At 71.0% G+C, this 57,671-nt stretch carries 42 protein-coding genes and 1 pseudogene (1 of these 43 running past the window's edge); 16 read left to right on the top strand and 27 right to left on the bottom strand.

What is annotated here, in order from left to right:
- Positions 1-186 precede the first annotated feature (186 nt).
- Positions 187-984 carry a DUF2625 family protein gene (locus KBX00_RS02640; protein WP_210822891.1) on the bottom strand — a complete coding sequence of 266 codons (798 nt, stop codon included), beginning with the start codon at positions 982-984 and terminating at the stop codon, positions 187-189.
- A gap of 23 nt (positions 985-1,007) precedes the next feature.
- Between KBX00_RS02640 and KBX00_RS29590 the strand changes: the two genes are divergently transcribed.
- The gene (locus KBX00_RS29590) at positions 1,008-2,384 is read left to right on the top strand and encodes a tetratricopeptide repeat protein (RefSeq protein ID WP_210822893.1); all 1,377 of its coding nucleotides are present in this window, start codon (positions 1,008-1,010) and stop codon (positions 2,382-2,384) included.
- 280 nt (positions 2,385-2,664) lie between these two features.
- Here KBX00_RS29590 and KBX00_RS02650 read toward each other — a convergent pair whose 3' ends face one another.
- A complete protein-coding gene (locus tag KBX00_RS02650; protein ID WP_210822895.1) occupies positions 2,665-3,405 on the bottom strand; it encodes a glyoxalase in 741 nt (246 codons plus the stop codon).
- A 163-nt stretch (positions 3,406-3,568) separates the two neighbouring features.
- Positions 3,569-4,021 carry a hypothetical protein gene (locus tag KBX00_RS02655; RefSeq protein WP_210822896.1) on the bottom strand — a complete coding sequence of 151 codons (453 nt, stop codon included), beginning with the start codon at positions 4,019-4,021 and terminating at the stop codon, positions 3,569-3,571.
- Between the two features lie 254 nt (positions 4,022-4,275).
- On the opposite strand from KBX00_RS02655, the gene KBX00_RS02660 reads away from it, so the two are divergent.
- The 4 genes from KBX00_RS02660 to KBX00_RS02675 all read left to right on the top strand — a co-directional run bounded on the left by KBX00_RS02660 (position 4,276) and on the right by KBX00_RS02675 (position 7,652).
- Complete coding sequence (locus KBX00_RS02660; protein WP_210822898.1) at positions 4,276-4,701, top strand: DUF6210 family protein; 426 nt, start codon at positions 4,276-4,278, stop codon at positions 4,699-4,701.
- 452 nt (positions 4,702-5,153) lie between these two features.
- The gene (locus KBX00_RS02665; RefSeq protein WP_210822900.1) at positions 5,154-5,627 is read left to right on the top strand and encodes a hypothetical protein; all 474 of its coding nucleotides are present in this window, start codon (positions 5,154-5,156) and stop codon (positions 5,625-5,627) included.
- A gap of 314 nt (positions 5,628-5,941) precedes the next feature.
- Positions 5,942-6,769: a type II CAAX endopeptidase family protein gene (locus KBX00_RS02670; RefSeq protein WP_210822902.1), complete on the top strand. Its 828-nt coding sequence runs from the start codon at positions 5,942-5,944 to the stop codon at positions 6,767-6,769.
- A 304-nt stretch (positions 6,770-7,073) separates the two neighbouring features.
- Entirely contained in the window at positions 7,074-7,652 is a 579-nt protein-coding gene (locus KBX00_RS02675; protein ID WP_210822904.1) for a DinB family protein, read from the top strand.
- 190 nt (positions 7,653-7,842) lie between these two features.
- Here KBX00_RS02675 and KBX00_RS02680 read toward each other — a convergent pair whose 3' ends face one another.
- Positions 7,843-8,562, bottom strand: a complete 720-nt coding sequence (locus KBX00_RS02680; protein ID WP_210822906.1) for a VOC family protein — start codon at positions 8,560-8,562, stop codon at positions 7,843-7,845.
- Positions 8,563-8,876: 314 nt separating this feature from the next.
- Between KBX00_RS02680 and KBX00_RS02685 the strand changes: the two genes are divergently transcribed.
- Positions 8,877-9,623, top strand: coding sequence for a phosphotransferase family protein (locus tag KBX00_RS02685; RefSeq protein WP_210822908.1), 747 nt, complete (start codon positions 8,877-8,879; stop codon positions 9,621-9,623).
- On the opposite strand, the gene KBX00_RS02690 is transcribed toward KBX00_RS02685, so the two are convergent.
- The 5 genes from KBX00_RS02690 to KBX00_RS02710 form a co-directional block, all read right to left on the bottom strand.
- Positions 9,607-10,578: a diacylglycerol kinase family protein gene (locus tag KBX00_RS02690; protein ID WP_210822910.1), complete on the bottom strand. Its 972-nt coding sequence runs from the start codon at positions 10,576-10,578 to the stop codon at positions 9,607-9,609. The two genes, KBX00_RS02685 and KBX00_RS02690, sit on opposite strands and share 17 nt — an antisense overlap.
- A 337-nt stretch (positions 10,579-10,915) precedes the next feature.
- Positions 10,916-12,829: a molecular chaperone HtpG gene (htpG, locus tag KBX00_RS02695; protein ID WP_210822911.1), complete on the bottom strand. Its 1,914-nt coding sequence runs from the start codon at positions 12,827-12,829 to the stop codon at positions 10,916-10,918.
- An 88-nt stretch (positions 12,830-12,917) separates the two neighbouring features.
- Complete coding sequence (locus KBX00_RS02700; protein ID WP_210822912.1) at positions 12,918-13,469, bottom strand: GerMN domain-containing protein; 552 nt, start codon at positions 13,467-13,469, stop codon at positions 12,918-12,920.
- Positions 13,470-13,510: 41 nt separating this feature from the next.
- Positions 13,511-14,866 carry a cell wall metabolism sensor histidine kinase WalK gene (locus KBX00_RS02705; RefSeq protein WP_210822913.1) on the bottom strand — a complete coding sequence of 452 codons (1,356 nt, stop codon included), beginning with the start codon at positions 14,864-14,866 and terminating at the stop codon, positions 13,511-13,513.
- The gene (locus KBX00_RS02710) at positions 14,863-15,552 is read right to left on the bottom strand and encodes a response regulator transcription factor (RefSeq protein ID WP_210822914.1); all 690 of its coding nucleotides are present in this window, start codon (positions 15,550-15,552) and stop codon (positions 14,863-14,865) included. Before KBX00_RS02710 ends, KBX00_RS02705 begins: the two co-directional genes overlap by 4 nt.
- A gap of 154 nt (positions 15,553-15,706) precedes the next feature.
- Between KBX00_RS02710 and KBX00_RS02715 the strand changes: the two genes are divergently transcribed.
- The 3 genes and pseudogenes from KBX00_RS02715 to KBX00_RS02725 form a co-directional block, all read left to right on the top strand.
- Positions 15,707-16,168 carry an STAS domain-containing protein gene (locus KBX00_RS02715; protein WP_210822915.1) on the top strand — a complete coding sequence of 154 codons (462 nt, stop codon included), beginning with the start codon at positions 15,707-15,709 and terminating at the stop codon, positions 16,166-16,168.
- Positions 16,169-16,211: 43 nt separating this feature from the next.
- Entirely contained in the window at positions 16,212-16,481 is a 270-nt protein-coding gene (locus KBX00_RS02720; protein ID WP_210822917.1) for a GlsB/YeaQ/YmgE family stress response membrane protein, read from the top strand.
- 85 nt (positions 16,482-16,566) lie between these two features.
- Positions 16,567-17,109, top strand: a pseudogene (locus tag KBX00_RS02725) (STAS domain-containing protein); the annotation flags it as partial.
- A 188-nt stretch (positions 17,110-17,297) separates the two neighbouring features.
- Here KBX00_RS02725 and KBX00_RS02730 read toward each other — a convergent pair.
- Positions 17,298-17,816 (bottom strand): MarR family winged helix-turn-helix transcriptional regulator, encoded by a 519-nt coding sequence (locus KBX00_RS02730; RefSeq protein WP_210822921.1) that lies wholly within the window; start codon positions 17,814-17,816, stop codon positions 17,298-17,300.
- 774 nt (positions 17,817-18,590) lie between these two features.
- On the opposite strand from KBX00_RS02730, the gene KBX00_RS02735 reads away from it, so the two are divergent.
- Both KBX00_RS02735 and KBX00_RS02740 read left to right on the top strand, forming a co-directional pair.
- Complete coding sequence (locus KBX00_RS02735; protein WP_301547249.1) at positions 18,591-20,384, top strand: MFS transporter; 1,794 nt, start codon at positions 18,591-18,593, stop codon at positions 20,382-20,384.
- Positions 20,385-20,459: 75 nt separating this feature from the next.
- Complete coding sequence (locus tag KBX00_RS02740) at positions 20,460-22,019, top strand: MFS transporter (RefSeq protein WP_210822923.1); 1,560 nt, start codon at positions 20,460-20,462, stop codon at positions 22,017-22,019.
- A gap of 72 nt (positions 22,020-22,091) precedes the next feature.
- On the opposite strand, the gene KBX00_RS02745 is transcribed toward KBX00_RS02740, so the two are convergent.
- From KBX00_RS02745 to KBX00_RS02755, 3 genes are all read right to left on the bottom strand, one after another.
- A complete protein-coding gene (locus tag KBX00_RS02745; protein WP_210822925.1) occupies positions 22,092-26,129 on the bottom strand; it encodes a non-ribosomal peptide synthetase in 4,038 nt (1,345 codons plus the stop codon).
- A 68-nt stretch (positions 26,130-26,197) separates the two neighbouring features.
- On the bottom strand, positions 26,198-32,797 hold the full coding sequence (locus tag KBX00_RS02750) for a non-ribosomal peptide synthetase (RefSeq protein ID WP_210822927.1): 6,600 nt from the start codon (positions 32,795-32,797) through the stop codon (positions 26,198-26,200).
- Between the two features lie 50 nt (positions 32,798-32,847).
- Positions 32,848-34,218, bottom strand: coding sequence for an aspartate aminotransferase family protein (locus KBX00_RS02755; RefSeq protein WP_307867971.1), 1,371 nt, complete (start codon positions 34,216-34,218; stop codon positions 32,848-32,850).
- 68 nt (positions 34,219-34,286) lie between these two features.
- Between KBX00_RS02755 and KBX00_RS02760 the strand changes: the two genes are divergently transcribed.
- On the top strand, positions 34,287-35,027 hold the full coding sequence (locus tag KBX00_RS02760; RefSeq protein ID WP_210822929.1) for an SDR family NAD(P)-dependent oxidoreductase: 741 nt from the start codon (positions 34,287-34,289) through the stop codon (positions 35,025-35,027).
- Between the two features lie 89 nt (positions 35,028-35,116).
- On the opposite strand, the gene KBX00_RS02765 is transcribed toward KBX00_RS02760, so the two are convergent.
- The 10 genes from KBX00_RS02765 to KBX00_RS02810 all read right to left on the bottom strand — a co-directional run bounded on the left by KBX00_RS02765 (position 35,117) and on the right by KBX00_RS02810 (position 48,020).
- Positions 35,117-36,526 carry an adenylosuccinate lyase family protein gene (locus tag KBX00_RS02765; protein ID WP_210822931.1) on the bottom strand — a complete coding sequence of 470 codons (1,410 nt, stop codon included), beginning with the start codon at positions 36,524-36,526 and terminating at the stop codon, positions 35,117-35,119.
- A gap of 15 nt (positions 36,527-36,541) precedes the next feature.
- On the bottom strand, positions 36,542-37,729 hold the full coding sequence (locus KBX00_RS02770; protein WP_210822934.1) for a Glu/Leu/Phe/Val dehydrogenase dimerization domain-containing protein: 1,188 nt from the start codon (positions 37,727-37,729) through the stop codon (positions 36,542-36,544).
- A complete protein-coding gene (locus KBX00_RS02775; RefSeq protein WP_210822936.1) occupies positions 37,726-39,123 on the bottom strand; it encodes a pyridoxal-phosphate dependent enzyme in 1,398 nt (465 codons plus the stop codon). The genes KBX00_RS02770 and KBX00_RS02775 overlap by 4 nt, the downstream gene beginning before the upstream one ends.
- Complete coding sequence (locus tag KBX00_RS02780) at positions 39,120-40,838, bottom strand: thiamine pyrophosphate-dependent enzyme (RefSeq protein WP_210822939.1); 1,719 nt, start codon at positions 40,836-40,838, stop codon at positions 39,120-39,122. Before KBX00_RS02780 ends, KBX00_RS02775 begins: the two co-directional genes overlap by 4 nt.
- Positions 40,835-42,073, bottom strand: a complete 1,239-nt coding sequence (locus KBX00_RS02785; protein ID WP_210823567.1) for an ABC transporter substrate-binding protein — start codon at positions 42,071-42,073, stop codon at positions 40,835-40,837. The genes KBX00_RS02780 and KBX00_RS02785 overlap by 4 nt, the downstream gene beginning before the upstream one ends.
- Before the next feature lie 116 nt (positions 42,074-42,189).
- Positions 42,190-43,305, bottom strand: a complete 1,116-nt coding sequence (locus KBX00_RS02790) for a sulfotransferase (protein WP_307867973.1) — start codon at positions 43,303-43,305, stop codon at positions 42,190-42,192.
- Positions 43,302-44,753, bottom strand: a complete 1,452-nt coding sequence (locus KBX00_RS02795; RefSeq protein ID WP_210822941.1) for a methylaspartate mutase — start codon at positions 44,751-44,753, stop codon at positions 43,302-43,304. The genes KBX00_RS02790 and KBX00_RS02795 overlap by 4 nt, the downstream gene beginning before the upstream one ends.
- Positions 44,746-45,183 (bottom strand): cobalamin-dependent protein, encoded by a 438-nt coding sequence (locus KBX00_RS02800; protein ID WP_210822943.1) that lies wholly within the window; start codon positions 45,181-45,183, stop codon positions 44,746-44,748. Before KBX00_RS02800 ends, KBX00_RS02795 begins: the two co-directional genes overlap by 8 nt.
- Positions 45,184-45,242: 59 nt before the next feature.
- The gene (locus KBX00_RS02805) at positions 45,243-46,466 is read right to left on the bottom strand and encodes a stearoyl-CoA 9-desaturase (protein WP_210822944.1); all 1,224 of its coding nucleotides are present in this window, start codon (positions 46,464-46,466) and stop codon (positions 45,243-45,245) included.
- Between the two features lie 36 nt (positions 46,467-46,502).
- A complete protein-coding gene (locus KBX00_RS02810; protein ID WP_307867974.1) occupies positions 46,503-48,020 on the bottom strand; it encodes a pyridoxal-dependent decarboxylase in 1,518 nt (505 codons plus the stop codon).
- Positions 48,021-48,274: 254 nt separating this feature from the next.
- Here KBX00_RS02810 and KBX00_RS02815 point away from each other — a divergent pair, with 254 nt between their 5' ends.
- Entirely contained in the window at positions 48,275-48,862 is a 588-nt protein-coding gene (locus tag KBX00_RS02815; RefSeq protein WP_210822946.1) for a putative glycolipid-binding domain-containing protein, read from the top strand.
- Positions 48,863-48,919: 57 nt separating this feature from the next.
- Here the strand turns inward: KBX00_RS02815 and KBX00_RS02820 are convergent, their stop codons facing one another.
- Positions 48,920-52,096 (bottom strand): non-ribosomal peptide synthetase, encoded by a 3,177-nt coding sequence (locus KBX00_RS02820; protein ID WP_210822947.1) that lies wholly within the window; start codon positions 52,094-52,096, stop codon positions 48,920-48,922.
- A gap of 113 nt (positions 52,097-52,209) precedes the next feature.
- Positions 52,210-52,722: an HPP family protein gene (locus KBX00_RS02825; protein ID WP_210822948.1), complete on the bottom strand. Its 513-nt coding sequence runs from the start codon at positions 52,720-52,722 to the stop codon at positions 52,210-52,212.
- A gap of 427 nt (positions 52,723-53,149) precedes the next feature.
- On the opposite strand from KBX00_RS02825, the gene KBX00_RS02830 reads away from it, so the two are divergent.
- The 3 genes from KBX00_RS02830 (at position 53,150) to KBX00_RS02840 (ending at position 55,106) form a co-directional block, all read left to right on the top strand.
- On the top strand, positions 53,150-53,944 hold the full coding sequence (locus tag KBX00_RS02830) for a hypothetical protein (RefSeq protein ID WP_210822949.1): 795 nt from the start codon (positions 53,150-53,152) through the stop codon (positions 53,942-53,944).
- A 68-nt stretch (positions 53,945-54,012) separates the two neighbouring features.
- Positions 54,013-54,576, top strand: a complete 564-nt coding sequence (locus tag KBX00_RS02835) for a DUF6529 family protein (protein ID WP_301547250.1) — start codon at positions 54,013-54,015, stop codon at positions 54,574-54,576.
- Between the two features lie 26 nt (positions 54,577-54,602).
- On the top strand, positions 54,603-55,106 hold the full coding sequence (locus KBX00_RS02840; protein ID WP_210822953.1) for a Rieske (2Fe-2S) protein: 504 nt from the start codon (positions 54,603-54,605) through the stop codon (positions 55,104-55,106).
- A gap of 138 nt (positions 55,107-55,244) precedes the next feature.
- Here KBX00_RS02840 and KBX00_RS02845 read toward each other — a convergent pair whose 3' ends face one another.
- Positions 55,245-57,215, bottom strand: a complete 1,971-nt coding sequence (locus KBX00_RS02845; RefSeq protein WP_210822955.1) for a cellulase family glycosylhydrolase — start codon at positions 57,213-57,215, stop codon at positions 55,245-55,247.
- A 215-nt stretch (positions 57,216-57,430) separates the two neighbouring features.
- Positions 57,431-57,671, bottom strand: the end of a protein-coding gene (gene urtE / locus KBX00_RS02850) for an urea ABC transporter ATP-binding subunit UrtE (protein ID WP_301547251.1). Its footprint extends 443 nt past the window's final position; only the last 241 of its 684 coding nucleotides appear in the window; its start codon lies off the right edge, out of view; it ends in the stop codon at positions 57,431-57,433.

The following is a 57,671-nucleotide window of genomic DNA, read 5'->3' on the forward strand; positions in this document are numbered from 1 at the left end:
GCACCGGGCCGCCCGTGGGTACGTCGCCTCGGCTCTACAACGCCTGGGGCTTGGTTGACCTCATTGCCCGAGGTGTCTCCACCAACTCCCGCCAGGCACTCCTCGTTTCACCTCCCTGAAATGCCGCCGACCGGGCGTGTCTCTCAGTAGTTGGGCATCAGGCTGTGGGTGCTCACGCTAGCCGCGTTACACGACGCGGACGTGTAACGCCGTGGCGTCCGGTTCCGCGGCGAACCGCGCAGCGAAGTCGTCCTGCAACGAGAACAGCTCGGCCATGGGCACCGGCCGCCGGGTGGTGCCAGCGAGGTTCTGGTGCGCTTCGCGCGACCACAGAAACGGGTAGACCGTTATGCCGTGCGACAAGGGCAACCCGCGTGTCTCCTCTTGCCAGCCTGGCCAGCGCAGGGACTCGTAGAACTGGCTGGTACCACCCTCGGCGATCCACGACAGCCAAGCACCGTGACCAGCGCTGAGGGACTCCCACTCCAACGTGTCCGGCCCGAAGTAGCACACCTCGCCGGGCTCCCCGGGGCGGCCGATGGTCGCCGGATCGGGGCCGTTGACCTCGAATCGTCCGCCGAGCACGTCGTAGCCGACCACCAGCGCCGCGGGCGCCTGCTCATCGCCCGGCAGGACGTTCACCTCCGCCAGCGAGGGCAGACCGCGCTCGCCACCACCGCCGAGCACACGCAGCCAGCCGTCGTCGACCAGCAGACCACCGGTGTGCAATGCCAGCGCACCCAGCCGCGACCGCGTGGAGACCTGGAAGCGGTACAGGCTGTCATGCCCGACGGCTGCAGAGACCGGCAAGATGTTGATCTGCGGATTCGACAGCAGTTCCATCTCGAGCGCTGGCCACGCCGGATCGGATGTAGCCTTCAGCTCCTCTACGTTGCGCATCCGATCATCATGCCCCGGCCGCTGCACGTCGGCGAAGTGTGTCCCGCTGACCCGCTGATCCCGGTCGAGCAGCCTGACTGCCACCAGGTGGAGTTGGTTTGTGGGTCGTGCGAGGCGCGCTCATCTGGCCTCTGTGCGAGGGGACGGGCGACCATGCCACCGACCGTCCGTTACGCAGCGTCACGACAACCGGGTCACGCCGACGCCCGGTCGTGCCGATGTGCGCGCATTCGGTTTCCGGTGAATCGGATGCGTTCGTGACGTCGTCCGGAGGCCCTACACTGCCGATCGTGGCGTTGACGGCGTACGAGCAGGGTCTGTTGGCTGTTGAGCGGCGGGAGTACGGGGCGGCTCGGGAGCTGTTGGAGTTGGCTGGCGACGACCCTGATGCGTTGTTGCTGTCAGCTCAGCTTGCCGGAGAAGGGCTCGGCGGGCCGGTGGACCCGGCCAGGAAGCTGTCGCTGTACGAGCGTGCCGCCGATCTGGGCAGCGCGGAGGCCGCATACAACCTCGGGGCGATCCACGCGAACGCGCGACGGTACGCGGTCGGGTTGACCTGGTACCGCCGCGCGGCGGATCTCGGTGATTCCGGGGGCCTTCGTATGGCCGGCATCATGTACGCCACCGGGCAGGGGGTCACGGCAGACTTCGTCGAAGCGGAACGGCTACTGCTGGCGGCCGCGGTGACCGACGCAGGTCAGGTCTCGTTCGACCTCGGGACGCTGTACGCCGGTCAGCGGCATGACCCGGTCCTTGCGGCGCAGTGGTTCCTGCGCGCGGTGAAGGAGGGGGACACGCGAGCGCTGCGGCAACTGGAGTTGCTCGTGCCGCGTCTGCGTGAGCTGTCGGCGGATCAGAGCCGTGCCCGGACGATGCTCGGCGTCATTCTTGCGTTTCACCTCGACGAGCAGGTCGCCGGTGCTGAGCTGCTGGAGGTCGCCGCCGCCGACGGTGACCCGGAGGCGCAGCGCGCGCTGGCGTTTCTGCTCGACGGCGGCGCCGACGGGCTGGGCGACACGACCCGGGCGATGGCGCTGTATCGGGCGGCGGCGCAGGCCGGTGACGGATACGCGGCCTACAACCTCGGCGTCAAGGAAAGCGATCACCACGAGGCTGTGCGGTGGCTTCGGCGGGCAGCGGAAGCCGGAGTGCATGAGGCATACCCGCATCTCGCGAACCACCTCAGCGAGCTTGATATCGATGACGAGGCGTTGCGGTGGTACGTCCGGGGCGCCGAGATCGGGCACCAGGGTTGCATGTTCGCGGCAGCCTGCTGGTACCGCGACGGCTTCGGTGGTCCCGTCAACCTCGTCCAGGCGCTGCGTTGGTACCTCGCCATGCTCAGCGCCGGCAATGGCGACGGCATCCATGAGGCACACAAGATCGTCCCGATGATGACCGACGACCAGATCCACGAGGCCGGTCGCCTCGCTGGACGAATCTCCGAAGCCGACGTCTTCGTCGCTCGCCGACACGCGATTTGACCCCTGCCCGACGTACGGCCCGGCCCACCAGCGATTCTCACGACCGAATGCGCGCTCATGCGCAAGTCGGGCGTCACGTCGCGTGACGCAATGCGGTGAGGTCGAGCGCGCGGTCGTGCCGATGACAGTGCGTCACTGAGCCCCTGATGCGGCCGACACCGGCGGACCGGCGAAATTCACCGCGTACGTTGTATACGCCAACAGACGAACGCGACGGGCCGTGCTGCTATGACGGTGTGGAGTCCTCCTCATCGGCGTCACAGGGTGGCCGGTGCGTCAGTCAGGCCGTGGCGGGCATCCACCGCTCGAGCAGCGTGGGGTCGGCAACGATGGACTCAACCTGACGACGCTCCTCCATAGTCAGGCTGAGTTGCCGAAGCCTGGCGCCCCACTCCGGCACCCGTTCCGACTCCTCCAGTGCCGTCGACAGCTCGATGAGCACGGCCAGCGCCATTGCCTGCTGCACGGCCGGTGCGCTGTCGCCGTGGCGGCGCAGGCCCGAGTTCAGGGCTCGGAAGGCATGCCGGTCGTCGTTCTTGAACTCGCGCAGGATCCGCGCGTTGTCCAGAACCCGGGCAAGCCCTTGCAGCTGCTTGGAGCCGCCGTACTCCAACTCCGTCGGCTCGTCCCGCTGGATGAAAATGATCGAGTTTCCCGACGGATCCGTGACGGTGAACCGTGAGGCCCCGGGCCGGTACCGCGTTATCCGAGGTAGCCCTTTGGCAAGCACCTTTCCGTACGTGCGGCGCATCGCCTCGGTGAACGCTGCATGGTACGGCGCGACCGTATCGACCATTACCAGGCATCCGCCGGTGTTCTCCGACGGGTCCAGGTTGCTGGACGCGCGCCCGTAGTGCAGCTCGAAACCGCGCCACCGGAACGCCAGGTACAGGTAGGGCTTCGTCTGTTCGTAGGTCACGGCGAAGCCCATGGCGCGCCAGAAGGCCAGGGTTTCCTCCGGTGCCACACAGGGCAGCATCGGCACGGTGGTCTCGTTGGGCTGGACACCTTCGTCAAGCATCGTCAGCACCTCATTTGTTCAACAGGGCAGGCGACGCAGCAGTCTGCCAAACCCGCGACCATCACGCACATGCGAGAACTCGACGATCGTTGCGGACTTGACAGAGCTGCATCGTCGCGCACGCTCATGCCGCCGAGCGGGCGTCGTTGCCTGCGGTGCTCCGTCAGTAGTGACTGAAGACCTGGCGAACCGTGATGCCAAGCACGGTCGACACTTGCGCTGCCTCGTCGGGCGACAACCAGCCACGGCCTGGATCGCGAACCTGAAGTTCGAATCGCGCAAAGGCGGCTGGCCAGGAGTACTCCAAGTCGTTGAGCGAAACGGTGGCACTGCAGCACGGTGTCACGGCATCCAATGTCGCAAAGCGAGTGGCATAGGCATCGTCCATGCGCTCCTGCCACCAGTCGGAATCCAGCGAAGCCGCGCAGACCGGGCAGCCGACTGCCTCGAAGTTGACGCCCTGGTCGATGAACGTAACGTCGGCGTACCGGCAGGCGACCAGCTCTCCCGCGTCCGGACACATCGCCGAGACGACCTCGGCCGCAGCATCCACGGCGTCCTCGGCCGGCACCCAATCTGGCACGGTCGGCACGACACGAAGGAGACTTTCACTCACGCCCATATCCTGTACCAGCTGACGCCAAGCCGATATCCGCACATGCCGCCGACCGAGCGTCACGGTAAGTGATCGATATGCTCGTTGTGATCGACGCGCGGTAGCCGCCGTGTCACCGTTCGGAGGCCGGCAGGGTTTCCCGTAGCTCACCCGGCCAGCCCCCGCCCACTCGCGGATCTGTCCATCCACTTGAGGGCGCCAACGCCGGTTGCCATGCCGTTGGGGTGGTGACGGAGACCCGGCAGACTTGCACCATGAGTTCTCGGCGGTTTGTCTTCCTGGACCCTGATGGCATGGCCGGGGGGTGGCTGTATGTGGTTGTGGAGGCGGGCACCGGGGTGTTTTATCAGCAGCAGTACGGCGGCACAGCATGTCGGCAGGGGCAGGTGGAAGGCTTCCTCGTCCCGATAGCGGGCGACGGTGCGTTTGACGTACTACGCCAGTTGTTCGAGAAGGACTTCCGTGGAGCCGGCACCTGGACCCATCCGTGGCGAGGCGAGGAGCGGGACAGGCTTAGTCGCATCATCGGCGGCCTTTCGTACTGGGCGTGCGATGGACACAGCGAGGAGCCGTACGCCCTGCGGCTGGACGAGAGCCGGATCCGTGAGGCCGATGAGGCATGGGTTCCGGTGATCACTCCCGACGGCCCTGGGGTGCTGGTGTGGCGCAACTCGGACTGAGCTTCGACTCATGCGAACCAGCGGAACTCGTGGGCGAAGTGCGCATGAATGGAGTAATCGGCATATACCGCTAGGTATCCGGCGGATGCGAGCCGTCCGGCCGGGGGATTCCCCTCGCCGGAGGGGCCGTCTTCAACCGAAGCCCCTACGGCTGCCGGGCGCACCAACCGGGTGAGCATCGACATCAATACGACCTCCCAGATCGCGGACCACCAGTGCCCAGCGCCGAGTGGATGATCATGCACGCTATGCTGCAACAGGTGCGACCTGGTCTGCGAGATATAGGCACCTGATGGTGGTCGCCGTGTGCGATCGGGTGGAACGATCAGGACCATGGCGTCGTTCCGGCTCTTGCGGCAGACCAACCGGTCCCCCCGGTACACCCACGTCACCGTCGAGGTCGCTGCCGCCGCTGGCCGCAGCGGATGGATCCGTAGCGGAGCGGAGCGCTGATGATCACGGGATACGACACGGTTCTCATCACGGGCGCACCGGTCCACGCTGGCATTCGAATGATGCTGGACGACCTGCATGGCAGATGGCCGAAGATGTTGGTCGCCCTGGGCGGGAACCACGTCGGGCCCTTTCTTCCATGGCGGACGACGCGGGCGCAGGTACCGGCTGGCGCAGGTGAGGTGTACGTCGCGCGCGATGCGGAGATGGAGCGGCGCTGGGACGATCTCGGGTACTCGCTCATGGAGCAAGCCGAGGGACCGTTCGCAGTGCTCTACCAGTCCTCCAGCCAGCTGGCGGTCGAGATTCAGCTCAATGAAGATCCCTACGAACGAGAAGGATTTAGCTTCGAGCCCTACCCGGCGACGTTGGTCACCGCCGGGCTGTCGCTGGTCACTCTCGTTACGCCGGACGTGGACAGCCCTTTCAGTCAAGGTTTGCTCAACGCGCTCAGACAGGCGCTGATCAGTTAAGCAGGCGGCTGATCCTTCCGCTGCGACCTATCGCTGAGCATCCTCATCTACCGCATCGAGCGTGTGGGCAGGCGGTGTACCCGTCGCTGCCGGTGGCCGAGCCTTGCTGGGCGCGGACGTTCGGCTCTCCGAGGAGGATGCGTCGATCTGGAGGTCGCGACGCTGCTGCGGGTGAGCTACGACCTGTACTTCTGGCCGTCTGGGGCAGCAGCGAATCCCCGGCGGCAAGGGTACCCACCCTGAGGTCGCGGCAGCAGGTTCGGGGTGCTGCTCCGGGGAGATCCGGATCCACGCGCGTAGCAGGGAGATCGATGATGGGCGTCGTGGCGACCAATTGGACATCCCCGCAGATCCGCCTTCGTCGGCCTCTCGTCGTGTTCTTCGCTCTGACCTTCTTGTTCGGCTGGGGGGCTCTGGCGTCCCTGATCGCATTCGGCGGTCTCATGGAGCCGGTCTTCGGCCCTCCGTCCGGCACGCACCCGGTTTTCGTCCTGGCCGTGTACTCCCCCGAGTTCGCGGCCCTCTACGTCATCTGGCGGGAGGGCGGCCTGCGCGATGTCCGGGACCATCTGCGCCGTCTGGCCCTGTGGCGGATGCCTGCCGGATGGTGGTGGTTCCTGCTGCTTGCGATGCCGGCGGGCAAGTACGTGAGCGCGCTGCTGAATGGGACGGCGGGCGAGTTCCCCTTCTCGCCGTGGTACATGGTCCTGCCCGCGCTGATCCCGGCGCTCCTCCTCGGGCCGATCGAGGAACTCGGCTGGCGCGGTTACGCCCAGCCGATGCTGCAACGTCGGGTCAACCCCTTGGTGACCAGCCTGATCCTCGGATTCTTCTGGGGGCTGTGGCATCTGCCCGCGTTCCTGCTCAGCGGCACCCCGCAGAGCGCATGGTCCTTCGGCCCATTCATGCTCGGTGCGTTCGCGCTATCGATCATCATGACGCCCCTGTTCAACGTTTCCGGCGGCAGCATCCTCATTCCCGCCCTGTTCCACTTTCAGGCCAACATCCCCGCCTACCCTGAGGGGCAGCCGTGGGAAAACTACGTGTTCGCTGTCGTGGCAGTGGTCATGGTGATCTGGAAGCGGGACCACTTCTTCTCCCGCGAGGGTGCCGTCACCGACGTCGTCCTCCGTACCCGCTGACCTCTCGCGCCCAAGCGCGCAGCGGCGCGCCCGCAGAGATGTGCACTCCGGACACTGTCTCAAGGAAGCTGTCATCGGGCGGGGCCGTTGAGCTGGTGTTCGACAGCTTCAGTGACTGGTTGGCGGGCGCGTCTCATTGGAGATGGCTCGGCACAACCGGATGCCGTGCGTTGTCCGTGACGGTGTGGCCGGCGCGGCGCGCCGGTGGGCAACGACCGCATTATGTTGCCCGCGATCTCGGGTACCCCGATCTGCCGCGAGTTGCGGTGTACAGGGGCATCGCGGCGGTGAGATCCTGGGCGGCATGACAGACCCCGACGCCAAGGCGAATCTCCATCGGTATCTTCGGGAGGCCCGTGAGGCACTGCTCGGGAAGCTCGACGGGCTGTCGGAGTACGACCTCAGGCGCCCGCTCGTGCCGACCGGGACGAACCTGCTCGGGCTGGTCAAGCACCTGGCCTCGGTGACCGCCGGGTATTTCGGCGAGGTGTTCGACCGCCCCTTTCCCGAGCCCGTCGCGGGCCTGAACGAAGACGCGGAGCCGAACACGGACATGTGGGCCGCGGCCGACGAGTCCCGCGACGACATCATCGGCCTGTGGCACCGAGTCTGGGCACATGCCGACGCCACGATCGAGACGCTCCCGATCGACGCGCCCGGCTCGGTGCGCTGGTGGGGCCACACGCCGGTGACGCTGCAGCACATTCTCGTACACATGCTCGCCGAGCTGAACCGGCACGCCGGACACGCCGACATCGTGCGCGAGCTGATCGACGGCCAGGTCGGTTGGCGGCGGCCCGGCGACAACGTCGTCGAGGGCGACGAGACGTGGTGGGCCGCCTACCACGAGAGGCTGGAATCCACCGCGCGCGAGTTCGCCTGAGGACGCGCGTACGGTCTCGCGGCGCGGCCAGGCGGCCAGCGTGGCCGCCTCCGGCCCGCGAAACTGAGTTCGTTCACGGCGTCGCCCCAGGTGCCCATCTGGGCTGGCATCTCAGTCGTCGGGGAGCCGTGCTCCCGGGCCACCCAGCGTCCGGACGTAGCCGAGATGAGGGAGGCGTTCGTGTGGTGAGTCACCGTAGTGCTGCTGCGATGTCGGCGGCGTTGTCGAACACGGGTGCCGCCCTTTCGGATTCGTCTTCCGTGAGCGTGACGGACTGGGCGCGGGCCAGCATCTCGGCCGCAGTCTTTGGATCGTGCAGCACCATCGCGAGTTCGGCGCGGTAGACCAGGACCTCTACCTGCTCGACCGGGTCGTCGTCGGCATGCGGGCGGGCCAATGCGCTGTCGAGGATCCGAACGGCCTGTCCGACGTTCCCCCTGGAATCGGCCTGCACGACAGCATTCGCCAGGGCCTTGGCCAGCCGCCCGGCGGGCGCGCTGTCCGGTATGGGCGCGGTGGCGGCGTCCCGGAAGACGCGGATCCAGTTGCCGCCCGGGTCGATGACGCTGAACCCGCCCAACCCGTCGGCGTTCTTCCGCGCCCGCGGCCGGGTCATCCGCGGCGTTCCGGACACCAGTACCTTGCCGTACGCGGCACGCATGCCGGCGGCGAACGCCGAGTGCAGTCCCTCGATGTCCGCGGTGAGGACGAGACAGGACCCGTAGGACTGCTCCGGGTCGAACCCGGCGATCTCGAAGAACTGCAGATGCAGGTCTTCCCGCTGCACCGCCACGCACGGGTTGGGCTTGCGTTGCTTGTACGTGGTGCGAAAACCGAGGACTCCGTAGAAGGTTTCGACGTCGTCAATGGAGGCGCACGGCAGCAGGGGAACGGTCCGCTCGTTGGTCATGCCTCCTTCCTAGACGTCGCAGGGTGTCCGTCGCCCATGGAAATAGCCGATCATCACCGCCAGCCACCCGATCGGCCGATGACCCAGAATCAATGCCGCCCAGACGAGCCATCGGCTCGCCAAGATCAGGCATCCGGATCTGCCGTTGCGCGGTACTGATCGATCGGAGGCGTGCCGGATTTCAGGCGCGCTCGAAGGTGAGGTCGAAGTCCTTCCGCCAGGACCTGCCGGCATCCTCGGACGCCTCCCAGCGGCCGAAGACGAGACTCATCTCGGAGCGCGCCCGCAGCGACATCGCCGATCGGCCCTCGATAATGGCTGGTGTGGATGAGGTCACGGTCGTCGTCGCCCACAGTGAGCGCGCGACCCTGCGGGTGGGCGATGTGTTCCTGAAGGTCGACAGTGATCAGGCGCGCATCGACGTGGAGGTCGAGGCGATGCGGCTGGCGCCCGTCCCGACCCCCGAGGTCCTGTGGCGCAGGCCGCCGGTCCTCGCGATCGCCGCCGTACCCGGCCGGGCGCTCGGCCGTCTCGGCGAGCCGTCGCCCGCGTCACCGGCGGCGTGGGCCGCGGCGGGCGTGGCGATCCGGGAACTGCACGACGCGCCACCACCGCCGTGGGCCGGCAGGAAGCTCGTCGGCCTGGACGCGCAACTCGAACGCGAATGCGCCTGGCTCGTCGACAGCGGCACCCTGCCCGCCGACCTGGTCGAGCGCAACCGCGAGATAGCCGAGGCCGCGTTCCGGCCGTGGACTCCGGTGTTCATGCACGGCGACCTGCAGATCACTCACATCTTCACCGACGGCGACGAGGTCACCGGCGTGATCGACTGGTCCGAGGCGGCACCCGGCGACGCGCTGTACGACCTGGCCATCCTGACCCTCGGGCACGAGGAACGACTCGACGATCTCCTCGCCGGTTACGGCACCGACGTCGACCGGGACGTGATTCGCGCCTGGTGGTCGACGCGCAGCCTGCTGGCGTCCCGCTGGCTGATCGAACACGGCTTCGACCCGTCCGCACCCGGCTGCGAGTTCGACGTCCTCAGATCGCGGATGTGAGGAGATCGGGCGACCTGTCCATGGTGTCCCGGTCCGGGCAGCAGACGGTCAGCGCGGCGGGCACGGCGCGTACCTTCAGTTTCCGGGCCGTGCTGCGGGCGCCGCCGTCCAGCTCGTACGTCTTCGGCTCGGCGAAGCGGACCTTGACCTTGCGGCCCCGAGTGATCCGCACGAACGTCGAATCGGCTGAGCGGCCGGTGGCCATCTTGCCGAGGGTCCGGGCCCAGTCGATCGCGCCGCTCGCGGTGGAAACCCCGATCTCCAGCGCACCGCTGTCGGGGCGCGCGTCGTCGAAGGCCGGTATGCCGCCGGTGATGGTGCCGACGTTGCCGAACAGCACACAACTGGCCTCACCATCGAACCAGAGCACACCGTCGACGGTGATCCGGGTCCGGGTCAGCTCGCCGCGCACGTGACGCAGCCCGGTCCACACGTAGGCGAGCCGACCCAGACGTCCCTTCATCTCCCGGTCGGCCTCCCGGATGAGGTCACCGTCGAAACCGGCACCGGCCATCACCGCGAAGTGCTCGCCGTTGAGCTTGCCCAGGTCGAGCCGGCGCCGCTGCCCGTGCAGACCGATCCGGACCGCCTCGCGCAGATCCTCGGGAATACCCAGGTTGGTGGCGAACAGGTTGGCGGTGCCGGCCGGCAGGATCGCCATCGGTACGCGGGATCCGGCGAGGGTGTCGGCGCAACGTTGCACCATGCCGTCGCCGCCCCAGACGAAGACCAGCTCAGCACCCTTGTCGAGCGCCTTGCGCACCTTCTTCGGTGCCTTGCGGCTCTTGGGCACCTCGTACCAGAGCAGCTGCTCGACACCCGCGCCGACGAGGGCGGCGCGCAGCTCGTCCAGGCCACCACCGAGGCTCTTCTTCCGGTGGGCCACGACCGCGACGGTGCCCACCGCCACGGCGGACGCCGGCCGGTCCGGATCCACAAGCACACTCGCACTCATGCCGGCCAGTGGTACCCGACCGCCGGCAATTTCACGCCTGGCCCGCTACTGCCGCGGATGCGGCGCAGTGAGCCCGGCGAGGGGTTGACCGGTGGGGTGGGGTGTGCGGCTGCTGTCGACCTGATAGCGCAGACGGATCACAGCCCGAGACGCGGTCCGTAGCCACCGCCACAGCGCACGGCGTGATAGCACAAACGGTTCAGCTCGACAGGGCCCACACACCCTGCCACAGGCCACTTCCCGGCCGGGCAGACACGAGCCCGCCCGCTGCCGGGACCGGGGTGGCTGTGACGCCATTCGATCCCGGCAGCGGGCGAAGTGCTGACGGCGGGCGCGGCTACAGGGTACGGGCGAGGCGGTCGGCGAGGATCCGGGCGAACCGCGACGGGTCGGCCAGGTCACCGCCCTCCGCGAGCAGCGCGGTGCCGTAGAGCAGCTCGGCGGTCTCCGCCAGGGAGTCGCCGGCACCCTGCTCGTGGGCCTTGCGCAGGCCGGTGACCAGCGGGTGGGTCGGGTTGATCTCCAGGATGCGCTTGACCTTCGGCACCTCCTGCCCCATCGCGCGGTACATCTTCTCCAGGGTGGGCGTGAGGTCGTGCGCGTCGCCGACCACGCAGGCCGGCGAGGTGGTCAGCCGCGACGACAGGCGGACCTCCTTGACGTTGTCCGCCAGCACGGTGCCCATCCAGCCGAGCAGGTCGGCGTACTCGGTGCGCTGCCGCTCCCGTTCGGCCTCGGCCTCGGTACGCTCCTGCTCACTGTCGAGGTCGACCTGCCCCTTGGCGACCGAGCGCAGCGTCTTGCCGGCGTAGCTGCCGACCCGCTCGACCCAGACCTCGTCGACCGGGTCGGTGAGCAGCAGCACCTCGTAGCCCTTGGCGCGGAACGCCTCCATGTGCGGAGAGTTCTCGATGGTGGCCCGGTTCTCGCCGGTGGCGTAGTAGATGTCGCTCTGGCCCTCCCGCATGCGTGCCACGTAGCCGGCCAGGTCCGTCTGCTCGGCCGGGTCGTTGGTGGAGGCCACCGACAGGATCTCCAGCAGGGTGTCCTGGTTGTCGGTGTCCTCCAGCAGACCTTCCTTGACCACCGGCCCGAACTCGGTCCAGAAGGTGCGGTAACGCTCCGGCTGGTCGGTCTTGAGGTCCTTGACCGTGGCGAGGATCTTCTTGACCAGGCGGCGGCGGACGGCCCGGATCTGGCGGTCCTGCTGGAGGATCTCCCGGGAGATGTTCAGCGACAGGTCGTGGGCGTCCACCACACCCTTGACGAACCGCAGGTAGTTGGGCATCAGCGCGTCGCAGTCGTCCATGATGAACACGCGCTTGACGTACAGCTGCACGCCCCGTCGCCCCTGCGGGGAGAACAGGTCCAGCGGCGCGTGGGTGGGGATGAACAGCAGCGCCTCGTACTCGAAGGTTCCCTCGCCCCGCATGTGGATGGTCTCCAGCGGGTCCGCCCAGTCGTGGCTGACGTGCTTGTAGAACTCGTGGTACTCGGCGGGCTCGACCTCGCCGCGCGGGCGGGCCCACAGCGCCTTCATCGAGTTGAGCGTGACGGTCTCGATGGTGGCGGGGGCGTCGTCGGTGCCGGGCCGCTCCACGGTCATCCGGATCGGGTGGGCGATGAAGTCGGAGTAGCGCTTGACGATCTCCCGGATCGTCCACTCGGCCGTGTAGTCGTGCAGGTTGTCCTCGGCGTCGGCGGGCTTGAGGTGCAGGGTCACCGCCGTGCCCTGGGCAGCGTCGTCCAGCTCGGTGATGGTGTAGGTGCCCTCGCCGGTGGACTCCCAGCGGGTACCGCCGCTCTCGCCGGCCCGCCGGGTGACCAGCTCGACCCGCTCGGCGACCATGAACGCGGCGTAGAAGCCGACGCCGAACTGACCGATCAGCTCCTGCGAGGCGCCCGCGTCCTTGGCCTCCCGCAGCTGCCGCAGCAGCTCCGCGGTGCCGGACTTGGCGATCGTGCCGATGACGGAGACCACCTCGTCGCGGCTCATGCCGATGCCGTTGTCCCGCACGGTGAGGGTGCGGGCGTCCCGGTCGACCTCGATGGCGACGTGCAGGTCGCCGGTGTCGACGGCGAGATCCTTGTCTACCATCGACGCAAGGCGCAGCTTGTCCAGCGCGTCGCTGGCGTTTGAGATCAACTCGCGGAGGAAGACGTCCTTGTTCGAGTAGATCGAGTGGACCATCAGCCGGAGCAGCTGACGCGCTTCGGCCTGGAACTCCAACGTCTCGGCCCGGTCGTTCACACCAAGTCCTTTCCGGTCATCAGCACGACGGTTCGCGGAAAGGATACGAGTCGTCGCGCTGCGCGTGCGTCGGGCGGTCCGCCCGTTCTCACCGAGGATTGATCAACACGGCGTAGTCGGAGGCGGTGAGCGGCTCCGACGACAGCGAGCCGTCCGCGCGGGGGACGCTCAGCGGCGTGTCGCCCTCCAGGAACAGCACCGCCGTGACGTCGGTGCGGGCGCTGAGCGTGCAGACGATCTGACCGTACGCCAGCCGACCGTCGCTGCGGCCGGTGTCCACCGCCGTCAGCCCGACGGTGACCCGGGCCAACCCGTCGACCAGCTCGACCACCGCGCTGGTGAAGGCTCCCGGCAGGGCACTTGTCAGCCCGTCGTCGCGCTCGCCCGGGGTCGGTCCGGCCAGCAGGGCCCGCAACTGCGCGTCGAGCGCGGGCACCTGGTCGGCCCGGCGGATCACCGGCACCAGGCGTTCGTCGCGGGAGAAGTAGAGCACCTCGGTCACCGCGCCGGTCTCGGCCGCCGTCGGCGCGGCGGTGGCCGTGGCCGGGAAGGGTACGGGTGGCGGGGTGACCGCGCGGGGTCGATCCTCGGCGGGTACCCCGCACGCCCCGAGCAGGGCGGACACGGTCAAGATCGTCACGACCCCGACCGTCCGCGCGGCCCGGACGGTGCCGGGCCGGTTCACGAGAGGCTCCCCGGCAGGGTGACCCGGAATCGGGCGCCGCCCTCCGGGCGGTCGCTGACCGAGGCGTCTCCGCCGTGCGCGGCGGCGTGCTGGGCCACCAGGGCCAGCCCCAGGCCGGTACCGTCACCGCCGCCACGGTAGTTGGCCGCCCGGCCCCGGACGAAACGGTCGAAGATCGCCTTGCGGTCCTCCATCGGCACTCCCGGGCCTTCGTCGTCGACCTCGATCACGCCGGTGTCCGCCGCGTGGGACAGCCGCACCGCGACCGGTCCCGCCCCGTACCGCTCGGCGTTGTCCAGCAGGTTCGCCAACACCTGGGCGACCCGGCGACGGTCCACCCGCCACCCGGCTGGCGTTCCCGCTGCCAACTGCACCATCGACTCCGGCAGGTCCCGGTCCCGGCACGCCTGCCGGGCCAGCTCGGGCAGGTCCACCGACTCCCGGTGCACCGGTTGGTCACCACGGGCCAGGTCCAGCAGGTCGTTGACCAGTTGCTGGAAACGGTCGATCTCGTCGGCGACGAGCCGCGCCGCGGTGGCGGTCCGCTCGTCCTGGCCCTCCCGACGCCGGGACAGCACACTTGCCGCCGCGGCGAGGGTCTGCAACGGCGAGCGCAGTTCGTGACTGACGTCGGCGGCGAAACGCCGGTCCCGCTCGATCCGCCCGGCCAGCTCGTCGACCATCCGGTTGAAGGAGGTGGACAGGCGGGTCAGGTCCGGGTCGGTGTCCGGGGCGAGTCGGGTGGTGAAGTCGCCGGCCGCGATCCGCTCGGCCGCGTCGGCGACGGCGGTCAGCGGACGCAGCCCGTGTCGGGTGGCGTACCAGCCGAGGGCCGCCCCCGACCCGGCGACCATGATGGCCACCGCGGTGAGCGCCAGCGCCAGCACCTGGAAGGTCTGTTCCAGTTCCCGCAGCGAGGCGATCTCGTAGAAGGCGGTCGACTCGGACAGCGGCACGCCGACCAGCATCACCGGAGTGTCGTTGACGCGGACCCGCTGCACCGCCGGCTCTCCCGCCGAGACCAGCTCCTGGAACCGGGCCGGCACGATCGTGGTCAGCCCGGTGTCGGCGGTGCGGGCGTACCACTCGCCGTCGAGCAGCACCAGGGGTCGCCGTCCGGTGCCGGTGTCCAACGCCCGCAGCGCCTCCGCGACGTCCGGGTTCTCGATGTTCAGCCCGGCGCGGACCACCGCCGCGTCGTAGTACGCCGCCCGCAGCACGGTGCGCTCCCGCTCGTCGAGCAGGGTGCGGCGGGTCAGTTCGTACGACACCAGGGCCATCGAGGCGGACAACAGCAACGCACCGACCGCGAACGCGGCGGTGACCCGGGCACGCAGTCCGAGGCGTCTCATCGTTGCAGTTTGTAGCCCAGCCCGCGCAGCGTCACCAGGTGTCGGGGGTTGGCCGGATCGGCTTCGATCTTCTGGCGCAGCCGACCGACGTGCACGTCGACAAGCCGTTCGTCGCCGCTGTCGTACCCCCAGACCCGGCTGAGCAGCTGTTGCCGCGAGAGCACCCGGCCGGCGTGTTCGGCCAGCTCGCACAGCAGCCGGAACTCGGTGCGGGTGACCGCGACCGGTGCACCGGAGCGGCGCACCTCCCCCGCCTCGGGGCTCACCTCCAGGTCACCGAAGGCGAACACCGGCACCGGCTGCGGGCCGTCCGGTGCGGTCGTCGTGCGGCCACGTCGGCGCAGGGCGCGCAGCCGGGCGGTCAGTTCCTTGATCGCCACCGGCTTGACCACGTAGTCGTCGGCACCGGCCTCGAGGGCGGCGACGATGTCGTGGGTGTCGTCGCGGGCGCTGACCACGACGATCGGTACGTCGTCGTCACGGCGCAGTTGGCGGATGCCCTCGAAGCCGTCGATGCCGGGCAGCATCAGGTCGACCAGGACGTAGTCGGCGGGATCGCGGCGCTGCGTGCGCAGCCCCTCCTCGGCGGTGGCCGCTCCCCGGGCCTCGTAGCCCTCGTCCTCCAGAGCGAGCAGCAACGCCAACCGGATCCGGTCGTCGTCCTCGATCACCAGTACCGCTGTCATACCCGGAATCATCTCCAAGCCCTGGCCGCCGGGCCAACCGCGATCGACAACAGGGGGTTTTGTCACGCAACTGTCATCCGTCCGCGCGGTGGCCGCCAACCCCGCTGGGCAGGGTGAGAGCCACTCGGAGACCGCAGGAGAGGGGGGCTTGCACGTGACCGCACCACGACGCCCCGAGTGCTCGGTGCCGCTGGTGGAGGTGGCCATCACCGAGTTCGATCTGAGCTGCCTGCCGGAGACCGGCGCGGTCCTCGATCAGCTCCTGGCCCTGCGTCCCCGCCAGGTCGTGGTCGACCTGGCCGGCTGTCGGCACATCGACGCCGCCGCCATCGGCCTGCTGCTCGACGTGCACCGTCGGATGGTCCGTGCCGGCGGTGTGCTGGCCGTACGCAATCCGAACCCGCGCATCACCCGCATCCTGCAGACCGCCCGGCTGGACCAGATCCTGCCGGTGCACACCGACGCCGGGGCCACCTCGGCCCCGATCGCCGAGGCGGCCCCCGCCGCACCTGCCACCGCCGCACCGGGCGTGCTACCGGCCGACGGGACACCGGCACCGGGTACGGTGCCGCGCGCCGCCGCGTACGGCCGCGCCGCTGTCACCGTACGCACCTGACACACCGCAGCCGACGCATCTGACCGCGAGCACGAGGAGCAGCATGACCAGCGCCGGGATCGCCACGGCCCTCGCCGTCGGCCTCGCCGTCGGCGCGCTCAGCCGACTGGTCCTGCCCGGCCGTCCGGCTGCGCCGCTGTGGCTCACCATGACCATCGGCGCCGTCGCCTCGCTGCTCGGTGCCATCACCGCCTGGCTCGCCGGCGTACAGGGGTTCAGTCTCCTGGGCCTGGTCGTGCAGGCCGGGCTCGCCGCGGTCGCGGTGGTGATCGTGGTCGCCACCACCGGCAAGGAACGCTCCGACTCCCTGTGAGGAGTCCGTACGGCGACGGTGCCCCACCCGCCGCCCCGAGTCCCGTACCCCGGCCGATCGGCCGCGGCACCGGAGAGGAAGCAGGATGACCGTCGTACCGGACGACAACCTGATGACCCTGATCTGCGACGTCTGTGGTGAGACCACCACCGGCACCGCATGTGTGCTGCCCGACGCCGAGGTTGTCTGGACGCTGGTCTCCGACCACGGGTGGAGCGGTTCACCGTTCGCCACCGGCCCGCACCGCTGCCCCCGGTGCAGTGCGCTGCCGCCGGGCAGCTCGCCCGGTGACGCCGACCGCGGTGGGTCCGGTGGCGTCGCCGAGGTGGCGGTGGTGCCCACCGACGGCGGCGGCGACCAGGACAGCGGGGACGCGCTGCGGGCCGCGCTGCGCGGCGCGTTCGACGTGGCCGGGACGGTGGTGGTGGACCTGACCCACGTGCAGGTCATCGACTCGCTCGGGCTGGGCATGCTCGTCCGGGCGCACCGGGACGTACGCGAGCGCGGCGGACGGCTCTGCCTCGCCGCGCCGTCGAGGTTCATCCGCACCGTGCTGCACACGATGAAGCTCGACGGGGTGTTTCCGATCTTCGACAGCCTCGACGCCGCCCTCGATCAGCTGCGCGTCGCGGCGCTGCAGGACGCCGTCTCGGCCGGCGTCTCGCCGGTCGACGTGACGCCGTCCGACGTGCCGCGTCCGGCCGCCGAGGTGCCGTCGGTGCCCACGCCCCGCCGCCGTGCGGCCAGCCGCGTCACCGTCTGACCGCTGCCCTGCCGGCGGCCGGCCCTGGATGGCACCGGGTCGCCGGCCTTCCGTCACTCCACCACCGAATCCGCCCACTGCTGCCACCAGGCTCCGTCGGTGAGTTCACCGGCAGCGCGCAGTACCGCCACCAGCGCGCCGGTGGTGACGTCGGTGTCGCCGGGGCGCAGGTCGGCAAGCATCCGCTCCAGTTCCTGCTGTCGGGCTCGCATGCCCAGGCCGACGAGTTCCTTGCCGGCGACGGTCAGCCCGACCCAGGCAGCCCGACGGTCGGCCCGCCGCTCGTGCCGTGCCACCAGCCCTTTGCGGACCAGCCGGTCGCACATCCGGGTGGCGGTGGACGACTGCACGCCGAGCAACTTCGCCAGGTCGACCACCCGCTGCGGGCCGGGCACCAGCACCACGAGCGTCCGAAACTGCTGCAGCGTCACATCGGCGTCGATGCGCGCCAGCGTCCGCATGGCGACGGCCACCATCACCCGGCTCAGCGAGACGAGGGCGCCGACGAACTCGTCGGCCGGCTCGCCGCGCACGTCGTCCGTCATCGCCATCGGGTCGGACTGGATGGTCATGTCCTCCATGCTGGCACAACACGGGCCGGATCGGGACGACCGGTCCACATAGGGGACAACTGCGACACCGACCGTGACTGGATGGCCGCTCCGGGCCATGGGGAACGGTTGTCGCCGACACCGTGCCGCCCCACCTGCTCGGGTTGCGCCCGGTCCGCGCGGAGCGACGCCGATCGCGTACCGACCGGCCGGAGATCGTTTTCCGGGAAGCGGCGCAGCTCGCGCCCGAGCTGCACGAGGCCAGTCCCGATCGCGCGACGCCGGCGGCTGCCCTGCTCGACGCATTTGTATAGACCCCGGCGCGTTACGGGAAGATGGCCAGCAATTCACGAACGAATATGCTCGGAAATTGCGGAGGCGGTTGCCCGACGGGTCGCGGTCCGGGACTTGTCGCGGAGGTGATGCCGCTGCGGGCGCGACCCGACGGTGCGGTGCGCACGCCTCTCAACGACAGCTCCGACAGGGCCTTTGAAGTGCGGAAATGGCGGTAAACGTCAACACGGCGACAGCACTGGGTGGGCCTGTTGATCACCTTGAGTGAGCCTAGCACCGATCGACGTGACCGTGCAACGCTCGCCGACTGATCGATAGATCAGAGCCCGTCAAACTGGTCGCAAACAGGGTGAGCCACCCGGAGGCAGCAATTCATGACCACTCACCGAAATGAGTCAAATAATTGACGGTTGTCACCCGGGAAACACCCTTGTAGATTTCGGTGGTCGCCAATTCGCCGACGTTCTTCTCGTCTCAGGACAGCTCGGAGGTCGGTAGTCCATGTCCGAATCCCGCACTGTCGACGTGGCACCCGCGAAACGCCGCGGACCACTCGGATTCCTGCTCGGCGTGACGCTGGTGACGGCCGGCGTCCTGTTTCAACTGCCCGACGTGAAGATGATGATCGACCATGCCCGGATGGGGTCGGCCGAGCCCGGCACGGACGGCATGGCCGACATGCCGGGCATGGAGGGCATGGCCCCCGGCGAGCCGATGGACATGTGGACGCCGACGATGATCCTCGGCATGCTGCTGCTCCTCGTCGGCCTGCTGGTGGCCGGGCGGGCGTTGTTCGCGGGAGTCCAGCGACCGGACTCCGCGAGCGTCACCGTGGAGTCGATCGAGCATGGCCGGCTGCGACCGGCGTACTGGATCACCTGCGCGGTGCTGACCATCGCCCTGGTGGTCGACATCATGAAGCCACTCACCCTCGGTTTCGTCATGCCCGGCATGAGCGACGAGTACGGCATGTCCCTCGAATCGATCTCGATCCTGCCCCTGGTGGCCCTCACCGGCACGGCCGTGGGTTCGGTCCTCTGGGGCCTGCTCGGCGACCGGTACGGGCGGCGGACCGCCCTGCTCCTGGCCACCCTGCTGTTCATCGCGACCTCGGCGTGCGGCGCCATGCCCACCTTCGAGTGGAACCTCGTCATGTGCTTCACGATGGGCACCTCCGCCGGTGGCCTGCTGCCCCTGGTGTTCACCCTGATCGCCGAGCTGACCCCACGCCGGCACCGCGGCTGGGTGGCGGTGACCGTCGGCGGGATCGGTGGTCTGGGCGGTTACCTGGCGGCCAGCGAGGCGGCGAGCCACCTGGAGCCGACGCTGACCTGGCGCGCGCTCTGGTTGATCGGGCTGCCCTCCGGGCTGCTGCTGTTGCTGCTGGCGCCGTTGATCCCCGAGTCGCCGCTGTACCTGCTGCGCGCCGGGCGGCGTACCGAGGCGGAGAGGGTGCTCCGTCGCTACGGATCCCACCTGGGTGCCACGCCACCGGCCGCCGACACCGTCGCCGCCGCGACGCGCCCCGGCGTGGGCGCGATGCTGCGGGCGTACCCCGTGGTGACATCGGTGATCGGGGTGGTCGGTGTCGTCTGGGGCCTGGTGAACTTCGGCTTCCTGGTGATGTTGCCCGCGCAACTGCGCGAGGCGGGCCTGGCCGGCGGTGTCGCGAGCGGGTTGCTGGCCGACTCGGCGCTCTACTCCACCCCCGCCCTGGTGCTGGTCGTGCTGCTCTACGCGGCCTGGAGCGGCCGCCGCGCGCTGGCGCTGTTCATCACGATCACCGCGCTCGGGCTCGGCGGAGTGGCCCTCTGGAGCACCGCCAGCGGCGGGACGATGCTGCTGCTGGCCTCCATCGGACTGCTGGTGCTGTCGCTGTCGGCGGTGAACGCGATGCTGCTGCCGTACAGCGCCGAGATCTACCCGACCGCGATGCGGGCCACCGGCTCCGGCTTCGCCGGTGCGGCCACCAAGGTCGGCGGCATCCTCGGACCGTCCACCATGCTGCTGGTCCTCTCCCTCGGTGGCGGGCTCGTCGCGCCGGCCGTCGTGCTGGGTGTGCTGTGCCTGGCCGCCACGGTCCTGCTGCTGGTGTTCGGGCCGGAACTGGGCGCCTCCGTCGGGCCGCTCGCGCGTCGCGGGGTCGGCGCCGTGTCGGTGGACCGGACCAGGGCCGCGCCACCCGCCGACCCGTGGCCGGCGACCGGCAACGGTGTGCCGGCGACCCGGCCGGCAGCCTCCGACGACGACGATCCGCGGGACGCCCGCCCGGCCGCGACACCCACCCGCACGTAGTTGCGCAACCACTGTCGGCACGGAAGCCTCTAGCACGGCAACGGGCGTGACAACCGAGAAGAACGAGGAGCGTCGATGGCCACTGAGGACGAAGGTCGACCACGGGGCGCCCGGCTGGTGCTGCTCATCCTCCTGGTGGCACAGATCATGGCGACGATGGACAACTCCATCGTCGCGGTGGCCACCAAGACCATCAAGGATGACCTGAATACCTCCGGCGCCGTACTGCAACTGATCCTGTCCGGGTACACACTGATGTTCGCGGTGCTCGTGGTCACCGGCGCGCGTCTCGGCGGCGACGTGGGACACCGGCGGCTGTTCATGATCGGGCTGGCCGGCTTCACCGCCAGCTCCCTGCTCTGCGGAATCGCCCCGACCGCGAGCACGCTGGTCGCCGCCCGCCTGCTGCAAGGGGCCTTCGGGGCCATGATGGTGCCGCAGGTGCTCTCGGTGATCCAACTCGTCTTCACCGGGCCGGCCCGGGCCCGCGCAATCGGGCTCTACTCGATGGTGCTGGCGCTCGGCGTGGCCGCCGGTCAGATCGCCGGCGGCGTGATCGTCAGCGCCGACGTGCTGGGCAGCGGCTGGCGAGCCGCGTTCCTGGTCAACGTGCCGATCGGGCTGGCCCTGCTGGCGGCGGCGCCACGTTACCTGCCCGGGCACACGTCCAACTCGCGGTTCCGGCCCGACATCGTCGGCATCCTGCTGCTCGCCGTCTCGATGGGCGCGGTGGTCGCACCGCTGGTCTTCGGGCGGGAACAGGGTTGGCCCGCGTGGGCCCTGGCCAGCGTCGCCGCCGGCACCGTCGGGCTGGTCCTCTTCGTGCGGTACGAGCTGCGGCTGGGCGCCCGGGGCGGACAGCCCGTGCTGGAGATCGACGCGCTGCGACCGCGAGGCGTCAAGTCGGGACTGCTGGCCTGCTGCATCCTCAACTTCGCCTTCGCCGGGGTGCTGTTCCCGCTCACCCTGCACGTGCAGAACGGGCTTGGCTACACGCCGCTGCAGGCCGGGCTGATGTTCATCCCGTACCCCGTGGGGTTCGCGGCCGTCAGCCTCACCTGGACGCGGCTGCCGAAACGATTCCACCGTCCGCTGCCGGTCGCCGGCCTGCTGGTGTTCGCCCTTGCCCTGGCCGCACTCGCGGTCGTGGTGGCCGGCGGCTGGCCGATCGCGGTGGTGTCGGCGCTGCTGCTGCTCGCCGGTGCGGGCATGGCGGCCGGTTTCAGCACGCTCGTGGAGCAGACGGCCGCGACCGTGGGGCCCCGCTACGCCGCCGCCCTGTCGGCCCTGGTCTCGACCGGGACGCTGCTGGCCAGCGTGGTCAGTGTGGTCGTCGTCGGTGGCGTCTACCTGGCGACCGCCGAGAACGACCCGAGCCGCTCCGCGCTCGGGTTGAGCCGTAGCCTCTGGGTCGACGCCGGTCTGCTGATGCTGGGGTTCCTGCTGGCCTACCGGACCTGGCGGCTGTCCACCCGGGTGCCGGCCGAGCCGGCACCGACCGGCGACGCTGCCGAGCAGGTGGAGGCCGTGGCGGCGCCGGGCAACGCACCCCCCGGGGAGGTCGAGGCCGAGCCGGAGGCGGGCCTGGTCGAGGAGACGTCCACGCCGACCGGAGCGCGCCCCGCCCCGAGGTGACCGGGGTCGCCGGGTGATGATGCTCGTCCGGGGCCCGCCCAGACCGATCGTCCGGGCGGGCCCCGACTCCGGTCAGCCGAGGTCGAGCACCCGCGCCACCTGGTCGTCGATGAGGGCTGCCAGCGCGGGCAGGTGCTGCGGGGACCACATCGAGTAGTGGTCGCCCGGCAGCGTCACCACCTCCATCGCCGGGCTCCACCGGCGCCACGCCGCGCGGCTGACCTCCCGCTGCGCCTGCACCAGGACCGTCCGGCCGGCGTACGGTGCCGGCTGGTAGCCGTAGATGGCCCGCATGTTGGCGCGGAACACCGCGTACCGGTGGGCGACGAAGTCGGCCCGCACGTCCGACGGGATCAGTCCGTGCCGGACCAGGAACCCGGTGAGCGCCCCGATCGGATCGGTCGCGTCGACCACCGCGGCGTCCAGCGGCGGTGCCGGTGCCGCGGAGAGCCCGGCCAGGTCGGCGACGAAGGTCTCCATCACCTGCCGCTCACTCGGCAGCGGCAACGGGCCGGGCTCGTTGGAGTCGATCATCACCACGAGATCCGGTGCCGCACCCGCGGCGGCGAGTTGCCGGGCCATCTCGAAGCACAGGAAGCCCCCCATCGACCAGCCGGCGAGCAGGTACGGCCCGTTCGGCTGCCGCTCGCGCAGCGCACCGACGTACCGCCCGGCGAGCGTCACCAGGTCGTCGACCGGGTCGATGCCGCCCTCCAGTCCCGGCGCCTCGAAGCCGTCCATCGGCTGCTCCGGATGCAACGCCCGGCTCAGCGGGAGATACCAGTACGGCGAGCCGGAGACCGCGTGCGGGCAGTAGAGCCGGGGCCGCGAGCCGGTGGGCTTGAGGGTGACAAGTGGCGAGGCGTCCACCACCGGTCCGTGGTCGACGAACCGGGCCACCGACCGGACGGTGGGGGTGGCATAGAACTGCTTGAGCGACACCGACGTGCCGATCCGCCCGGCGATGCGGGCCAGCACGTGCGCCGCCTGCAACGAGTGCCCGCCGAGGTCGAAGAAGGACGTCTCCACGCCCACCCGCGGCACCCCCAGCACCTCCGCGAAGATCTCCGCTACCCGGCGCTCGGCCCCGGTGGTGGGGGCCGCCCCGGTGTCGTCGGTCTCCACTGCCTCCGGTGCCGGCAGCGCCCGCCGGTTGACCTTGCCGCTGGTGGTCAGTGGCAGCGCGGGCAGCCGGACGAACCCGCCGGGCACCAGGTGGGCGGGCAGCTCCGTGCCCAGGTGCGTCCGCAACGTCGCGTCGGTGGCCGGTTCGGCGGCGTCCACCACGTACCCGACGAGCCGCTGTACCCCGTTGCCGTCGCGCACCACGGTCACGGCGGCCCGGGCCACCCCGGGGTGCCGGCTCAGCAGTGCCTCGATCTCGTCGAGTTCGACGCGCAGGCCCCGCAACTTCACCTGGCCGTCCAGCCGGCCGCCGAAGTGCAGCCGGCCCTGCGCGTCCCAGTGACCGCGATCGCCGGTGCGGTAGACCCGCCCCTGCGGATCGAACGGATCCACGGTGAACCGACGCCCGGTCAGCTCCTCGTCGTTGAGGTAGCCGGTGCTCAGCGCCGCGCCACCGATCAGGATCTCCCCCGGCACCCCGACCGGGACCGGGTTGTCCCAGCGGTCGACCAGGTAGGTGCGGCGGTTCGGCATCGTCGTGCCGATCGGCGGCGGGGTGGGTGCCGACCAGTCCGTGCAGTCGTGGGCGAGGCAGCCCACCGTGGCCTCGGTCGGGCCGTACAGGTTGACGAACCGGCGCCGGTCCGGACGCGCCCACCGGGCCACCAGGTCGGCGGGGCACACCTCGCCGCCGACCAGCACCTCCCGCAGCGCGTCGAACCGGTCGGTGTCGTCCTCGACCAGACCGAGCGTCGTCGGCGTCAGGAACAGGTGCGTGATCCGTTCGGCCGCCAGCACCTCGGCCAGCCCGCCCGGCGAGAGCAGCCGGTCCTTGCCGATCACCACCACCGTGGCGCCGGAGGTGAGCGCCGCCAGCACCTCACCCGCGGCCAGGTCGAACACCGGCGCACAGCCGTGCAGCACCCGGTCGCCGGGCCCGCAGCGCCACTGGTCACGCATCCAGTCCAGGTAGGTGGCGAAACCCCGGTGCGGCAGCTGGACGCCCTTCGGGTCACCCGTCGTGCCCGAGGTGTGCAGCACGTACGCCAGGTCGTCCGGGCCGGTCGACGGCTCCGGGGCGAGCCCGGCGCCGGAGTCCAGGTCGCCGGCGTCGAGCAGGAGCGTCCGCCACGGACCGTCCGGTACGCCATCGGCATGCTCGGTGCGGGTGAGCACGAGCCGGGCGGCACAGTTGGTCAGGATCCGGCGCAGCCGGTTCGGCGGGGCCGCGGTGTCCAGCGGCACGTACACCCCACCGGCGTGCCAGATCGCCAGCGGCGTCAGCACCTCGTCGACGCCCCGGTCCAGCAACGCCGGCACCCGGTCGCCGGGTCGCAGGCCAGCGGCGCGCAGTCCGGCCGCCCGCCGCGCGGCCCGGTCCAGCAGCTCGCGGTAGGTCAGCTCGTGATCGGCGTCCCGGACGGCCACCGCGTCGGGGGTGCGCTCGGCCTGCGCCCGGACCAGTTGGTGGACGGTGGCCGGGGTGACCTCCCGGCGCGCGCCCGCACCGAGGGCCAACACCCGCTCCCGTTCGGCGGGATCGAGCATCGGCAACCGCGACAGGGGCGTACCCGGCTCGGCCAGGCCCGCGTCGAGCAGCCGCGCGACGTGGTCGAGCATGGCCCGCACCCGCCGCGCGTCGAACAGGTCGGTGGAGTACTCGGTGAGCACCGAGTACCGGTCACCGTGGTCGACCAGGCTGACCATCATGTCGAAGCGGGACCGGTCCAACCGCAGGTCGACCGGGGTGCTGTCGGTGCCGGGCAGCGTCGGTCCGCCCCAGGTGGAGCCGTCCAGCAGCTGCACGGCCACCTGGAACAACGGGTTGCGGCCCGGGTCGCGGGGTGGGGCGAGCCGCTGCACCACCCGCTCGAACGGGGCGTCCTGGTGCTCCCACGCGCCCAGGCAGGTGTCCCGGGCCCGGTCGACCAGGGTGGCGAAACTGGGGTCGCCCGAGGTGTCCAGTCGCAGCACCCCCATGTTGGCGAAGAACCCGACCACGCTCTCCAACTCCGGTCGGCTGCGTCCGCTGAAGGTGGTGCCGACGGCCAGGTCGTCGGTGCCGGTGTAGCGGGCGAGCATCGCCGCGAAGGCCGCCACCAGCACCATGAACGGACTCGCGCCGGTCTCCTTCGCCAACGCCTGCACCCCGGCGTGCAGCTGCGGATCCAGTGGTTGCTCAAGCAACGCACCCCGGAACGACGCGGTGGTCGGCCGGGGTCGATCGGCCGGCAGTTCCAGGGTGGGCAGATCGGCCAGCCGCTGCGCCCAGTACCTCAGGTGGTTGTCCAGTTCGGCCGTGGCCAGCTGCTGATGCTGCCAGCGGGCGAAGTCCGGGTACTGGAGGGCGGGCGGGTCCGGCTGCGCTGGCGTGCCGTGCCGGTGGGCGTCGTACCCGGCGGCCAGTTCCCGCAGGATCAGGCCCATCGACCAGCCGTCGACCACGATGTGGTGCGCCGCGACGGCGAGAGCGTGCTCGGTGGGGCCGAGTCGGACCAGCCGGGCCCGGAACAGCGGGCCGGTGGCCAGGTCGAACGGGCGGTGCACCTCCTGCTGCTGGAGCAGGGTCAGCGCCGCCGCACGGCGCTGCTCCTCGGGCAGCCGGGACACGTCGTCGACGACCAGGCTGGCCGGCCCCGGCGGCAGCACCCGCTGGTACGCCACGCCGTCGACGCTCGCCACGACCGTGCGCAACGCCTCGTGCCGGGCGACCACGCCGTCCAACGCCCGCCGCAGCGCGGCGGTGTCCACCTCGCCGGTCAGGTACGAGGCCTGCACCAGGTTGTACGTCGGCTCGGCCGGCGCGAGCTGGGCGAGGAACCACAACTGTTCCTGGGCCCGCGACAGCGGCACCCGCTCGTCGCCGGCCGGGCGGGCGCTTATCGTGGCCGGTGTCTGCCGGCGCTGTTGCCGCATCCGTTCCAGCAGCAGCCGCCGGCGCTCGTCCAGTCGGGCTACCCTGCCGTCGAAGGTCTCGTCGGACATCTCACTCCTTTCAGGACACCGCCGGCCCCGCCGCGCACGGCGGCGGGGCCCGCGGACGCGACCGGCGATCAGTCCGCCGCCAGCAGCCGTTCCACCTCGTCGTCGCTGAGCTGCTCGATCTCGTCGAGCAGCTCCCACTGCGCCGCCTGCTCGGCGGCCCGTCGGCGTCCGGCCAGCTCGGCCAGGGCCGCGACGGTCGGTGCCGCGTAGAAGTCCCGCACGGTCAGCGGCACCCCGAGTGCGTCGTTGAGCCGACCCACCGCCCGGATCGCCTGCAGCGAGTTGCCGCCGCTGAGGAAGAACTCGTCCCCGCGGCCCGCCCGTTGCAGACCGAGCAGCTCGGCGAAGACGCCGGCGATGAGCCGCTCGTCGTCGGTGCCCGGCGGCACGTACGCCGGTTGCCCGGCACCGGACTCGGGAGCGGGCAGCCGCTTGCGGTCGACCTTGCCGGTGCGGGTCAGCGGCAGCTGCGGCAGGCGCAGCACCACGTTGGGCACCATGTATCCGGGCAGCTTCCCGGCCAGCGTCGTCCGCAGGGCCGCCACGTCGTCGTCCGACAGCTCGCCGACCACGTACCCGACCAGGACCGCCTCGGTGCCCGTGCCGTGCACCGCCGCGGCGGCCCCGGACACGCCGGCCGTCGTACGCAGGGCATGCTCGACCTCACCCAGCTCGACCCGCAGGCCACGCAGCTTGACCTGCCCGTCGCGGCGGCCGAGGAACTCCAACTGGCCGTCCCGGTTCCACCGGGCCAGGTCACCGCTGCGGTACGCCCGCCCCTCCCCGGCCCGCTCGTCGGCACCGAATGCCGAGGCGGTCAACTCGGGCCGGTCGAGGTAGCCACGCGCCACCCCGTTGCCGGCGACGACCAGCTCACCGGGGACACCGACCGGCGCCAGGTCACCGCTGTCGTCGACCACGTACACCCGCCGGTTCGGCATCGGACGGCCGATCGGCACCGTAGCGGCGGGTGCGGGGCCGGCGGGGCACTCGTACCAGGTGCAGCCCACGGTGGCCTCGGCCGGGCCGTACAGGTTGAGCACCCGTCGGCCGTCGACGTGCCACGCGGCCACCAGCGACGGCGGCGCCGGCTCGCCGGCCATCATCACCGACCGCAGCTGCGGCAGTTCGGCCGGGTCGAGCAGACCCAGCACCGTGGGTGTGGTGAAGATGTGCGTCGCGCCGGTCTCGCGGGCCAGCCCGGTCAACGCACCTGGGCGGTGCACGTCGTCGTGACCGGCCACCACCACGGCCGCCCCGGCGGTGAGCGCACCGAACAGTTCACCGACGGCCAGGTCGAACACCGGTGCGCAGCAGTGCATCATCCGGGACTGCGGTGCGATGCCGAAGTCCGGCACCATCCACTCCAGGTAGCCGGCGACCATGCCGTGCTCGATGAGCACACCCTTGGGCTCGCCGGTGGAACCGGAGGTGTACAGCACGTACGCCAGTGACTCGGGAGTCAGCTCGGCCAGCCACGGCTCGTCGGCCGCGTCCGGCAGCTCCGCCGCCGGGTCCACGATGGTCACCCCGGTCAGGGCGTCGAGCCGCGCCGGGTCGCCCACCACCACCCGGGCGCCGGTGTCGCGCACCTGGAAGGCCAGCCGGCCGGGCGGTGCGGCCGGGTCCATCGGGGCGTACGCGGCGCCGGCCCGCAGCACGGCCAGCACGCTCACCACCTCCGCGAGGCTGCGCTCCAGCAGCACCGGCACGACGTCGCCGGTGCCGACCCCGGCGGCACGCAGCCCCGCGGCGAGCCGCCGGCTGCGCTCGTCGAGTTCGGCGTAGCTGAGCGTGCTCTCGGCGGCGATGACCGCGGTGGCCTGCGGGGTACGGGCCACGCTCGCCGCGAACAGCTCCGGCAGGGTGGCCGTTCGGTGCGGTCGCCGCTCCCCCTGGGCCAGCGCGAGCAGTTCGGCCCGCTCGGTGTCGTCGAGCAGGGGCAGGGCCGACAGCGGCGTCTGCGGTGCCGCCACGGCGGCCCGCAGGACCCGCTCCAGGTGGCTGAACATCGCCTCGATCCGGGCGCTGTCGAACAGATCCGTGGCGTACTCGATCCGGAAGGTGATCCCGTCGGTCTCCTCGTACGCGTTGATCGCCATGTCGAAGCGGGAGACGCCCGGATCGACATCGAGGAACTCGGCGGCCATCCCGGGGAACCGGAAATCCACCAGGTCGCCGCTGAGCAGGTCGATGGAAATCTGGAAGACCGGATTGCGGCTGGGGTCGCGGCGTCGACCGAGCCGCCCGACGACCCGCTCGAACGGCGCGTCCTGGTGGTCCCAGGCGGCCAGCAGGGTGCCCATGGTGCGGCGGACCGCCTCGCCGAAGCTCGGATCGCCGGAGAGGTCGGTACGCAGGGCCAGCATGTTGACGAAGAAACCGACCAGATCCTCCAGCTCCGGACGGCTGCGACCGGCACCGGCGGTGCCGACCACCACGTCGTCGACGCCGGTGTAGCGCATCAGCACCGTCTTGAAGCCGGCGAGCAGCACCGCGTACGTGCTGGCCTGCTCCTGTTGGGCCACCCGGCGCAGGCCCGCCAGCACGTCGGCGGGCATCCGACGCACCAGCAGGGCGCCACGGTTGCTGGCCGTGGCCGGGCGGGGACGATCGGTGGGCAGGTCCAGGGTGGGCGCGTCGGCCAGCTGCCGCGCCCAGTAGGCCAGCTGCGGCTCCAGGTCACCGGCGTCCAGCTGCCGGCGCTGCGCCAGCGCGTGGTCGGCGTACTGCAACCGCAGGGCGGGCAGCTGTGCCTGCCGGTCGTGCCGCAACGCGTCGTACAGCTCGGCGAGATCACGCACCAGCAGCCCGGCCGACCAGCCGTCGGCGCAGATGTGGTGCAACACCATGCTGAGCACGTGCTCCTGGCCGTCCAGGCGGATCAGCCGGGCCCGCAGCATCAGGTCGCCACCCAGGTCGAACGGCTCGGTGGCGTCGCGCTCCAGCTCGACACGCAGCGCCTGCTCCCGGTCGTCGGCTGCCGTCACAGCCAGCTCGTGCACCGGTAGCGGCACCGCACCGGCGGCCGACACCAGTTGGTACGGGGTGTCGTCGTCGGTGCCGAAGGTGGTGCGCAGCGCCTCGTGGCGGGCCACCACGGCGGTCAGCGCCCGGCCGAGCAGTTCGACGTCGAGTGGTCCGGTGAGCCGTACCGGCACCGGGATGTGGTAGGTCGGCTGGCCGGGTGCCAGCTGTTCGAGGAACCACAGCTGCTCCTGCGTCGGTGACAACGGTAGCCGCTGCCCTTCGTGCCCGCCGGATACCGGGCCGTCCTGCCCGGCGAGGGCCGCCCGCGCGGCCCGTAGCCGCTGTTCCAGGTCGGCGATCTCCTGTTCCAGCCGGGCCCGGGTCTGGTCGGCCACCGGCGCCACGTCGGTCGGGGCCGCCGGATCGGTGCGCGGCTGCGTTCCGGCGAGCAGCTGGGCGATCTCACTGACCCGCGGCTTGGTGTAGAAGTCCCGCATGGTCGCGCTGGCCCCGCCGAGTTCGGTGATCCGGGACAGCACCCGGGCCGCCATCAGCGAGTTGCCGCCCAGCTCGAAGAAGTTCGCGTCGGCGCCTACCCGCTCGACACCGAGCACCGCGGCGAAGATCTCGGCGACCCGCTCCTCCTCGGGGGTGCGCGGCGCGACCAGCTCCACCTCGGCCGAGCCGGTCTCCTCGGGAACCGGAAGCCGGTTACGGTCCACCTTGCCGACGCTTGTCAGCGGCAGTACCGCCAGGGCCACGAAGACGTGCGGCACCATGTACGGCGGCAGGTCGGCGAGCAGGTGCTCGCGCAGTTCCTCGGTCGGCGGCGCCGCCGCGCCGACCGGGACCACGTAGCCGACCAGCCGCTTGCTGCCGGGGCTGTCCTCACGCAACGCCACCGCCGCCTCGGCGACGCCGGGATGCGCGGTGAGCGTCGACTCGATCTCCTCCAGCTCGATGCGCAGCCCGTTGAGCTTGACCTGGGTGTCGATCCGGCCGAGGAACTGGATCTGCCCGTCCTCGGTCCACACGCCCAGGTCACCGGTGCGGTACATCCGCTCCCCCGGTCGGTACGGGTTGTCGATGAACTTCTCGGCGGTCAGCTCCGGCCGGTTGAGGTAGCCCCGGGCGAGGCCCTCACCGCCGGTGATCACCTCACCGGGCACGCCGACCGGTTGCAGGTTGTTCCACCGGTCCAGCACGTAGGCCACCCGGTTGGGCATCGCCCGCCCGATCGGCGGTTGGCCGATCCAGGTGCGGTGCTCGCACTCGTAGAAGATGCAGCCGACGGCGGCCTCGGTCGGTCCGTACCCGTTGATGAACCGGCGACCCGGGGTGTTCCAGCGGTTGATCAGGTCACCCGTGACCGCCTCACCGCCGGCGATCATGTATTTCAGGTCGGGGTAGCTGCCCGGCGGGATGCGGCCCAGGATGGCCGGCGGCCCGCCGATGTAGGTGATCTTCTCCGAGACCAGCAGCTGCCCGATCACGTCCGGGTCGGTGCGGTGTTCCTCCGGTACGAAGACCATCGTCACGCCACGGGTCAGTGCGGTGAAGATCTCCCCCTCGGCGAAGTCGAAGATCGGTGCCATGTGTTGCAGCAACCGGTCGCCGGGACCGAAGTCGAAGATGTTGCCGAGCCAGAGCAGGAACGTGTTCAGCGCGTGGTGCTCGATCATCACGCCCTTGGGCTTGCCGGTCGACCCCGAGGTGTAGAGCACGTAGGCCAGCGAGTTCTCGTCGGCCAGTTCGTCGAGCGGCGCCGCACCGGCGGCCGCCGCCGACAACTCGTCCCACTCGGTGTCCACCAGCACCGGCGTCGCGGCGGTGCCCTCGGGCAGCCGGTCGGCCAGCGCGCTGCGGGTGACCACCGCCTTGGCCGCGGTGTCGTCGAGGATGAACTCGATGCGCCGCACCGGGTGGCCCGGGTCCATCACCACGAACGCGCCGCCGGCCTGCTGCGCGGCGACCATGCCGACGATCAGGTCGAAGCCCCGTTCCAGCAGCAACGCCACGATGTCGTCCCGGCCCACGCCGAGCGCCCGGAAGCGGTGCGCCAGCACCCCGGCGCGGCGGTCCAGTTCGCCGTAGGTCAGCTCGGCACCGTGCAGGGTGGCCGCCACCAGGTCGGGTCGTTCGGCGGCCAGCCGCGCGATCTGCACGTGCACCGGTTCGCGGGCGCGCTCCCCCTGCGGTCCCTGCCAGGTGTGCAGCAGCAGCGTCCGCTCCTCCTCGTCGAGCAGCGGCAGCGCCGACAGTGGGGTGTCCGGAGCGTCGACTGCGGTCCGCAACACCCGTTCCAGGTGCCGCAGCAGCCGCGCCATCCGCGGCTCGTCGAACAGGTCGACCGAGTAGTCGGCGACCAGGCGCAGCTGGTCGGGGCTCTCGGTGGCGGTGATGGACAGGTCGAACGGGTGCCCGCCCGGGTTGGCGTCCAGCGAGGTGACGGTGAGCCCGGGCAGGTTCGGCTCGGTGCTCTGGGTGGCGCTGCCCAGCAGTTGCAGACCCACCTGGAACAGCGGGTTCCGCGAGGGGTCACGGACCGGCTGGATCCGCTCCACGACCTTCTCGAACGGCACCTGCTGGTGCTTCCACGCCTCCAGCACCACGCCGCGTACCCGGGTCAGCAGTTCGCCGAAGGTCGGGTCGTCGGCGACCTCGGTCCGCAGCACCACCATGTTGACGAAGTAGCCGATGAGCGGCTCCAGCTCGGCCGGCTCCCGGCCGGTGGTGGTGGTGCCGACGACGATCTCGTCCTGTCCGCTGTACCGGGCCAGCACCGCCTGGTACGCCGTCATCAGCGTCATGAACAGGGTGGCGTTGTTGCGGGCGGAGAGCTGACGCAGCCGGTGCAGCAGGTCCCCGTCGAGGGTGCGGGACACCGCGGCGCTGCGGTACGACATGGTGGCCGGTCGCGGTCGGTCGGTGGGCAGTTCCAGGGTGGGCAGCCCGTTCAGCCGCTGCTGCCAGTGGTCGAGCTGGTCGGCGAAGACGTCGTCGCTGAGCTGGTGGCGCTGCCAGGCCGCGTAGTCGCCGTACTGCACGGGCAGCGGTGCCAGCGCCGGCGGGCGGCCGGTGTGGTGCGCCGCGTACAGCTCGGACAACTCGTTGGTGAGCACCGCCTGCGACCAACCGTCGGAGGCGATGTGGTGCATGGTGACGGCGAGCAGGTGGTCGGCGTCGTCGAGGCGGACCAGCAGCGAGCGGAACAGCGGCCCCTCCGCCAGGTCGAACGGTCGCCGGATCTCCTCCTGCACCCGCCGCTGCGCCTCCGCCAACCGCGCCTCCGGGTCCGCGACGTCGCTGAGGTCGTCCACCACAAGGTGGTGCGGCTGCTCCCCCGGCTTGGCGATGTGCTGGTGCGGTTCCCCGTTCTCGGCCCGGATGGTGGTCCGCAGCGCCTCGTGCCGCTCGACGATGTCGGCCAGCGCGCGGCGCAGGGCCGTCAGGTCCAGCGACCCCTGCAACCGGAACACCGACGGCACGTTGTACGTGGACTGTCCGGGCACCAACTGGTCGAGGAACCACAGCTGTTCCTGCAGGTAGGACACGGGCGCGGTGTCCGCCTCCCCGACCCGGCGGGGAATCCGGGTCGACGGGCGTTGGCGTTCGGTCAACTGCGCACCGACCTGCTTCAGCAACAGGGCGCGCTGCTCGGCGGTCAGAGTGGAGAGGCGTTGGGCGTGCTGGTTCATCTCGCTCCTCGGCACGGACTGCGGTGACGACTGTCGGATCGGTTCGGAGGTCATCGGTAGTGGCTGCCTATGGCGGACAACGCCTCGTCGAGGATGTCCAGGCCCTCGCGGATCTCCTGCTCGGTCGCGGTGCACGGCGGCACCACGTGGATCCGGTTGGTGTGCAGGAACGGCCAGAGTCCGCGCTTACGGCAGGCGGCGGCCACCTCGTCCATCGGTCCGGGCGGTCCGCCGGGCGCCCCGAGCGGCGGCAGCATCTCGCGGGTGTCCCGGTCCCGCACCAGCTCCAGCGCCCAGAACACGCCGAGTCCGCGTACCTCGCCGATGACCGGGTGCCGTTCGGACAGCTCCCGCAGACCGGGGCCGAGCACCTCGGCACCGAGGTGGGCGGCGTTCTCGACGATCCCTTCCTCGCTCATCGCCGTGATGGCGGCAACCGCGGCGGCGCAGGCCAGCGGGTGCCCGGAGTAGGTCAGACCGCCGGGGTAGGGCCGGTCGGCGAAGGCGTCGAACACGCGCGGACCCATCAGCACCCCGCCGAGCGGGACGTAGCCGGAGTTCACCCCCTTGGCGAAGGTGATGAGGTCGGGCACGACATCCCAGTTCTGCACCGCGAACCAGCGTCCGGTCCGGCCGAAGCCGGCCATCACCTCGTCGGCGATCAGCAGGATGCCGTGCCGGTCACACAGCTCGCGCACGCCGGCCAGGTAGCCCTCCGGCGGCACCAGCACACCGTTGGTGCCGACCACCGGTTCCAGGATCACGGCGGCGACGGTGCCCGGCCCTTCCAGCGCGATGACCTGCTCGAGGTGGGCCAGCGCCCGCTGCGCCTCCTCCGGCTCGGTGCGGGCGTGGAACGCGCTGCGGTACAGGTAGGGGCCGAAGAAGTGGATGACGCCGGCCGCACCGGTGTCGACCGGCCAGCGACGCGGGTCGCCGGTCAGATGCAGCGCCAGGTGTGACGCGCCGTGATAGGAGCGGTACGCGGCGAGCACCTTCGGTCGCCCGGTGACCAGGCGGGCCATCCGCACGGCGTGTTCCACCGCGTCGGTGCCGCCGTTGGTGAACAGCACCCGGTCGAGGTCGCCCGGTGCCCGTTCGGCGATCAGCCGGGCCGCCCGCGCCCGCTGGTCGTTGCCGAACGCCGGGCTGACCGTGCACAGCCGTTCGGCCTGGCGCTGGATCGCCGCCACCACCTTCGGGTGCTGGTGACCGATGTTGACGTGCACGAACTGGGAGGCGAAGTCGAGGTAGCGGTTGCCGTCGTAGTCCCAGAAGTACGAGCCGAGCGCCCGCGCCACCGGCATCGGCGACAGTTGTCGCTGCGCGGACCAGGAGTAGAACAGGTGGGCCCGGTCCTCGGCCAGGATGCCCTGCGCCGTGTCGGGCAGCGGATCGCTGTGGTGGTCGTGCGCGCTCACGCGGCTGCTCCCGTCGGACTGAAGTGGTGGATACTGCCGGGCATCGATGACCGAGAGGGGTGGTGGGCGTGCCCAAGCTGGCCGTGGTTTCCGGAGGTGGCACCGGGATCGGGCGGGCGATCGCCGAGGAACTGGCCGCGGAGCACGAGGTGGTGCTGCTCGGCCGGCGCGCGGAGGTGCTGAGACGCACCGCCGAGGAGCTGTCCGGCGGGCACCGTCGGGTCCGGGCGGTGGTCGCCGACCTGTGCGAGCCCGAGGACGTACGCCGGGCCGCCGACGAGATCACCGCCGGGGGGCGTACGGTCGACGTGCTGGTCAACAACGCCGGGGGCAACTTCGCGCCGCAGCCGGCCGAGGATCTGTCCACCCTGCGCGAGCAGTATCTGCGCAACCTCGGTGGCAACGTGTTGCCGGTGGTGCTGCTGACCCAGGCGCTGCTGCCCGCCCTGCGGCGCCCGGGTGGCCGGATCGTCACGGTGACCTCCATCGCGGCCTTCCGCGGCAACGCCTCCTACGGGGCCGCCAAGGCGGCGCTGCACCCGTGGTCCACTGAGTTGGCCGCGCGGCTGGCCGGTGCGGGCATCACGGTGAACGTCGTCGCCCCCGGCTACGTGGGCGGCACCGAGTTCTACCGGGACCGGATGACGCCGGAGTTCCACCGACAGCGTTCGGCGCAGGCGCCGGTCGGCCGGGGCGGCACGGTGACCGACGTCGCCGCGCTGGTCGGCTACCTCGCCGGTGCCACGGCGGGTTTCGTCACCGGCCAGATCATCCAGGTCAACGGCGGCGCGCTGATGGGCCGGGGCTGATCCGGGACCGGCCGACGGTCGCCGGACAGGCCCCCGGTAGGGTCCGCCGGCCCGTCGGCGCATCGGCCGGTCCCGTCGCTGCGCACCCGTCACCCGCGGCCTGCCAGCCACTTGCGCGCCTCCGCCACGGCACGATGGGTCAGGTCGGTCGACGCACCGAGATAGCGGGCCGGATCAAAGATCACCTCGACCTCGTGGTCGGGCAACAGGCGGCGTAGCTCGGCGCAGCCGTCCAGGGACTCCCGCAGCGAGCCACCGGCGTCGTGGGCCTGCTGGCTGAGCTCGTAGACACGTTCGTGGGCGGTCTGTTTGCCGACGTGCGCGCCGAGGGCGAGCATCAGCCGCTCGGAGGCGAGCTGGTCGGCGACGACCCGGGTGTTCTCGCGCAGCCGGTCGACGTTGACGGTGAGACCGCTGACCAGCTCCCGGGTGATCTCGCAGGCGGCCAGGGTGTAGTGGGACACGTCCGGTACGCACGCCCACTCCACCCGCAGCGCGCGCGAGTCCCGCTCGTGGTCACCGATCATCCCGCTGTACGCGATGCCCGCCTGGGCGGCGGCGAGCTTCGCCATCACCACCACCTGCTCGCACCGTTCCGGGTTCCGCTTGTGCGGCATGGTGCTCGACCCGACCTTGCCGTACCGCCACGGTTCGGTGACCTCGCCGAACTCGGGCCGGCCGATGGTACGGATCTCGTCGGCGACCCGACCCAGGGTGCCGGCCACCATGGCAAGTGTGGTGACGAACTCCACCACCCGGTCGCGGGCCACGTGCCAGCCGATCGTCGGTACGCCCAGGCCCAGCCGGGCGGCGAAACGCTCCAGCAACCCGATGCCCTCGGTGCCGAAGCCGGCCATGGTCCCGGCACCGCCGAACAGCTGGGCCACCACGACCCGGGACCGGACGGTCGCCAGCCGCTCGGTGTGCCGCAGGATCTCGTCGATCCAGCTGGCGGCCTTGAGGCCGAAGCTCATCGGCAGCGCGGCGCGCGCGTGGGTGCGCCCCACCGCCACCGTGTCGGCGTGTTCCTCGGCCAGTTCCACCAGGCAGGCGAGAATCTCCGCCAGCTCCCGGTCGACCTCGTCGAGGGTGTCCCGGATCTCCAGCGACTGCCCGGTGTCCTGGATGTCCTGGGTGGTGGCGCCGAAGTGGATGAACTCCCCGGTGCCGTCCGGGCAGGCGGCCTGGAACACCCGCAGCAGGCCGACCAGCGAGTGCCCGGAGCGTTCGATCTCCTGCTGCACCGCGTCCAGGTCGATGCGCTCCAGCTGGGCCGCCGACACGATGCCCTCGACCGCCGGCCCGGGAATCATGCCCAGCTCACCCTGCGCCTGGGCCAGCGCCGCCTCGATGTCGAGCCAGCGCTGTTTGCGACAGACGTCGCAGTAGATCCGCCGGCTGGCGGCGGTCGCGTAGCGGTTGCCGTAGAAGCGGGAGTCGGTGATGTGGCCCCGCTCGTGGCGGCAGGTGTCGACCGAATGGGCGTGGGTGACGGACATCGGTGCCTCCGTGGTTCAGCGACGAACGGGTCGGCTGGTCGCGGTCAGTGGTCGGGTGAGGAAGGGACTGGTGCCGTACGGCGGCTCATCGGGGGTCACGCGGGCGGCGGCGGCCGTGTCGTACGCGACCTGGCGCAGCGGCAGGTCGTGGCGGCAGGCCTCGTCGGTCAGGTGGTCGACGAGCTGGCGCATCAGCTCCGTCACGCCGTCGAGCACCCCGCGTGGGCTCGGACAGCTGGTGGGCCCGAAAAGCGCCTCCATCGAGGCGGATCCGCCGATGCCGCCCACGAAGTCGGGCACCACGAGCACACCGGCCCGGTGCAGCGCGTGCTCCGCCTGCGGGCTGAGCCCGCAGTTGGCGCCGACCACCACCACCGGTGCCGGCAGCCGGTCGGCCCGCTCCGCCGGCAGCCCGTCGGCGCCGGCGGCGAGCAGCACCAGGTCGGTGGGCAGGTCGAGCAGCGCGGCAGCCGGCATCCGTCGGGCGTGCCGGGCCAGTTGCGACACCGGGGTGCCGGCCGGCTCGGCCAGCATCGCGGCGACGTCCAGTCCGCGCGGGTCGGCGACGCAGCCGTACTCGTCGGCGATCCCGGTGATCCGGACGCCCTCCTGTGCCAGCGTGTACGCCGCCGCGCGGCCCAGGTTGCCGAATCCCTGCAGCGTGCAGGAGAGCGGACCGGGCAGGGCACTGGCCCGGGCGGCCATCACCGCCGCCTGGGCCAGGGCGTGACCGGCGCGGCGCTGGGCCAGGGTCAGCGCGCCGACGTGCTGGTCGAGCAGGCCCATCCGGGCGACGAACTCCGCCTCACTGAACTCCTGGGCGCCCCGGACGGCGTACTTGATCGACGGGATGCCCTCCAGCACGGCGAGCTGTTCCAGCTCGTCCCAGTGGGTGCCCATGTCGCAGCCCATGCTGAACCGGGTCATCAGCTGCCCGCGCAGGAAGCGCAGGAAGCGGCGCAGCGCCGCCGCCTTGCCCGGTGCCCTCGGGTCGTAGTCGATGCCGCATTTCGCGCCGTCGACGTTGATGCCGAGCAGCCGCTCCTTCAGGGTCATCCGGGAGGCCAGTTCACCCAGCTCCGCTGCGGTCAACCCGGGCTTCACCCGGCAACCACCGGCGGCCAGCCGGCAGTCCAACCCGTCGTAGACCAGCCAGCCCTGGAATCCCTCGATCGGGTCCACGTACTCGATGACAGCGTTCACGGCTTCCCCCGCGATGATGGTGCGGACCCGCTCGCGCCCCGGCCCTCGCCCAGGTACTCGACCAGGCAGCGGGCGGTCAGCAGGCAACGCGGGAGTCCTCCGTCGACCACCAGTACGGCGGTCGACGGCTCGGACAGCATCGGAACCACGTCCGGCAACGGCGTGCCGGCGCCGACCTGCGGCGGCGGTGGGCTCAGGTGGTCGCCGACCAGGTCGTCGGCGCCAGCGCCGGCGGCGTACGCACCGGCGAGCGTGGCCTCGGTGACACAACCGAGGATCTCCGCCAGCCGCAGCGGCGGTGTGGCCGCACTGACCAGCAGGTGCGTGGTGTCCGCGTCGCGCAGCAGCTTCGCCGCGTTGGCCAGGGTCTCGTCCGGCCGGATCAGCGGCGGATGCCCGCCGGTCGCGGCGTCGCGCACCCTCGGCTGGTCGGTGGGTGGGTCGTACAGGCCCAGGCCGGCGAGCCAGTCGTCGTTGAAGATCTTGGACAGGTAGCCACGGCCGGAGTCCGGTAGCAGCACGACGACGAGGGCCGCCGGTCCGGCCGCGGCGGCGACCCGCACCGCGGCGGCGGCGGCCATCCCACCGGAGCCGCCGGTGAGCAGGGCGTCCTCGCGGGCCAACCGGCGGGTCATCAGGATCGACTCCTGGTCGGTGACCGCGATGACCTCGTCGACCACCGACGGGTCGTAGGAGTCCGGGCAGCTCGGCTGGCCCACCCCTTCCACCAGGTACGGCCGCCCGGTGCCACCGGAGTAGATCGAACCGTCCGGGTCGACGCCGATGATCCGTACCGTCCCGCCGGAGACCTCCCGCAGGTAGCGCCCGACACCGGAGATCGTGCCGCCGGTGCCGATTCCGGCGACGAAGTGCGTCAGCCGGCCCTCGGTCTGCCGCCACAGCTCCGGTCCGGTGGTGTGGTAGTGCGACTCCGGGTTGCTGCGGTTGGCGTACTGGTTGAGCTGTACCGCGCCGGGCCGTTCGGCGGCGATCCGGGACGCCACGCTGCGGTACGAGTCCGGATGCTCGGGCCGCACGGCGGCGGGACAGACCACCACCTCCGCCCCGTACGCCCGCAGCACGTCGATCTTGTCGCGGGACACCTTGTCGGGGCAGGTGAAGACGCAGCGGTAGCCCTTCTGCTGGGCCACGATGGCCAGCCCCACCCCGGTGTTGCCGGAGGTGGGCTCCACGATCGTCCCGCCGGGGCGCAGCAGGCCGTCGGCCTCGGCCGTCTCCACCATCCGCAGGGCGATGCGGTCCTTCACCGAACCGCCCGGGTTCAGGTACTCCACCTTGGCGTAGACCGGGGCCGAGCCGGGCGGCACCACGCTGCGCAGTCGCACCAGCGGGGTGTCACCGATCAGCTCGGTAAGTGATTCGTGCAGGTTCACGCGACACCCACCTCCATGCTCACCGGGCCGCTCACGCTCATCCGGCGGTACGCCGAGATCCAGGACAGGCTGGTGCGGACGTCGACCACCACCGGCCCGCCGTGCGCCAGCGCCCGGGCCAGGCACGGCTCCACGTCCTGCTCCGTGGTGACCGCGAGCCCCAACGCGCCGTACGCGCGGGCGAGCGCGACGAAATCCGGATTGTCGAGGTCCGTGGCGATGACCCGGCCGGGGTACGCCCGCTCCTGATGCGCCCGGATGGTGCCGTAGCTGCCGTTGTTGGCGATCACCACGATCAACGGCAGCCGGCGGCTCACCGCGGTGGCCAGTTCCGAGCCGGTCATCAGGAACCCGCCGTCGCCCACGATCACCACCGTCGGGCGGCCGGTACGCAGCGCGGCGGCCACGCCACCCGGCACCCCGAAACCCATGGCGCTGGAACCGACACCGAGCATCCTCGCGTCGCCGGTCAACCTCAGGTAGCGGTAGAGCCAGCTGGTGAAGGTGCCGGAGTCGAGGGTGACCACCACATCGCCGCCGGTCAGCTCGTCCAATCCGGCGACGAGCGCACCGAAGGCCAGGCCGTCGTCGCTGGGGTGCGGCGACCACCGGGCCTTGGCCACCTCCAGCTGGTGCAGCTCGTCGACCCAGCCGACCCGCCCCGCGTCCACCCCGGCCGGTGCCAGGTCGGCCAGTTGCCGCAGGAACTGCACCGGGTCGGCGGCCAGCCCGACCGTCGGCGGATGGGTGCGGCCGAGCCGCTGCGGGTCGGGATAGACGTGCACAAGTGCCTGTGCGGGGTTTCCGGGCCTCGGCAGCCGCCGCGACAGCGTGGTCACGTCGTCGAGTCGGGTGCCGACCGCCAGCACCAGGTCGGCACGGTCGAGCAGGGTCCGCTGCCGCTCCTGGGTGTTGTTGTGCAGGTGGCCGGCGTAGCAGGGGTCCCGGTTGTCGAACAGGTCCTGGCGCTTGTTGCTGGTCAGCACGGGCAGGTGATGCCGGTGGGCGGCGGCGGCCAACACCCGCCGCCCGGTCTCGCCGCCGAGCGTGCCGCCGGCCAGCAGGAGGGGACGTTGCGCACCGTGCAGCAGATCCCGCACCCGGTCGAGGTCGGCCGGGGTGGCTGCGGTCGCGCCCGGCTGCCAGCGGGTCGGCACCGCGCCGACCGGGTCCGGCAGGTCCAGCACGTCCTCGGGCAGCACCAGCACGACCGGGCCCGGGGTGCCCGACTGTGCGGTGCGGAACGCGCGGGCGACGAACTCGCCGGTGCGGGCCGGCTCCAGCAGTACCAGCACCTCCTTGGCCAGCCCGCTGAAGGCGCGGGCGTAGTCGACCTCCTGGAACGCCTCGGTGCCGAGATCGCAGCGGGGCACCTGGCCGATCACCAGCACCAGCGGGGTGGCGTCGTACCAGGCGGAGTGCACCGCGATGCTCGCGTTGGTGGCCCCCGGGCCCCGGCTGACCAGGCACACCCCGGGTCGTCCGGTGAGCTTCGCGTCGGCCACCGCGGCGAAGCCGGCGGACGCCTCGTGCCGGCTGGTCACCACGTCGACCGTCGACGCGGCGTGCAACTCGTCCAGCACCGCCAGGTAGCTCTCCCCGGCGACGCAGAAGACCCGGTCCACGCCGTGGGCGAGCAGCGTGTCCACCACCGTGGCGGCGACGGTACGCGGTGCCGGCGACGCCCGGTCCGCCGCCTGCGGGGCGGTTGTCACGGCAGTTCCCCGTCGGCCGTCGAGGGCCGGAACTTGCTGTCGGCCAGGGCCGGCGGGTAGATGATCGCCGCGTCGTCGAAGGTCTGCCCGACCGTCTGGTACTGCATGACCACCAGCTCCGGCGGGTTGTGGTGCCAGTGCTCGGCGCCCCGCTCGAAGCGCAGCGGGCCCCGCCAGGTGTCGAACTCGGTGGACTCCAGGGCGTCGAGCAGGCCCTCGCGGCTGTCCGTGCCGGCCACCTGCAACGCCTGGCCGATGATTGTCACGTCGGTGAAGGCGCTCAGGCAGGTGTCCGGCGGCGCGAAGCCGTAACGCTGCATGAACCGGTCGGTGAACCAGCGTCCGATCGGCGTCATCTCCGACCACGAGGGACGGAACTTCGTCGCCGGCCACATCACCCCGTTGCCGCCCGCGCCGGCCATCCGCCAGTAGTCCTGCGAGCGCATCGGGAAGCCGAAGGTCACCATCATCGGCACCGCCGGCAGCAGACCGAGTTCGATGGCCTGCTGGAGGATGTGGTAGCTGTTGCCGACCGGGCCGCCGCCGGCGACGACGTTGAGCCCGCCGTTGATGAACGCGTCCGGCTGCCACTGCTTGATCTGCCGCAGCTGCTCCCGCCAGTCGAGCGCGACCTCCTGCTCGAAGTCGAACCGGAGGAACTCCATGCCGTGCCGCGACTCGCCGTACTGCTGGAGGGTGTCGGCCATGGTCTTGCCGAACACCGTGTCCGGCGCGATCATGCCGATGCGGCGGGCGCCGATGTCGGCCAGGCAGTCCATCATCAGCGGTACCCGGTCGGCGATCGAGAAGTAGGTGCGGAAGATCGTGCGCCGCCCGTGGGTCACCGTGCTGTGCCCGTTCTCGACGAACATCGGCACGCCGATCTTCTCGCACATCTCCGCCACCCACGGGGTGGTACGCAGGTGCCACTGGCCCATCACGGCGAGCACCTCGTCGACCATGGCCAGCTTCGCCATGCCCGCGACGGCGGAGCGCGGGAAACCCTCCTCCGCGGCGGTCACCATGTCGTTGTACGCGATGAACGAGACGTTGCGCCCACCCAGTACACCGCCGTGCTCACGCAGGTACTCGGCACCCAGGCGGGCACCCCGCGAGACCAGTACGCCGGCCATCGCGTCACCGGGGCGGCTCATCGGCGTGAGGATGCCGATCTTGATCGGGTTGTCGCCGGCGACCGAGTTCACCGCCTCGATCTCCTGCAACGCCAGCTCCATCGGAGTGCTCGCCGGTGCGGTCGGCTGCGCGTTGCGCGGCGCGGGAACCTCGGCGTTCGTCGTGGTGGTCACGGCATCTCTCCTTCTGCGGTCGGCTCGTGCCAGGTGGGACAAGGTCACAGTCGGTAGGCGGCCCGGTAGTCGGCGAATCGACGGCGCAGGCCGTCCGCGTCGAGCCCGTAGTCGCTCAGTCGGTACTGGTGGCGGCCCGGAGCGGTGTGCGCGGCGGTGCGGATCGCCGACCGCACCGCCCGCTGGGCCGGCGGGTCGAACGGCAGTCCGGCGAACGCGCAGACCCGGGAGACCGCCGTCACGGGGTCGGCGATCAGGTCCCGGTAGCGCAGGTCGAGCACCGGCAGGCCGGCGAACGCCTCGGGGTCGCGCAGCCCCGGCAGGGCGGCGGCGGTGCGGTCCAACCAGAAGGCACCGATCTCGTACGGGTCGACGTGCCGGGAGCGCGCCGCCCGCACCGTCCGGGTGAGGCTGCACACCGAGGCGACCGTGGTCACCGGATCCCGGTGCAGCCGCACGACCCGGGCCTGCGGGTAGGTGCTGGCCAGTTCCGCGCCGTGCCACAGGTGGAACGGGCACTTGAGCACCACGTGCTGGCCGGTGCCGGAGCCGACGATCGCGGCGAGCTGTTCGCGGTGCAGCGCGTACGCCCCGGTGTGGTCCTGGCGGGACAGCCAGTCGAGGTATCCGGGCACGTGGTAGCGCAGGCCGAAGATCTCGGAGTGGAAGCTGTTGGCGATCAGCCGGTGGCACTCCTCGGGCTTGCGGGGATGCAGCGGATGGATCGCGGCGAAGGCCGGGGCGGCCCGGTGGTACTCCGCCACGTAACGGTCGGCCGCGGCCACCAGTTCCTCGGGCGGCTGCGTCGCGCCCGGTGCCAGCAGTTCCCACAGCTGCGGCGCGCGCACCTGCGGGTGCGCGGCGAGCAGGAGTTGCAGCAGGGTCGTCCCGGTGCGGTGCAGGCCGGTCACCACCGTCACGGTCGGCGGCCGGTCCACCGCCGGTCGCTGTCGGGCGGCCAGCCGCTGCTGGACGCGCAGCGCGTTGACCAGCGAGTCCCGCGCCACCCGTGCCCCGTCGGGGGTGAGCTGCGCCTCCTCGTTCATCGCCCGCACAAGCCGGCGGAGCGCGGGCAGAAAGCGCGGCTGGTCGGTGAGCGCCTCGCCGTCGCCGAACGCGGCACGGGTCACCTCGTCCGGATCGAGCAGGACGGTGGTCACCGGACACCTCCCGAACTCGCGGCGGCACCCGGTCCGGCGGTGGCCGGGTCCGGGCACTCGACCGTCGCGCGGTCGGCCTGGAACCGCCGCTCCGCGTGCAGGAAGAAGTTGATGTCGGAGCGGATCTCGTCGATCAGCCGGCGGCTCAGGCTGGCCCGGTCCACCCGCAGGCACTGCTCGTTACGGCGCAGGGTGGGCCGGCTGAACGGCAGCCGGCCCGGGTTGAGATAGCGGATGGCGCCGGTGGCGTCCCGCTTGGGGATCACCTCCGATCGGGCGTGCACGCTGGCGCTGAACGGGATGTCGAGCCGTCCGTCGGCGAAGGCGTCGACGATCGCCGCCGGAAGGTCCGGGGCCGCCAGCACCGGTTCGACCAGCTCGGCGACCTCGCGTTGCAGCCAGTAGGTCTCCTCCTCGACCGTCGCCTCGTCCACCCGCACGAAGTCGAGCAGGTCGGTGCAGGCCAGCGTGGCGGTGCGGATCCCGGCCACGTTGGCCTGCGCGTCGGGGATGCCGCGGGCCTCCTGGTTGGTCTTGTTGATCACTTTGGCGGCACCGCCGAGTCGGGCGGTGAGCCCGCCGTACAGGATCAGGGCGTCGGCGACGTCCGGATCGGCCGGGAAGACGCCCATGAACTCGTGCAGGACCGGGAAGATCTCCACGTTCTCCGGCAGGTACCGCCGGGCCAGCACCGGGATCGAGCGCAGCGCGGCGATGTCCTGGTGCACCTCGCCGCCCTGGGGGTAGGCGATGGACAGGCAGCGCACCCCGGCCAGGCTCGCCGCGCGCGCCTCCAGGACGCAGACCGCCAGGCTCACCGACGGGGGTACCAGCACGGCGGTGAGGGTGCCGAACAGTTCCCGGTCGACGATCACCCCCTCCTCGGCGAGCACCCCGCAGAGCCGGTCCACCTGCGCCCACGCCGCCAGGGACCGGGTCAGCGACACGTCCTTGGAGTACGGCAGGTTGTAGTCGATGCCGCCGCCCTCGAACGAGGTGAACCCCGACGCCAGGGAGACCGCGAACAGCTCACGCGGATCGGGTGAGCCGTGCCGGACCTCGATCGGGGCGTCCACCGACTCGTTGAGTTCCCGGCCGCGCCGCCAGCCGTGGGTGACCAGCGGATAACCGTTGAGGTCCGCCGGCTCGCGCTGCAACGTCTGGGCCGCGGTGCGGAACTGCTTGAGCCGGGTGAACGAGTCGATGGTGATGGTCAGGATGCCGGGCCGGGCACGCCGCTCCAGAGTCGTCAGCAGGTTCCGCATCTCGTCGTGCCCGCCGACGCCGCAGCGGGGCTGCACCACCGGCCGACGGCGTGCGGCCGCGGCGCGCAGCACCTCCACCGGTGCTCGCTTCGGCGACTTGCGGATGTACTGCATGGTCTCCGTCCAGGGCGGCAGCATGGCCGAGACTCGTGGCTCGACGTCGAGCTCGGGTAGGTCAGACACCGGTCAGCGGGGTGGCCCGGGCGGCGTGCAACAGGTCCAGCAGCAGCGGGATCTGGTCGGCCTCGTCGAGGATGTGATCGACGCCGAGGTTCAGCAGCCGCTCCCGCTCGTCGCCGTCCTTGTGACTGCCCACCGAGAGGTTCCCCCCGACGATCAGGGGGCAGTGCAGGCGTCCGGCGGCCCGCAGCGCCGGCAGGTCACGCAGATCCTCGTACGCGTGGCCGTTGAGGCTGCCGATCAGCACCGCCTCGGCGTCCGGGTGGGCTACCAGCGCGTCGGCGAAGTCCTCAAGCGGTGTGCAGACGCCCAGGTTGACGACGCAGAAGCCGGCTTCGCGCAGCCGCATCGCGATGAGATGGTTGGCCACCGCGTGGGCGTCGCTGCGGGCCACCCCGATGATGACCGTTCGTTGGGTCTTGCGACTGGACATGTCGTCGTACCTCCCGATGTACGCGGTGCGGTCCGATGTGTGCAGTGCGGTGCCGGCCGTCAGTCGTCGAAGGCGGAGAAGACGCTGCGGCCGCTCACCTGAGCGATCCGGGCCCGGTCGTACTCCTGTGGATCGGCCCGGCCCAACGAGTCGAAGACCAGGTTGATCGCCGGGACCAGACCCCACACCTCCCGGTACGGCGGCCACCCGCGATGTCCCGCCTCGATGTCCGCGTGCCGGGCGAAGATGTAGTTGGCCCAGTCGCGACTCATCGGATGCCGGTGGTGGAAGTCGTGCACCACCGTGTCGCCGGTGAGCACCAGGTACCGGGCCGGCAGGTGCACCACGAGCATCCGCAGCGACCAGCGCAGCCACCGGGCCGCGCGGCGCAACGGCCCACCCGACCGGTCGACCGGCGCGCGCTCCCCGATCAGGATGGCGTTTGTGAGACTGGCGAAGTACTCCCGACCGCGCCGCTGGGTGACCTCCGGGCCGGGAAAGGTGTGCTTGACGCACAGCCGCAGGGTGTTGCTGATCTGGTAGAAGACCGTCATCGGCAGCACCCAGGCGACCAGCAGGAAGACCCACATGTCGAACAGCACCGCCGACGCGACCACCGTGGCGTAGCCTGCCACCGTCGCCACCCGCAGCGTCCGGCTGGCCGGGGCGAAGTAGGACTGGATCCGGCCCAGCAGGAAGTTCAGGTGGAACGCCGGGGACAGCAGCTTGTGCCGGACGAGGTGCCGCCACATCTGCCGGCGGGTCATCCCGGGCCGCAGTTCCAGGCCGATCAGGAACGCCTGGACGGTGGGATCGCGGACGGTCATGTGATGCACCGCGTGGTGGTCGATGACGTGCTCGGTGCTGTAGCGGTCGAAGTCCTGCACCATGAGCGCGGCGGCGACCAGCCGACCGACCACCCGGTCCCGGCGGGGGCGGGCCCACATGTTCCGGTGCGCCGCCTGGTGGTACATCATCATCCGCAGGTTCCGGGCCCCGTGCAGCGTCATCGACCAGCCCAGCAGCAGAAGCAGCAGCCACCAACCGCCGGCTGCCAGCGCGACCCAGCTGATCGCCAGGCCGCCGACCATCGAGGCGGTCGCCGCCCAGAGATGGATTCCGGGCGTGAGCCGTACCGGCCGCTGACCGGTGTGCGGCTTGCCGGTGAGGAACGTCAGCGGCATCGCCAGTACCCGGGGCAGGGCGTTCATCGAGTCACGGATCGACACCGACTCGTCCGGCGACGTGTAGGCGAGGGTCGTGCCGTGTTGCTGCATCACCATCGTTGCGCTCCCTGACGGATCTCTGCGGAAGGGGCGTCAGGACCGGCCCGCCGCCTCCAGTGCCGCGCCCGTGGCCAGCACGTCGTCGACAACCTGGTCGAGCTGCTCGCCGGTGGTGGCGGGGTTGAGCAGCATGAGCTTGAGCCAGACCTCCTTGCCGCCGCCGGGACGCGGCAGGAAGACCCGGGCGAGCATGGCGTGCCCGTCACGCATCAACTGGCGCCGCAGGCCGCTGTTGAACACGTCGAGATCACTGCCGTCGCCGGGCAGGTAACGGAACAGCACGGTGCTGAGCACCGGCTCGGCGGCCAGTTCGAGCTTCGCCTCCCGGGCCACCCGCGCCGCGCCGTACCGGGACAGCTCGTGGCAGGCGTCCACCATGGCACCGATGCCGTCCCGGCCGTACGCCCGCAGCGTGGCGGCGATCTTGAGCGCGTCGCAGCGGCGGGTGGCCTGGATGGAGTGCCCGTAGCGGCCGACGAAACCCTCGGCCACGTCGTCGGGTGAGTTGAGGCTGGTCTGCTGGACGGCGAGATGGTCCAACGTGGCCGCGTCCCGAGCCAGGAACACCCCGGCCGACGCCGGCACCCAGCCGAACTTGTGCAGGTCGAGGGTGACCGAGTCGGCCTCGGCGAGCCCGTCGAACAGCGGCCGCAGCCGCTCGGAGAACAGCGCCCCACCGCCGTACGCGGCGTCGGCGTGCAGCCACACGCCATGCTCGCGCGCCACCCGCGCCAGCTCCGGCAGCGGGTCCACCCAGCCGAAGTCGGTGGAGCCGGCGCAGACGAACAGCATCACCGGCAGGCAGTCGGCGGGAAGTTCGCGCAGGATCCGGTCGGCCTCGCCGGGGATCATCCGGCCCAGGTCGTCGGCCGGTACCCGGATGATGCCGTCCGCGCCGATACCCGCGATGCTCGCGCCACGGTCGACGGAGAAGTGCACCGTCTCGGTGCACAGCACCACCGGACGGACGCCACCGACGGCCAACCCGCTGTCGAAGGTGGACCGGCCGAGTCGGCGGCGGTACGCCTCGTCCCGGGCGATCAGCATGGCCATGACGTTGGAGATGCTTCCGCCGGCGGTCAGGGTGCCACCCGCGTCGGCGCCGTAGCCGACCAGGGTGGCCAGGTCCTCGATCAGCCGGCGCTCCAGTTCCAGCGCGAACGGGCCCGCCTCCCACGCGTGCATCGACTGGTTCAGCGCGCCGGCCACCAGGTCGGCGGCGACGGCCACCGCGGTGGGCGGGCACTGCATCCGGGCCACCGTCGCGGGGTGGCTCACGTCGACCGACCAGTTGGCGTACGCCTCGACGAGCTTGCGCAGCACCTCGGCGGGGTTGCCGCCGGTCGCCGGCAGCAGTGGCTCGGCGAGCACGTCGTCCGCGTACGCCCGGACGGCCGTCGGGCCGCCCGGCGCCACCGGGGTGGCCCGTCCCTTGCCCACGTCCGCCAGGACGCCCAACACGTCGTCGACCAACGCTCGGAGCTGTCGCATGCTGTCGTGGTCGGCGGTCGCCACGAAGGTGGGTGCGTCGCCGATGCTCGGCACTGACACGGCTTTCCCCTTTTCTGGTTCTGCAGCGGGAAAGGGCATTCGGGCACGGCCCTCTACCGCACCGAATCCACCTTCGTGGAGCCGGTCCGGAACCGCCGTCAATTGTTGTGACCGAAAGTAGTCGCCGAACTGGACTGGCCAACCATGGGCGTACCAGGAAGCGAATGTCTCATCGCTCATCGCGCTCCGACAACGACGGTACAACTGACCGGCCCCTTGCGCCAGTGGAGAATTGAGGAACTAGAATCTCCGGCATGTCCGATTTGGAGAGACTAAGTACGACCAGTTGGGAACGGTCCGACCGGCTGTTCCTGGAAATGGGCAAGCTGGACCGGACGCCGACCGGCTTCCGACTGTCGGGAACCGCCCTGTACCGGGGCAGGGGCGGCCCGACCAGCGCCACCTACCTCGTCGAGACGGATGCCGCGCGACGGTCCCGGTCCGTCCGGATCGAGGTCGACGAGCCGACCGGGCTGCGGACGCTGGCCCTGCACGCCGATGACGAGGGTCGCTGGCACTCCGCCGAGGGCCCCCTCGACCTGCCGTTTCCCTGCGAGGACGTGGATCTGGCGGTTACCCCGGCCACGAACGGCCTGACCATCCGGCGGCTCGATCTCGCCGTCGGCGCCGAGGCCACCGCCCGGGTGCTGTGGATCCAGGTGCCCTCGTTCGGCGTACGCGCCGTCGAACAGGGATACCAACGGATCGACCGCGACACCTATCGGTACAAGGGCCGATACGGCAGCTACAAATTGACGGTCGACGCCAATGGAATGGTGCTCGACTATCCCGGCGGCGGGTGGCGTTCAGTGGCGCACAAGGTTAGCCGTCGGGTGCCGTGACAGTTATGCGGTCGGGGGTGGGTGCGGGACACCCAACCCCGGCCCGCAATTGCGGCTTCAGCCGCCGATATCTGCGAACATACGCTCCAGCTCCTCTGCGGGAATGGCTTCCAGCATGCGCTCCTCGATACGCGCCGCGAGCGCTTCCAGAACGGGTACCTCAAAGATGTCCTGAACCGCCAGGTCGACGCCGAACCGCATGCTGACCGCCGCGATCATCGGTACGGCACGCAGCGAGTGGCCACCCAGCTCGAAGAAGTTGTCGTCGAGACCGACCGACGGCACACCGAGGATCTCCTGCCAGATCTCGGCGACGGTCTGCTGGGTGCCGGTCTCCGGCGGTCGGTGCGCGGCGCCGGCCGCCAGCTCCGGCGCGGGCAACGCCCGAAAGTCGACCTTGTTGTTCGGGGTGAGCGGGATGGTGGGAATCGTGACGTAGTGGGCCGGCACCATGACACTGGGCAGGGCGGCCGCCACCCGGGCCCGCACTGCGGCGGGATCGAAGGGGTGCCCGTCGGCCGGCACGACGTACGCCACGAGCGTGCGCCGCGTGCCGATCACCGGTGCGGTCACCACGGCGGCGGCGACCGACTCGTCGTCGGCGACAGCGCTCTGGATCTCGCCGAGTTCGACCCGCAGCCCGTCGATCTTCACCTGGGTGTCCAACCGGCCGTGGAACTGGATGGTGCCGTCGGGCAGCCAGCGGCACCGGTCGCCGGTGCGGTAGAGCCGGTGCCCGTCGCCCGGGCGGAAGGTGTCCGGCAGGAACCGCTCGGCGTTGAGATCGGGGCGGTTGTGGTAGCCGAGCGCCACGCCGGGACCGCCGAGGTACAGCTCGCCCCACACGCCGACGGGTACCGGTTGACCAAGTGGGTCGAGGATGTAGGCGGTGGTGTTGTGCATCGGCCGTCCGATGGGGATCGACGGCCAGTCCGGGTCCACGTAGGTGATTCGGTGGCTGACGCTGAAGGCGGTCACCTCGGTCGGCCCGTACCCGTTGACCATCGACACGTGCGGCAGCCGTTCCAGCACCTGACGGATGTGCGGCAGTGACAGGACGTCCCCACCGGCCATGAACTGACGCAGGTCGCGCAGGTCCTCCAGGTGGGTGTCGATGGTGAGGTTGGCCAGCGGCGCGACCAGCCAGAGCGTGTCCACCCCCTGCTCGCGGACGGTACGCGCGACCCGGGCCGGGGTCGGCACCCCGGGTGGCAGCAGCACCACCCGCCCGCCGTTGAGCAGCGGCCCGAAGATCTCCAGCGTGCAGGCGTCGAAGGAGAGCGGGGAGATCTGCAGGTAGCTGGTCCGTTCGTCGAGTTGGAGAATGTCCGTGTTGATCACCAGACGGACGACTCCCCGGTGGATCGTCTCGACTCCCTTCGGCCGGCCGGTCGAGCCCGAGGTGTAGACGATGTAGGTCAGGTCGTCGGCGGTGTTGACGTTCACCGGGTTCTCGGTCGGTTGCGCGGCCAGCGACGCGGCGTCGGCGGGCTCGTCGAGCACGAGCACCGCGACCTCCTCGCCGACCGGTGCCAGCTCACGCAGCCGCTGCTGCGTGACCAGGAAGCGGGCCTGGGTGTCGGCCAGCATGAACGCCAGCCGGTCCGTCGGATACGCCGGATCGAGCGGCACATACGCGCCACCGGACTTCAGCACCGCCACGACGGCGACCATGAGTTCGAGCGAGCGTTCCAGGCAGAGGGCGACCAGGGTGCCCCGACCGACGCCACCGGCGCGCAGCCGGTGAGCGAGCCGGTTGGCCTGCTCGTTGAGCTCGCGGTAGGTCAGGTGTCGCCCCTCGATGGTGACCGCCCGGGCGTCCGGCGTACGCAGCACCTGCTCCTCGAACAGCTCGTGCACGGTGACGTCCTGCGGGAACGGCGCGTCGGTGCGGTTGAACTCGTCCAGCAGCCGGGCCCGCTCGGCATCGTCCAGGATGGCCAGTCGGTGCACCGCGGTGTCCGGGTCGGCGACCGCGGCACGCAGCAGGTTCACGTAGTGGCCGAGCATCCGCTCCGTGGTCGTCGGGTCGAACAGGTCGGCCCGCCAGGTCAGGGTGAGCCGGGTGCCGCTCGGGTCGGGCTGAGCCAGCAGCGCCAGGTCGGGCAGGGTGGCCGCGGCCGGTACGAGGGTCTGCGCCAGCACCGTGACCTCGCCGAAGCAGCCGGCCGCGGCGGTGACCCGGCGGGCGGTGAACGCCGCCTGGAACAGCGGGCTGCGGGCCGGATCGCGCGGCGGACGTACCTCCTCGACAAGGGTCTCGAACGGCAGCGGCTCGGGGGTGTCGGGTGGGGCGCACAGCGCGGCGAACGGGGTGTGCTCGTCGGTCTCGCAGCGCAGCACCCGCCAGGTCGCCACCGGCCCCACCAGGCCGGCGGTGTCCGGCGTGCGGCGCTCGTCGCTGACTCCCAGCGCGAGTACCGCTTGGCCGGACCAGCGGTGCAGCAGGGCCTGGAAGCACGCCCGCAGCACGTCGGCCGATGCCACGCCGAGCCGGGCGGCCAGGTTCTCCACCTGCTCGTGCAGCACCGGCGGCAGCCGCAGGTCGGCGGTACCAGCCGCGTAGTGGGGTTGTACCGGACGAATCCGGTCGGTCGGCAGCTCCAGCGGGGCGACGTCGGCGAGGTACTCCCGCCAGGCGGCGCCGGCGACCACCCGGGCCGCCTCCGCAGCGGCCCGTTCCCGCTGCGCGAACCCGGCGAACTCGTCCCGGACGGTGGTGTCGGCCGGCCCGGACGGTTCGGCGAGCCGGGCCTGGTAGGCCGCACCGAGGCGGGTGACGACGAGCGTGAGGGAGGCCGGGTCCACCACCGCGCGGTGGGCGATCAGCAGCAGCAGGTGTTCGTCGGCCGCCAGGCGTAGCAGTTCGGCCCGGATCAGCGGGCCACGGCCAAGGTCGAACCGGGTCTCGGTGGCCCGCCCGACCGCTCGCCGGACCGCCTCCTCGCGTTCGGTGTCCGACAGCCCGGACAGGTCCGCGCCGGCCAGCGCCGCCGGAACCGGTGCCGCCGACCGCCGGTCGGCCCGGCCCTGGTCGGTGCCGATCGCCAGGCCGAGCGCGGCCTCGGCGGCGACCACGTCACCGAGCGCGGTGGCGAGCGTGGCCGCCCGCAGCGGCCCACGCAGCCGCACCTGCTCCACCAGAACCTCTACCGGCGCGTCCACGTACTGATCGATGAACCAGGACCTCTCCTGGCCGAGCGACAGGCTCGGTTCGGTCTCCCCCTGCGGCATCTGCTCGTCACTCCCGTCTCGACATGAGGTGGTCATACGGATTGGAAGGTCAACGTGGACACGACGATGCGGCCTGTCCCTGGCTGTCGGGTGCCACCCGCCGGCCGGTCTGCTCACTCCTCGGCGGCGATCACCTCCCGGCGGGTCGGCACCGAGGAGACCGGATAGGAGCCGGCGGCGTGCGTGTTGTGGAAGGCCAGCGCGATGCCGAGCAGGATCACGCAGCCGAGCAGGACAGGTACGAAGAGAAACAGCCACCCGGGCTGCGCCAGCATCACGAGTACGGTGTCGCCGCCGGCCGGCGGGTGGAATGACCGGGTCAGTCCCATCAGGGCCATGGCCAGGCCGACTGCGGCGGCGATGGTCCACGGGGCGTTTCCCAGCACGCGTACGCCGAGCAGGCCGACCAGCGTGCAGATCGTGTGTCCACCGAGGACGTTGCGCGGCTGGGCGAACGGCGCCTGCGGCGCCCCGAAGATCATCATGCAGGTGGAGCCCAGCGGCGCGATCAACAGGGGCGTACCGGCCAGCAACGCCACCGAGCCCACCGCGCCGATGCCCAGGGTGCCGCCCACCCCGGCGAGCACCGCCGTCCGAGGTGGCCACGGGCGTCCGACTCCACGCACCAACGACCGTACGACAAGCACGCGCTTCCCCCAGCCATGCCTTGATGTTGCCGTCGCGTTAACGAAACCGCGCCCGAAAGGGCTCTCGATCCCACGAATCCCGACCCACGGAGCGGGCGCCGCCCGCCCTCCAGCCTTCGATTGGCACCCCGGACAGCTCGACTACCAGGCAAGACATTGGCTCCTCGGCCCCCGCACCGACAGATCCAACGACGGGAAGCTTATCGCTTTGCATGCATCCTGTCACTGGATGGCATGTGGCATGGAAGTGACATTCACCGATGTTGCTGATTTGTGGTTATCCCACGCGAGGGACGAGAAAACATGGCCTAACCGGGCACTGACGACATCCCGTGAGAGGTTTCCTGGCGACTGATTGAACCCATCCACCATCTCCGTCCGTACCTCGGTGCGAAGGGAGTGGCCCATGAAGCGCCTGACCCCGTTGCTCACCCTCCTGTCGGGGGCGGTGACGGCTGCCGTGCTGTTCACGATGAGTGCACAGGCATCCCCGCCGGGCACCCAACCCGCGGCCGGCGGCGGTGCACCGGCTGCCGCGCCGGCACCACCCGCCGACGTGGCGGCGGACCCCGACGCCGAGGTGGACCCCGACGCGGCTGCGCCCGACGAGGAACCGAGCGACGCCGACGCCCGCCGACCGGCCGACACCTCGCCGCCGACGGACCCCGACGCCGCGTCGGCCGGCACCGAGGTGACCTCGGTCGAGCAGAACTGGATCGGTGAACTCGAGAACGGGGCCACCATCGCCATCACCGTCACCGACGGCAAGGCCGAGGCGTACGTCTGCGACGGCCGGAGCATGGAGCTGTGGCTGTCCGGCACGGTGCGGGACGGCAGGATCGAGCTGACCGGCAAGGACGCGAAGCTGACCGGTGTCATCCGGGGCGACCGCGCCAGCGGCGAGATGATCGTGGGCGTCCGGCGCTGGAAGTTCACCGCCCGACTCGACGACACGGCGACCGACGAGGCGGTGGTGAAGTCCGGGTCGGGAACCGCACCGGCGATCTACCGGGTGACCGACGAGACCCGTAAGGCCGGCTTCGACGGCGGCTGGATCATGCTGCCCGACGGCACCCAGATCGGCATCGTCACCTGGAACGGCAAGCCCATTCCGGCACCGCCGCTGGACCCCGCCTTCAACAGCACGGTGGTCGACGGCGTCACCCTCGTCGCCGAGCCGGTCGTCCCCGGGGCGCGGTGATGTCCCAGCACCGGCAGGGCGGGGCACGCACCGTGCCCCGCCGGGCGTCCGAGCCCACCATCGAGTTGATGCGTGACTTCGGGGCCCCGCCGCCGAGCGCACCGAGGCGGCGGCCCTCGCTGCTGGTGCCGCTCGTCGTCGGCGCCGGGGTGGCGGTTGCGCTCGGCGTCTACGGACGCACCCACACCCCCACCGGCATCGCGGTGAACGTGGCCGGCTTCTCCTCGCCGCTGACGGTGAAGGTGTGGCTGGGCACCGGGGCGGCGTCCTTCGCCGTCATCCAGGTGCTGTCCGCGCTGGCGATGTGGGGTCGGCTCGGTGGCTTCTCCCCGTCCTGGGCCGGTTCGGTGCACCGCTGGTCCGGGCGGATCGCGTTCCTGCTCACCGTGCCGGTCGCGGTGCACTGCCTGTACGCGCTCGGCTTCGCCGACTACGACACCCGTACGCTGCTGCACTCCCTGCTGGGCTGCTTCTTCTTCGGCGCCTTCGCCACCAAGATGCTGACCCTGCCCAAGCGCGGCCTCGCCGGTTGGGTGCTCCCCACGGTCGGCGGGGTGGTGTTCGTCGCCCTGATCGGTGTCTTCCTGACCTCGTCGGTCTGGTACTTCACCACGTTCGGCATCCAGTTCTGATCCCCGGAAAGGCAAGGCACCCGCAGATGAACCACGAGCAGGCTGGCTGCTGCCGGTCGCGACGCGCCCTGCTGGCCGGTACCGGCGCGGTGGGCGTGGCCGCGCTGGCCGGCTGCGCGACGTACGGCCAGCCGACGGCGGCGCCGCCGGCCGGCAGCTCCGGCGCCGCCGACCCGTCGGGCACCTCCGGTGCCGACCCCTCCGGCACCGCCACCCCGGGCGACGACGGGGCGGACGCCGGTCCACCGGCACTGGCCACCCTCGCCGACATCCCGGTCGGTGGCGGCGCGATCTTCGCCGACGCCGGCGTGGTGGTGACCCAGCCGAGCGACGGGGTCATCAAGGCGTACTCGGCGACCTGCACCCACCAGGGCTGCACGGTGACCTCGGTCTCCGACGGCACCATCGTCTGCGCCTGCCACAACAGCGTGTTCGACATCGCCGACGGCTCGGTACGCAGTGGCCCGGCGGGAGCCCCGCTGCCCGCCGCGAACGTCACCGTCGACGGTGACGCCATCCGATTGGCCTGACCAGGCGCTCGGCGATGCGAACACGGTGACGCGGCCCACCCAGGCCCGGGCCGCGCGGGGCCGTCCGAGGTGGCGTCACGTCCCCGGACGGCCCCTGCCCCACCCACGATCCGCGGGTGGGGCAGGGGCACCTCAGCGTCAGGACGCGGTGCAGGTGAGCGCGGAAGGCGTACCCGATCCGCTGCCGGTCAGCCCGAAGGTGGTGCTGGCGCCGGCGGCGAGCTGCCCGTTGTAGGGCTCGTTGCGCACGGTCACGGTGGTTCCGGAGGTGGTGAGCCGGCCGTTCCACAGTGACGCGATCGTGGTGCCGGCGGGGGCGGTCCAGGTGACCGTCCAGCCGGAGATGGCCGCGGTGCCGGTGTTGCGGACGGTCACCTCCGCCTGGTAGCCGCCCTGCCAGGAGCTGGTGACCCGGTACGTGGCGGCGCAGCCGGCGTCGCCGTTGTCGTTGCCGGCCGGGGTGGTGACGGTCAGCGGCGGCGAGGCCGAGGAGACGTTGCCGGCCGCGTCGCGGGCCCGCACGGTGAAGGTGTAGCTGGTCGAGGCGCTCAGCCCGGTCGCCCGGTAGGTGGTCCCGGAAACCGTGCCGACCACGGTGGCCGCCCCGGTTCCGGTGGCCCGCAGCACCTCGTACGAGGTCACGCCCACGTCGTCCGTGGCCGCCGCCCAGGTCAGCGTGGCGGCGGTGGCGGTCACGTCGGTGGCGGTCGGCCGCCCGGGGGCGGTCGGCGCGGTGGTGTCGCCGGGGCCTGGCCCGCCGGCGTAGCGCTCGGCGAGGCTCATGCCGGTGGTGGAGTCGGTGCCACCGAGGCGCACCTGGTGGTCGAGGCCGACGAACTTGCCGTTGTGCTGCCACAGCGCGGGCTTGAGCATCTGGTTGTACTTCGTCTCGTCCCAGCTGGCCCAGTCGTCGAGCAGCAGGCCCCCGGTGTCACCGGAGTTGGGGTTGAGACACCAGAACGTGTGGTGGATGCCGTTGGAGATCATCAGATCGCGCAGCGCGGCCATCCAGCGGTCCTGCCGGGCGTCCTGACCCAGCCGGCCACCCCACTCCCCGACCAGCAGCGGCGCGATGTTCTGCTCGTGGATGTAGAACCAGTTCGGCCGCCACACGTCGTTGGTCAGCGAGTCCTTGTCGAAGTCACCCTCGAACCACGGCTGCTCGTACACCAGCGGTCCGTAGTCGTGCGGCGAGTAGACGAGTTGGTCCTGCTGGGCGCCGAGGTCGACCGGGTGCTCGGCGACGCCGCGCAGGTTGCCGCCCCACCAGTTGTAGTGGTAGTTGGGGCTGCGGTCGGGGTTGGTGTTCGGCGACTCCCAGGTGGCGCCGGCGCGCGGGTAGATCTCGATGCCCTCGCAGAGGATCAGCAGGTTCGGGTTGATCGCCAGGATCCGCCGGCCCGCCGTCTCGCACGCGTACTTGAAGTTGTCCTGGTCGGTGCTGGAGTCCCACTTGGCCCGCTGGGGATCGTTCGGGGTTCCGTGCGGCTCGTTCTTGATGTCCATCGCGACGATGGTGTCGTTCGTCCGGTAGCGGGTGGTGATCCACTCCCAGCCCTGGAAGAACAGCTCCGGCGTGACGCTGCCCTTCCACCACACCGGATAGACGTGGCCGGAGTTGTCCGCCTCGGCGCTGTGCACGTCGAGCATGACCTTCAGCCCGTACTTCTCGCACAGCGCGAGCCAGTGGTCGAAGACCTGGAGGTTGTTCAGGCCCTCCAGCTCCGGGTTGACGTACGTGTTGACGTTGGGCCGGATCGTCTGCCCGGCCTTCCACTCCAGCAGCAGCTGCGTGGAGATGGGCACCCGGACGATGTTGATGCCGCGCTGGGCCATCTGGCGGGTGATCGATTCGAGGTTGCCCGACCACAGGCCGTGGAAGACCCGCTCGCTGGCGTTGAAGCCGAACCAGTTGGCCCCGGTGAGCCAGACCTGGTTGCCGGCCTCGTCGACGATCCGGTTGCCGTCGGTGTGCAGCCAGTCGGCAGTGGCCGCGGCGGCCGGTGCCGCAGCCGTCGGGGCCGCTGTCGCGGCGGGTGCGACGGCGGTCAGGCCGAGCAGGGCCACGGCCGCCGTCACGGCGGCCTGGAGTTTTCTACGTGCAGACATGCGACTTCCTCTGTGGTGGATGAGGGAGCGAGCACGTCGAGAAACAGTCCTGCCCAAGGACCGTGGGAGCGCTTCCACGCCTACCCTAGGCAATCACCCCCCACAACGGAAGTCCCACCCCGCAACCCCGCCGATCTTGCACCTTTCGTCCCCGCAAAGGCCACTAAAAGGACGTATCAGCGACCGAAAGTGCAAGATCGGCGGGGTGGTGGTGGTCAGACGGCGAGGGCTTCGCGGACGGTGTGTTCGGCGGTGGTGCCGCCGTCGCCGGCGGAGGTGACGCGGCCGGACTCCAGGACGTGGTAGCGGTCGGCGACCCGCAGCGCGAAGCCGAGATGCTGCTCGACCAGGAGCACGCTGAACCCGGTCTGGGCGATCAATGCCACGATCCGGTCCTGGATCTCGGTCACCACCGACGGCTGGATGCCCTCGGTCGGTTCGTCGAGCATCAGCAGC

It is taken from the genome of Micromonospora sp. C95, assembly GCF_018070465.1.
In the GTDB taxonomy this organism is placed as follows: Bacteria; Actinomycetota; Actinomycetes; order Mycobacteriales; family Micromonosporaceae; genus Micromonospora.

Bases quoted from the DNA above. Each gene is read 5' to 3' on its own strand.
- KBX00_RS02650 (WP_210822895.1), bottom strand. From the start codon at position 3,405: ATGCTTGACGAAGGTGTCCAGCCCAACGAGACCACCGTGCCGATGCTG.
- KBX00_RS02660 (WP_210822898.1), top strand. From the start codon at position 4,276: ATGAGTTCTCGGCGGTTTGTCTTCCTGGACCCTGATGGCATGGCCGGG.
- KBX00_RS02665 (WP_210822900.1), top strand. From the start codon at position 5,154: ATGATCACGGGATACGACACGGTTCTCATCACGGGCGCACCGGTCCAC.
- KBX00_RS02670 (WP_210822902.1), top strand. From the start codon at position 5,942: ATGGGCGTCGTGGCGACCAATTGGACATCCCCGCAGATCCGCCTTCGT.
- KBX00_RS02675 (WP_210822904.1), top strand. From the start codon at position 7,074: ATGACAGACCCCGACGCCAAGGCGAATCTCCATCGGTATCTTCGGGAG.
- KBX00_RS02680 (WP_210822906.1), bottom strand. From the start codon at position 8,562: ATGACCAACGAGCGGACCGTTCCCCTGCTGCCGTGCGCCTCCATTGAC.
- KBX00_RS02685 (WP_210822908.1), top strand. From the start codon at position 8,877: ATGGCTGGTGTGGATGAGGTCACGGTCGTCGTCGCCCACAGTGAGCGC.
- KBX00_RS02690 (WP_210822910.1), bottom strand. From the start codon at position 10,578: ATGAGTGCGAGTGTGCTTGTGGATCCGGACCGGCCGGCGTCCGCCGTG.
- KBX00_RS02705 (WP_210822913.1), bottom strand. From the start codon at position 14,866: ATGAGACGCCTCGGACTGCGTGCCCGGGTCACCGCCGCGTTCGCGGTC.
- KBX00_RS02710 (WP_210822914.1), bottom strand. From the start codon at position 15,552: ATGACAGCGGTACTGGTGATCGAGGACGACGACCGGATCCGGTTGGCG.
- KBX00_RS02720 (WP_210822917.1), top strand. From the start codon at position 16,212: ATGACCAGCGCCGGGATCGCCACGGCCCTCGCCGTCGGCCTCGCCGTC.
- KBX00_RS02730 (WP_210822921.1), bottom strand. From the start codon at position 17,816: ATGACCATCCAGTCCGACCCGATGGCGATGACGGACGACGTGCGCGGC.
- KBX00_RS02735 (WP_301547249.1), top strand. From the start codon at position 18,591: ATGTCCGAATCCCGCACTGTCGACGTGGCACCCGCGAAACGCCGCGGA.
- KBX00_RS02740 (WP_210822923.1), top strand. From the start codon at position 20,460: ATGGCCACTGAGGACGAAGGTCGACCACGGGGCGCCCGGCTGGTGCTG.
- KBX00_RS02745 (WP_210822925.1), bottom strand. From the start codon at position 26,129: ATGTCCGACGAGACCTTCGACGGCAGGGTAGCCCGACTGGACGAGCGC.
- KBX00_RS02750 (WP_210822927.1), bottom strand. From the start codon at position 32,797: ATGAACCAGCACGCCCAACGCCTCTCCACTCTGACCGCCGAGCAGCGC.
- KBX00_RS02765 (WP_210822931.1), bottom strand. From the start codon at position 36,526: ATGTCCGTCACCCACGCCCATTCGGTCGACACCTGCCGCCACGAGCGG.
- KBX00_RS02785 (WP_210823567.1), bottom strand. From the start codon at position 42,073: ATGGAGCTGGCGTTGCAGGAGATCGAGGCGGTGAACTCGGTCGCCGGC.
- KBX00_RS02800 (WP_210822943.1), bottom strand. From the start codon at position 45,183: ATGTCCAGTCGCAAGACCCAACGAACGGTCATCATCGGGGTGGCCCGC.
- KBX00_RS02805 (WP_210822944.1), bottom strand. From the start codon at position 46,466: ATGGTGATGCAGCAACACGGCACGACCCTCGCCTACACGTCGCCGGAC.
- KBX00_RS02815 (WP_210822946.1), top strand. From the start codon at position 48,275: ATGTCCGATTTGGAGAGACTAAGTACGACCAGTTGGGAACGGTCCGAC.
- KBX00_RS02820 (WP_210822947.1), bottom strand. From the start codon at position 52,096: ATGCCGCAGGGGGAGACCGAACCGAGCCTGTCGCTCGGCCAGGAGAGG.
- KBX00_RS02830 (WP_210822949.1), top strand. From the start codon at position 53,150: ATGAAGCGCCTGACCCCGTTGCTCACCCTCCTGTCGGGGGCGGTGACG.
- KBX00_RS02835 (WP_301547250.1), top strand. From the start codon at position 54,013: ATGCGTGACTTCGGGGCCCCGCCGCCGAGCGCACCGAGGCGGCGGCCC.
- KBX00_RS02840 (WP_210822953.1), top strand. From the start codon at position 54,603: ATGAACCACGAGCAGGCTGGCTGCTGCCGGTCGCGACGCGCCCTGCTG.
- KBX00_RS02845 (WP_210822955.1), bottom strand. From the start codon at position 57,215: ATGTCTGCACGTAGAAAACTCCAGGCCGCCGTGACGGCGGCCGTGGCC.